This is a genomic window from Streptomyces sp. NPDC037054, assembly GCF_055606745.1.
Window position 1 is genome coordinate 283,134 of record NZ_JBVJSJ010000005.1, and the last position, 55,891, is coordinate 339,024.

Sequence of the window (55,891 nt, forward strand, 5' to 3'; positions counted from 1 at the left end):
CGCGATGGCGTTGGCGTCGGAGGAGCACATGGCCATGGTGTGCGAGAAGAACCCGACGATGACCAGGCCCAACAGGCCGTGCGGCAGGAGCTGTTCGGTCATCAGGGCGTAGGAGTCGGAGCCGTCGGGCTTCTGCGACTCGACCAGCAGCGGCGACATCCACATCGGGAAGAACAGCACCAGCGGCCAGACCAGCCACAGGATCGCCGACAGCCGCGCCGACCGTGCGGCCTCGCGGGCGTTGGGCGTCGCCATGTACCGCTGGGCCTGGTTCAGCATGCCGCCGTTGTACTCGAACAGCTTGATGAACAGGAACGCCAGCAGGAACACCGTGCCGTACGGGCCGACCAGCGGCTTGGCGTGGCCCTGGAGGGCGGGCTCGTCCCAGACGCCGAAGAAGCCGCCGTGGTCGCCGAGTTCGACGAGGACGGCGAAGAACATGGCGAGGCCGGCGAAAAGTTGGATGACGAACTGCCCGAGTTCCGTCAGCGCGTCCGCCCACAGGCCGCCGATCGTGCAGTAGATGCCGGTGACGACGCCGGTGATGAGGATGCCCTGGTTCAGGGAGATGCCGGTGAACACCGACAGCAGCGTCGCGATCGCGGCCCACTTGGCGCCCACGTCCACGATCTTCAGCAGCATGCCGGACCAGGCCAGCGCCTGCTGGGTCTTCAGGTCGTAGCGGTTCTTCAGGTACTCCAGCGGCGAGGCCACGTGGAGGCGTGAGCGCAGCCGGTTGATGCGCGGCGCGAACAGCTTCGAGCCGATCGCGATGCCCAGCGCGATGGGGAACGACCAGGTGACGAAGGACGTGACGCCGTACGTGTAGGCGATGCCCGCGTACCCGGTGAACATCACCGCGCTGTAGCCCGACATGTGGTGCGAGATGCCGGAGAGCCACCAGGGCATCTTGCCGCCGGCCGTGAAGAAGTCGCTGACACTGTCCACCCGCTTGTGGGACCAGACGCCGATCGCGACCATCACGGCGAAGTAGCCGATGAGTACGGCCCAGTCGAGACTGTTCATGTGCCCCCCTTCCAGGGTCCGCCTTGTGAACTCCGCTCAGCTGGTTGGCACTTCGCCTGAGCGGGGTAGGGGCGAGGAAGGCCGCGAAGTGCCCGCTCATCGTGGGTGCGATGGCATGGGCGGGACAATGGCGCGGTAGGTCAAGAGCGAGTAAAAATGTTCTCCTTGCTGACCTTGATTCACGTACATGAACCACGCGCGGGTGTCGCGAACCTCCGGGGGAGTGGCGGTGCGGACCGCCTGAGCGGGAAGCGGCTTACCGCAGTTCCTCGGGACACGGCGTCCCGCGCGGCAGCTGGTAGGGGGCGGCCAGCCGGTAGACGCCCGCCTTCGGCGCGAGCAGTTCCGTCCACCGGTCGCCCTCGGCGTCCTCCTCCGTCTCCGACAGGCAGCCGTTCACGTTCTCGTACGACTTCGGCATGCCCTCGGGGCGGTTCCGGGAGGCCTCCGTCTCCCGCGGCGGCTTCAGGCTCCGGCCCTCGTCGTCGACGATGCTCAGCCACGGCGAGTACGGGATGCGGATCAGGACCCGGCCCGGCCGCCGCACCTCGACGGTCACCTCGCCCTGCTCGGCGCGCAGCACGGTCGCGTGCGGCTCGGCGAGCGGCGTCGGGTCGACGACCTCGAACAGCTGCCAGTTCGCGTCGCCCCAGACCTGCTTCAGATACGGCAGACCGCGCTGCACCAGCTCCCGCTCACGCTCGCCGCCGTCACCGTCCGGCTCGTCCTTCGGCAGCACCACGAAGTGCACCGCCCAGCGCTTCAGCCACTCGTGGTAGTTCGCCGAGTTGAGGGTGTCGTCGTAGAAGAGCGGGTTGCGCTCCATGTCGGCCTGGCGGTTCCAGCCGCGGGCCAGGTTGACGTACGGCGCGAGCGCGGACGCCTCGCGGTGCGAGCGGGCCGGGACCACCTCGACGCGGCCCCGCTCGGCGCGCACCTCCTGGAGCTCGTTGACGAGCGGCGCCAGCTCCCGCGACCAGGACGCCGCAGGGGCCGTGTGCACGACGTCGTTGACCGACTTCACGCCGATCCATACGTTGAACCCGACGAACGACACCACCAGCGCGTACCACTTGCGGCTGCGCGGCACCGTGAACGGCAGCGCCGCCAGCAGGGCCACGCCCGCGAACAGCATCGCCAACCGTGTGATGTTGGACCCGATCTGCGAGCTGATCAGCCACACCAGCACCACCGACAGCGCGTACACCCCGGACGTCAGCCGGACCGTCGTCCAGTCCCGGGGCACCAGCACGCACACCAGCACCGAGAACGCCAGCGGCAGGATCACCGACGCCCACGACATCGGCTGGGTGCCCGAGAACGGGAACAGCCACGCCGACACCGCCACCACGGCGGCCGGCGCGAGCCCCAGCGCCCAGGCGCCCGGCCGGCGCCGCTGGAGGAACAGCGCGACCGCGACCAGCCCCACGAACAGGCCCGCCACGGGCGACGCCATGGTCGCCAGCGCGGCCAGCGGCGCCGCGCACAGCGCCTTCGCCCACCGCTTGTAGCGCCAGCGGTACGGCCAGCAGAACACGACGGCCACCGCGCCGAGCGCGAACACCGTGCCGAGCCCGAACGTCACGCGCCCCGACGCCGCGTTGCAGAACAGCGCGAACACGCCCGCCAGCGCAGCCCACAGGGGGTTGCGCACCGACCGGCTGCGGATCAGGACCATCGTCAGCAGCCCCGCCGACACCGTCCCGGCGATCATCATCGTCGTACGGACGCCGAGCACGGACATCAGATACGGCGACACCACGCTGTACGACACCGGGTGCATCCCGCCGTACCAGGCGAGGTTGTACGCCGAGTCGGGATGCCGGCCGACGAACTCGGCCCAGGCGTCCTGCGCCGCGAGGTCACCGCCGCTGTTCGCGAACGTGAAGAACCACAGGACGTGCAGGGCGCCCGCGAGAGCGGTCACGGACAGCACGGGGTGCCGCAGCAGGCGTTCGCGCAGGGCCAGGAACGGGGTCGTGGCCGGGGGCGTCGTGGCCGAGGGCGTCGTGGCCGGGGGCGTCGGGGCTGCCTCGGAGGTCGCCCGGCTCGGGGCGGCGTCCTCGGGACGGTCGTCCGCGCGGGGTGTGGGCTCGGGTATTCGCGAGCCGGATCCCGGGTCCGGATCGGCGTCGTCGGCGCGTGTCGGCTCCGCAGTGGCCACCTGAAGGCACTCCCCGTGTCCTGTCTTCATTTTCTCGGCCGTGTCACGTCCCGTCGTGTTCACGGCTTCGTTGACCCGACCGGCGACCTGCCCCGATTCGCGACGCTAGCACGCACCCCGCCGAGGGGCTCCTCGACGGGGTGCGGGCCGCGCGGTGGTCGGGCGGTGTCGTGCGGTGGTCGCCGCGACGCGGGTCACATGATGCGGGTCAGCTTGTCCGTGAAGCCCGGCTCGACCAGGTCCTCCTGGAGCGCCACCGGGACCTTCACGGCACTGCTCGTGCCGTCGCCGACCGTCAGTGTGCCGACCTTCGTGCCGGCCTTCGCGGTCTGCGGCAGGTCCGTCCCCGCGAACGTCAGCCGCACCTTCAGTCCCGCCCAGCCGACGGCCTTCACGTCCTCCGTCACGGCGACCGGCGTGCGGCCGCCGAGGCCGTTGTCCGCGTACCCGACGACCGTGCCCTTCTTCAGGATCGTCGCCGACTCCAGCGCGTCCTGCGCCGCCCGGATCAGCCGGTCGCCGGCCGACAGCGCGCCCTGGAGGATGGTGTTGTCCGAGCCGCCGGCCGGCTGGCGCACCACGGCGCCGACGACGGTCCGCGTCTCACCGCCGACCTCCTTCTTCGCGGCGAACACCAGGTTGCCGAGCGCGGAGGTCGTCGTGCCGGTCTTGATGCCGACGACGTTGTTGTAGCCGACCAGCTGGTTCCAGTTGTTGTGCTTGACGCCCTTGTAGTCGACGTACGACATCATCGCGGCGACCTCGCGGAAGACGGGCTGCTTCATCGCCGCCTTCGCCAGCTTCACCTGGTCCTCGGCCGTGCTCACCGTGGTGTTGTTCAGGCCCGACGGGTCCGTGTACGTGGTGTTCGTCATGCCGAGGTCCGCGGCGGCGTCGTTCATCTTCTCCACGAACGCCTTCTCCGAACCGGCGTCCCAGCGGGCCAGCAGCCGCGCCACGTTGTTCGCCGACGCGATGAGGACGCTCTCCAGCGCCTCCCGCTCGGTGATGGAGTCACCGGCCGTCACCTTGACCGTCGACTCCTGCCCGGCGTCCGACTGGTCCTCCGCGGCCTGGTCGATCTTGATGTTCGGCCCCTCGTCGCCGCTCTTGACCGGGTGGTCGCGCAGGATCAGATACGCCGTCATCACCTTGGCGACACTGGCGATCGGGACCGGCTTCTGGTCACCGGACGAACCGAACGAACCGATGCCCTGCACGTCCAGCGCGGCCTGCCCGTCCGCCGGCCACGGGATCTCCACCTTGCCGCCGTCGAAGGTGTAGGAGTCCCGCGCGGTGAGGTCGAGCGTGGGCCGGGGCAGCGGGCGCACGGACTGTACGACCGCAAAGACGATCACCAGCAGCAGCACCAGCGGCGTCCAGATCTTGACCCGGCGCACCAGCGTCCGCAGCGGCGTGTCCGGAGGCGGCGGCGTGTTCGTCAGCTCCGCCAGCAGGTCCAGCGGCGGCTTCGGCGGCAACGGCTGCTGCGTCGTCCGCTCCGGCCCGAGCTGCGGCACGGGCCGCGTGGCGTCGGCGGCCGGCGGGGGCCCGTCGAGGGGCTTCAACGCGACGAAACGGCTGGTGCGCTCGGGGGCGGACTCGGAGGCGGGCTCGGGGGTGGGCTTGGCGGCCCGCTCGGATTCCGGCTTGGCGGGCTTGGGGTCCGGGTCGGACTCCGGCTTGGCGGGCTCGGAGCCCGGGTCGGATTCCGGCTTCGTGGACTCGGAGTCCGGCTTCGCGGGTTTGGCCGCGTCGCCGAGCTTCAGCATCGTGGTGGGCTGGTCCACCGGGGGCCGTACGGCCTTGAAGACGGCGGTGGGCTGATCGACGCGCCCGGCGCCGGACTTGGCGTCGGCGTCGGGGCCCTCGGCGTCGTCGCTCTCGCCGTCCGGGTCCTCGGCGTCGCCGGTGTCGTCGCTCGGCGGCACGGCGTCCTGGGGCTCGTCCTCGGGGGACTCGTCCACCGGGGTCGCGGCGGGGGCGTCTTCGGCGTCGGCCTCGTCGGTCTCGTCGGCCTTGGCCGCCTCGGCGTCCGCGTCCGCGTCGGCGTCTCCCGCGCCGTCCTTGCCGCCCTGGCCGTCCTGGCCGTCCTGTGAGGCTTCTTCGGACGCCTCGGGAGCCTCGGGGTCCCCAGGAGCCCCAGAGGCCTCAGAGGCCCCCTGAGCGCCTTCCCCGGCGGTCTCCGGGTCCTTGCCTTTGCCCTTCGTGCCGGTGTCCGCGGTCGCCACCCACGCCGCCACGGCCTCACGCAGCCGCCCGTCGCGCGCCGCGTCGTCCTCGCCGGGCCCGTCCGCGCCCTCGGCGACGTCGTCGGCCTCCGCGTCGGCCTCAGTCGCTTCCTCGGCGGCCTCGGACGGCTCCGAGGCGTCCTCGTCGCCTTCAACTGCGTCCGGCCCGTCCTGATCGCCCTCCGCGTCCGCCACGGCGCCCTCGGCGTTCGCGCCGTCCTCCGGGTCACCGGCCGGTCCGCCGGCGCCGCCCTCCGGGTCCTCCGCGTCCTCCGCTTCCCCGTCCCGGATGCCCTCGGCGTCCGTCGTGGCCTCCCGTACGGAGAACACCTTCGTCGCCGTGTCCACGGCGCCGCGCGGCTCGGCCGACGGCTTCGCCGCCTCCCGGGCCACCGCGAGCCGGGGATCGAGCTTCTCGGCCGCCGCCTCTCCTGCCGCCCCGCTCCTGGCTTCGGGAACCGGACCCGCGCTCCCCGACGTCGGTTCTTCCGACGACTCGCGCTGCCTCGACCTGTCGGGGGACTCGCCCGCCACCGATGCCTCCTCCATGCCGCACGCACTCCGTGCGTTACCGAACCGTGAGCCGCCGCCCGGACACCACCGGCACGGCCGCGAAAGGCCGCCGCGCCACTGTCCGAACCATGTACCAGTGTCCTGTGTGCGGGCCTGCCCCGGGCGGTAGACGAGAACGACATACCTGCCGGTTCCCTTACAAACAGGTCACGCACCCTCGACAGACCAATGTGAGAGGGGTCACCCTGTCATTCATCCACGCGGGGAGGCATGGATGGGCAGGAGCCGCAGAACACTTCCGGAGGAGCTTCTGTTGCTGGCGCTGGACCCGGCCACGGGTACCACCGCACAGCCGCAGTCGCTCGACCTCGGTCTGGCCGGAGCACAGCTAGTGGAGCTGGCGCTGGCCGGACGGATAGCCCCTGACGGGGATCGTATCGCCGTGGTGCAGCCACGGCCGACTGGAGATCCAACACTGGACTGCGCGTTGGAGTTGCTGCGAAGGCGTGGCGCTCCCGTGCGTGCCGTCCACTGGATCGGCGGACCCCGCCTGGGGCTCCGCCAGACCTACCTCTCGCATCTGGAGCGGTGCGGCATGGTGCATGCCGTCGCCGGTCAGATGTGCGGAGTGCTGCCGACGACTCGCTATCAGGCGACGGACAACGCGATCAGCCGTGAGATCAGGGCACGGCTGGATTCCGCGATCCGCACCGGCGTACCGCCGGACCCGCGGACCGCGGCACTCGCCGCGCTCGCGCACGCGGTGGGTCTCGGAAAGCACCTGTATCCGGGGAACGAGGGACGCTCGTCCCGGTCCCGGCTGCGGGACCTGATCAGGCACGACCCCATGGGCGGCCTCGTGGCGCACGCCGTGATGGACGTCCAGAACGGCGTGGCGGCCCAGCCGCGCCGCAGCGCCCCACCGGCAGGCCGCCAGGCCACCGCCGGCGGCAGGGCCGCCCCGGCCCCTGCCCGCGGGGTGCCGATGCAGCCGCACCGCGGAAGCGCGGCGCGCGTCGTGGCTCACTGAGCCGCACCCCGACGCGCGGCGGACAATCACATACCTCGCCCCACTGGCACCACCTGGCGCCACTTCGCACCGCAGCACCGCAGCACCGAGCACCGAGCACCGCACCGACACATGAGACCGGTTCGGGAGCCGCTGGTCCGCGCGGGGCGGCAGGGCCGTACGTCCGGACGACGACGCGGCCCCGCCGCCCCGCGCGGCTGTGTGCGGCCGGCCCTGCGCCCACGCGGCCCCATACCCTGCAACCTGTGCTTGCGCAGGGCATATTGACCGTTTGCCAGCGGTAGTGAGCACCTTGGTGGCAGTCTGCTGAGCAGCAGATACGCAAAGTGGTAATTTCGAGGCAGGCAGCCGGAGGTGCGCGTCCCGTGGCGTCCAATGTCAATCCCACCGTCAGGCGGCGCCGGCTGGGCCAGGAGCTGCGCAAGCTCCGCGAGCTCAAGGGCATGACGGCGGAGGAAGTGGCGGAACGGCTGCTGGTGTCGCAGTCGAAGATCAGCCGGCTGGAGAACGGCCGGCGCAGCATCAGCCAGCGCGACGTCCGCGACCTGTGCGGGGTGTACGAGGTCGAGGACCAGAGGATCGTCGATTCGCTGATGCAGATGGCGAAGGACTCGCGCCAGCAGGGCTGGTGGCACGCCTTCGGCGACATCCCGTACAGCGTCTACATCGGTCTGGAGACCGACGCCGAGTCGCTGCGGGTGTACGAACCCCAGATCATCACCGGCCTGTTGCAGACCCGTTCGTACGCGGAGGCCATCATCCGGGGCGGCTCGCCGGAGACGTCGGAGACCGAGATCGACAAGCGGGTGCAGGTCCGGCTGCGCAGGCAGGACCGCATCACCGCCGAGACCGACCCGCTGCGCCTTTGGGTGGTGCTGGACGAGGCGGCGCTGCGCCGTGTGGTCGGCAACAAGCAGGTGATGCGGGAGCAGTTGGAGCACGTGGCCGAGATGTCGCAACTGCCGCACATCACGGTGCAGGTGCTGCCCTTCGAGGTCGGCGCGCATCCGGGGCTCAACGGCCAGTACTCCATCCTGGAGTTCGCGGACGCGGCCGACTCGAGCGTGGTCTACATCGAGGGCGTCACCAGCGACCTGTACCTCGAAAAGGCCCCCGACGTGCAGAAGTACACGGTGATGTACGAGCACCTGCGGGCCCAGGCGTTGAACGTGGAGCAGTCCCGCCGGCGCATCGAGGACATCGCGAAGGAGTACGCGCGCTGACCCCGCGCGACCCCGGATCTGAAAAAGGGCGGGGATATTACACCCCTGACAGGTCCGACTGGAAGTCGACCCTGGAATATGCCATCCGGTCGAGTGAATGACTGGTCCGAACGGGGAGCTTGGCGAGTAGCGTCGATCACGCCAACGATCAGCAAGGGTTGGCGCAAACCGAACCGCGGGATTCCAGCCGGGACGTCCAGCCGGATGTCCAGCCGGATTTCCAGCCGGAACCCCGCGGGCCGGCGACAGCGACTCAGCAACTGGCTACGGAGCAAACATGGCTATCCAGCAGGGCGCCACGCACACGTGGACGAAGTCCTCGTACTCCAACAACAACGGCGCCTGCGTCGAGGTGAAGTCCCCCACGACCGAGGCGCTCGCGGTCCGCGACTCCAAGGTCCCGGAGGGCCCGACGCTGGCCTTCCCCGACAGCGCGTGGAACGCCTTCGTGGCGTCGGTCAAGGCCTAGGGAGGCTTTCCCTGACCCTGGGACACAACTGCATGAGCACCACCGAAAGAGCCCTCTCGACGAGCCCGCCGTCCTTGCCGAGAGGGCTCGGCTCGTCCGCGGCTACTGCGCCCGCACCGGGAACGCCACGTCGCACACCGGGTCCCCGGCCCCGGCCGCGCCCCAGTCGGCGAAGTACACCTCGCGGCACGGCCCGGCCTGCGTCAGCCCCTGCCCGGCCATCCACTCCTCCACCGCCTCGAAGGCGGCCAGGATCTGCGGATGCGCCACCTGCGCCTTGGTGATCCGGGTGTACGCCAGCCGCTGCGCCGGCTCCACCCGCACCGTCGTCTCCCCGGCCCGCCCCTGCCGTTCGGCCCAGGCCCGCGCCGCCGCCTCGTCGGCGACCGGCACGCACGCCTCGGCGGGACCGTCGCTCTCCATGGACACCTCGGCGTGATAGGCGACGTAGGGCACGCCGGTCACGCCGCCGCACTCCCGGGCCGCCCGCTCAAGTCGCCCCAGCGAGGCGCCGATCCACGCCGGCAGCTCGTCCGCGAGCGTGTGCCGCTTCTCGGCGATCACCACCTGCTCGGGCACGTCCACCGTCTCGACCACGAACTTTCCGTACATCTCGGAGCTCCTCCCCGACAGTCGTCCACGGAGGTACTCGGCGAGCGTCCGCTGCCCCGCGACCCGCGCCTCGACGTCGGCCCAGTACGCGGCCAGCCGTTCGGCCGCCTCCGTCCCGTCCGCGTCGAGCACCTCGGCGATCCGGGCGAGCGGCATGTCCAGCCGGCGCAGCAGGGCGACCAGCCGGGCGCGTTCCACCTGTCCGGCGCGGTAGTAGCGGTAGCCGCTGACGTCGTCGACGTACGCCGGTGCCAGCAGCCCGAGGCGGTCGTACAGCCGCAGGGCCTTGGCCGACAGCCGGGCCCGCGCGGCGAACGCCCCGATCGTGAGCAGATCGTCGTCCACCGTGTCATCCTCCGTCACCGGGCGGCCCGTACCGCCCGGCGACATGGAGACTGCGCCCTGCCCCAGGGACAAGGTCAACGGGTCGGCCGACGGGCGGGCGTCAGCCGGCGAGCCGTTCCTCGATCGCGGCGACCACCTCGGCGGCCTCCGGCTCGGTCTGCGGGGAGAACCGGGCGGCGACCTTGCCGTCCCGCCCGATGAGGAACTTCTCGAAGTTCCAGCGGACGTCGCCGCTGTGCCCCTCGGCGTCGGCGGTGTCGACGAGCCGTTCGTAGAGGGGGTGCCGGTCCGCGCCGTTCACGTCGACCTTCTCGGTCATCGGGAAGGTCACGCCGTACGTCGCCGAGCAGAACTCGGCGATCTCCTCGGCGCTGCCGGGCTCCTGCCCGAGGAACTGGTTGCACGGCACGCCGAGCACGGTGAAGCCCTGCCCGGCGAACCGCTCGTGCAGCCGCTCGAGCCCGGTGTACTGCGGGGTGAGCCCGCACTTGGACGCCACGTTCACGACCAGCACGACCTGGCCCGCGTACTGCCCGAGCTCGGCGGAACCGCCCTGGAGGGCGCCGATCTCGACGTCGAGGGGAGAGGAGCCGTTGTTCTGTGTAGGGGTCATGGGCGGATGCTAACGGCGGCGGGGGCGACGGGGCTGAGCGGTCCCCACTGACCACCCCCTGGCCTCCCCGGCGGCCTCGACCGCCTCGACCAGGACCTCCCCGGCCGCCGTCCGCGAGTACAGCACGGAACGGCCCGCCCGCCGCCGCTCCACCAGACCGGCGTCCAGCAGCACCCGCAGGTGCCGTCCCACCGAACCGAGCCCCTGACCGGTCACGGCGACGAGGTGGCTGGTGCTCATGGGGGAGCCGAGCAGAACGAGCACCTTGGCCCGCGCGGCCCCGAGCAGCGCGTCGAGGCTCGCGGGTGCCGTCCGGGCGCCGGGGTCGGCGAGGACGCCGGAGCAGGCGTAGACGACGGCGTACCGTTCGGGCTCCTCCCAGGACACCCAGCCGGACTTCGGGGTGACGGGGACGAAGACCAGCTCGGCGCCGGAGATCTCGCGGGGCGGATACTCGTGCAGGTTCACCTGGAACCGGCTGTCGCCGAGCCACCGCGTCCCCGGCCGCAGCGCGTCCAGCACGGAGGCCCAGCCGCCCCGGCTGACCTGCGCGGTCCGCGCGGCGATGTCGGCCTCCAGGACGCGGCGCCGACGGTCCCAGTACGGCAGTACGGCCCGGTCCCAGACGTACTCCAGGAGCGCGGCGGCCCGCTCGGGCAGGTCGTCGCGGTCGAGCGCGTCGGGCAGCGGCCCGGCGAGGGAGAGACGCAGATGGGCGCGGGCGGCGTCGGGCGGAACGGCCCGCACGCGCGCGACGCCTTCCTCGAAGGTCTCGCCGTCGCGCGGGGTGGGCGTGAGGAAGTCGGCGATCCAGTCCCGCCCGAGCCCGGACCGCACGAGCAGCGCCGTCACGGGATCGCCCGCCAACAGCCGCAGATAGCAGGGCCGGTGGGCGTCCAGCCAGGCGCGTTCGCCGGGATGGGCGGCGACGCCGGAGTGCAGCAGCTTGAGGCCGGCGAACGTCTCGGCGAGGGGCGAGATGACGAACCTGCTGCGCGCGAGCGTGTCGGCACTGACCTGCCACCAGCCCAAGGCTCCTCCTGCTTTCGCGCGGAAGCGAAACAGTAACAACGGCCGAGGACGGGCTCCCAGACTCCGCTCATGACTCCACCCACGCGGGACGACACGGCCGGCCCCGCCGCCGCGCCCCGGTCGTCGTCGTCCGGCTACACCTCCCTGTTCCGCACGAGGGAGTTCACCCCGTTCTTCCTCGCGGCGTCGGCGCAGGGCGTGGCCCAGACGATGGGCGGACTGGCCCTGGGCACGCTGGTGTACCGGGCGACGGACTCGCCGCTGCTGTCGGCGCTGAGCATGTTCGGCGCGTCGCTGGCACAGGTGCTGGGCGCGACGCTGCTCCTGTCGGCGGCGGACCGGCTGCCCCCGAGGGCGGCGATGACGACGCTCTCCCTGGTCTTCGCGGCGGCCACGGCCCTGATGGCCGTACCGTCCCTGCCGATCTGGGGCATCTTCGCGGCACTGCTGGTCAAGGGCCTGCTGGCGTCGGTGGGCGGCGGAGTCCGCTGGGGCCTGCTGAACGAAATCCTCACCAAGGACCGCTACCTGCTGGGCCGTTCGGCCTTCAACCTGATGAGCGGCGTCACGCAGATCACCGGCTACGCGGCCGGCGGCGCCCTCCTCGCCCTCCTCTCCCCGCACACGATTCTCCTGCTCGCCGCGGCCCTGTACCTGACGGCGGCCCCGACCCTCTTCCTGGGCCTGCGCACCCGCCCCCCGAGGGCAACGGGCCGCCCGTCCCCGCGCACGACCTGGCGAACCAACGCCCGGCTCTGGTCCTCGGCCCCCCGCCGCCACGTCTACCTGGCCCTGTGGATCCCCAACGGCCTGGTGGTGGGCTGCGAATCCCTCTACGTCCCCTACGCCCCGGAATCCGCGGGAGCCCTGTTCGCGTGCGCGGCCCTGGGCATGCTGGCCGGCGACGTCCTGGTGGCCCGGTTCCTGCCCCCGGCGACCCGCTCCCGCCTGGGCATCCCCCTCCTGCTCCTCCTGGCCACCCCGTACACCCTCTTCTCCCTCCACCCCCCGCTCCCCGTCTCGGCCTTCCTGGTCACCCTGGCCTCGGTCGGCTTCGGCGCGAGCCTGATCCAACAGGAACACCTCCTCACCCTGACCCCACCCACCCTCACGGGCCACGCCCTGGGCCTCCACTCCTCAGGCATGCTCACCCTCCAGGGCGCGAGCGCGACCCTGGCAGGCACCTTGGCCCAACTGACGTCACCGGCCTGGGCGATGACGACACTGGCGGCGGCCTCGGCGGGGGTGACGGGGGTGCTGGGGGTGGCGATGCGACGGGAGAGGGCGGCGTCGGCACGACGGGAAAATGCAGCGGCGTCGGGGGCCGATGTCGGTGCCCGCCCTTAAGGTCCATGCCATGGCGCTCACGGACATCACGCGCGGCGAGGTGGAGAAGGCCGTCGAGGAATGCGACCGGCTCGGCCGCGACGCGTTTCTCGAACGGTACGGATTCGGGCGTGCCCGCCGCTATCTGCTGGTCCACGAAGGCCGTTACTACGACTCGAAGGCGATCGTCGGAGCCGCCCACGGCTACCTGCCCGGCCAACGGCCCCTTACGGCACGGGACTTCTCGGGCGGGGCGGCACACGCGGTCGGCCTCCTGCGCGGGTTGGGGTACGAGGTCGCGGAAGACGCGGCACCGATGGGCCGGACGGAGGGCGTGGTGGGGGACGCGCCGGAGGCCGCGCCGGTGGGGGCTCTCTCCCACGACGAGCTCGTCCACCGCGTCACGAACCTGAAGGTGAGCCGCTCCGGCGGCAGTCCGGCCCTCTACAAGCCCATCACCATCCTCTGGGCGATGGGCCGGGCCGCCCGAGGCGAGCCCAGGCTGCTGCCGTGGACCGAGACCGAGGAGGCCCTGAAAGCGCTCCTGCGACGGCACGGCATGCGGGGCGAGCGTCCCCGACCGGACTATCCCGTCGCGTCCCTCCACCGCGACGGCCTGTGGACCCTGCACCACGACACGGACGCCGCCCCCACCGCGCACGGTGACGCCGAACTGCGCCGGTGGTTCGCCACCCACCAGCCCCTCGGCGGTCCGGCCGAGCCGGTGTACGACCTGTTCCGGCACTCGACCGTGACCCGCCTCGGAGTCCTCGACGTCCTCCTGGCCACGTTCTTCGCCGACCTGGACCCCACACCGCTCCTCGCCGACGTCGGCCTGGAAGACGCGGAGCCGGACGAGCGGCCCGCCCGGCCGGTCCGGCCCGAGCAGGCCCCCGAGCCGTGGCTGATCAGCGCCGCGGACTACGAACGCGGCTGCCGGCTGGTCGAGGAACGGGAGGCGAAAACCCACGGCACGCGCGTCCCCCGCACGACCAACCGCCCGCACCGCTCACGCGCCGCCCGACTCCTGGTCCTGAGCCGCAGCGGAGGCCGCTGCGAGAACCCGCACTGCACCGGCCAGCCGGCCGACGTGACCGACGCGCGCGAGCCGATACTCGAAGTCGACCACGTCACGGACCTCACCCGAGGCGGACGCGACCACCCGAGCCAGATGGTGGCACTCTGCCCGAACTGCCACGCGGTGAAGACGCGGGGCAGCACCCGCGAGACCTTGCGCGACCTACTGCGCGAGGTCGCGAACGCACGACACCGGGCGGCCCGGTCGGCGGCACCGGCAGACGACGCCGGGGACGACTGACGAGAACCGGACCGCGTTCACGAGCGACGACCTCCGCGAGGTCAGGGGCGCGGCCCTGACCGCTTCCCCGCCGACCTGTCCATCCAGGCCTGCACTCCCCACCGGGCGAGAACGCCCACGGCCAGGGCGGCGAGGATGGCGCCCCAGTCGATGACGTGCGGGAGGCCGGGGAAGAAGGCGAAGAAGGCGAGGGTCAGGACAAGTCCCGTCACGAAGGCGACGATTCCGGCCCGCCGCCGCGACTCCTCGTGCTCCCCGTCCGGTCCCGACGACCGCTCCTGCTCATCGATCATGAAGGCCTCACTTCGTGATGTGGTGGCACTGACTCACGCGTCGCACCCCGTTGACATAGAGGTGGGCGCACGCCTTGCCATAACGAGGCAGCGTCTGAGGAGAGTTGTTCCGCATCGGATCGATCTTGCACTCGCTGTGCGTGCGACCGCGGGACGTCCGGTAGATCCGGTTGCTGGTGTCGGCGTACGAGAAGTCGATGCGCCAGTTGCAGAAGCCGCTGCTGAGCGCGCCGACGAACGCACAGTCCACACCGGCGTTCTGGTAGGTGATCTTCCGCCCCTTGCCCCGGATGATGTGGGTGAATGTGCACCCCGTCGGGACCTTCATGGTCACTCCGCCGACGCTGTACTCGAAGGTCCGCACGGGCGTGGTTCCGACGGCGGTGGCGTGTGCCCCGGCGGGAGCGGTGAGGATGAGCGCCCCCGCGGCGAACAGGGCCGTGGTGAGGCGAGTGAAGCAGTTCATGGCCAAGGTGGACCTCTCCTGATGATCTCTGCTTGAGCACCGGAGACAACGCCCCTCCGCGCCGCTGAGGTGTGGGACCCAGCGTGATTCACCGCGATGTGTGATCGATCAGTATCTGCCGCTGACCTGCAGAAACGATCGTAGCGGCAGAAATGGAGGAAGAGGCCCGATGAAGGCCTCGCCGTCGATCGGCCACGAATTTGACGCCACCTGCCGGGGGTCTGTCGTGAAGTCTTCGGCGCGAGGCGTTACGGGTGGCTGCGACCGAGCACACCGAGCACAGCGGCCCCACCGTGCCCAGCACAACCGACGGGGGGCGTCCAACCGAGGGGCGCAGCAGGCAACCATTCGGTCGCCTCAGGAGTCACCCGTGTGAACACAGTCCCAACCCGAGGTGAAGAGGGCCGACGTGCGTAGAAGACTTCCGGCAGTTGCCGCCGTGGCGGTGCTCGCGACAGGCGGCCTGGCCGTGCCCCTGACGACTCCGGCCTCCGCCGCCGGCGCCGGCGCCGACGACTTCAACGGCGACGGCTACCAGGACCTCGTGGTCGCCACTCCCAAGGCCACGGTGAACGGACAGACGCAGGCAGGCCAGTTGACCGTCCTGTACGGCTCGGCCTCGGGCGTCTCGCCCAGCCGTTCCGCACTGATCAGCCAGAACACCACCGGGGTCCCGGGCACGGCGGAGGCGTACGACAAGTTCGGCACGTCCTACGCCACGGGAGACCTCGACGGCGACGGCTACACCGACCTGGCTGTCGGCGTGCCGTCGGAAAAGGCCACGGCCGCCCCCGACTTCGGCATCGTCCAGATCCTGTGGGGCGGCTCCAGAGGACTCGTCAACGGTGCGCTGACCGTGTACGCGGCGTCCGACTCCTCCGCCCGCTACCTGTACGGCTCCAACCTCGCGGTCGGCGACTTCGACGGCGACGGCCGCGACCAGCTCGCGGTCACCGGCCACTCCGGAATCTCGGTGTTCGACAACGGATTCACGCGCAGCACGACGCCCGCCCGAACAGACCTCTCGACCGGCCCCGCAGGGAACACCCGAGGAACCGGATCGATCGTGTCGGGCGACTTCGACGGCAACGGCGCCGCCGATCTGGTCGTCTCGGGGGACAACGACTACGAGGACGACGAGCACGGCGAAACGGGCGTGTGGCTCGGCTACTACGCGGGCGGCGCCGCCGGCATGACGTTCACCGGCAATCCCGCGAGCGTGCCGCTCACCGCCGCGCACGCACGGGCAGCGGGCGACTTCGACAAAGACGGCTACGACGACCTGGTCACCTACGGACAGGGAACCTCGGGAGCAGGCACCATCGCGGTCCACTACGGCGGCGCCGCCGGCATCCCGGGCAGCACGCGCGGCCGGCTGATCGACCAGGACACCGCGGGGGTGCAGGGCGCGAACGAGCCGGGCGACGGCTTCGGAGGCGCCGTCTCCGTCGGCGACGTCAACGGCGACGGCTACGCGGACGCGGCAGTGGGCGCGCCCGCCGAGGCCGTCGGCACCATCGAGTACGCCGGAGCGATTTGGCTGCTCAAGGGCTCGGCCTCAGGACTGACCGGCACCGGTGCCCAGACCTTCACCCAGAACACCACGGGCGTGCCCGGCACCGCGGAGTTCGCGGACCACATGGGATCCGCCCTCCGCATCCAGGACCTGAACGCCGACGGCCGCGCGGACCTCACCGCCGCCGCCCGCGGCGAGGACGTCTTCGACGACGACCTCCACCACGCCGACGGCGCCGACTGGATCCTGCGCGGCACGGCCTCGGGCCTAACGACATCCGGCGCGCAGTCGTTCAGCGAGAAGGCCTTCGGCCTGACCTACCGCAACAAGTCCTTCGGCTCGGTCCTCGGAGGCTGACCGAACCATTGCGAGGCGGCACACTGCGGCAGTACTGAGCCGTCGCCCCGGGCCGGCCGGGAACGCCGGGCCTACAGATCCTCGGGCAGGAGCCGGAACGCCGGGTGGCCGGTCAAAGGCCGGATTATGCGGAAGTGGCGGTCGGTGGTGAGCAGGGCGTCGGTGCGGTAGGCGGCGGCGAGGGCGACGTTCATTGCGTCGGTGAGTCCGATGCCTTTGCCGCCGTCGGCGTCCGCGTAGCCTTCGGCGACCGCGATCGCCGCGCTCAGGTGAGTGCTGACGGAGGGCACCTCGAAGCGTCGGGTTGCGACGTTGCGCTCGATGAAGCGCGCCGCGATCAGGGCCTTACTGGCTCCGGCACGGGTTGAGATCAGGTAGTCCAGTTCGGCCAGGACCATGGGGGAGATGATGAGGTGGCTGGTTGTTGCCAGCGCCTTCTTGTGTTCCGGGTGGCCGGTGAGTGTCGGGTCGAGCAGACGGTACAGGCCGTTGGTGTCGGCGACAGCGACCAGGCTCATGCACCCATCCCCTTGAGGGTGTCCTCGATCTCATCGTTGGTGAGGTCGGGCAGGCCGAGGTCGGGGAGGTCGAGGTCGCCCATGGCGTCGGTCGGGTACGAGGGCACCTCATTGTCGTTTATTGGGACGACCCGTGCGACGGGAGTCCCGTTCTTGGTGACAGTGACGGTCTCGCCACGGGCAGCGGCGGCGAGGATCTGGGAGGACTTCTGGTTGAATTCGCGGGCCGTGGTCTCCATGTAGTACATGTTACTACTAGGGGAGTGTCTCCGGAGCGCATGAAAGAGGCTCCCTGTTCGGATGAAACAGGGAGCCTCTGACGCTCTGAACTGCTGCGCGAGCTGTGCCCCCGGCAGGATTCGAACCTGCGACACCCGCTTTAGGAGTTCCTTCCCCGAGTGTCCAGGCCAGGCGCGTGGTCCACTGCCGCCGCCTGCAAGGTGCAGGACTGTACCTTCGGATACGGCAACGTCCGCTGCCGTTGCCGTCAAGCATTGCCGTCAAAGCCACTGTTATGAGGCATGGTTGACGGTTAAGCAGCTGACGTCGGCAGCCACAACTGTGGTCTACTCAGCTCTTGTGATGAACGTTGGGGAGCAACCGCTGTTCCACTTCACGCACGTGAGCAACCTGCGCGACATCCTCGCCGAGAAGCAGTTGGTCTCGGACACCGTCATGCAGGGCCGAGGAGGCGTGCTGAGCGAGTGCGGAGACAAGGCGGTCAAAGCTGAACGGCGGTCGCGACAGATCACTGTCCCGCCGTACGGTTGTCCAGCCGACTACGTCCCGTTCTACTTTGCCCCACGCTCCCCCATGCTCTACGTGATCAGCCGGGGCGGAGTGGCCACCTACCAGGACGGGCAGCCTCCACTCGTCTACCTGGTCACGTCCGTCGACGGCGTCGTGGAGTCCCACAGGCCTTACGTGTTCAGCGATGGCAACTGTGCAAGCGCGATCACCAGGCACTTCACCGACTTGAGCATGATGCCAAGCGTTGTCGACTGGGAGATTATGGCTGCGCGGTACTGGAACAACACCGCCGACGACGGAGATCGCATGCGCCGGCGCATGGCGGAGCTACTAGTGCACGGTTATCTGCCCGTGACAGCTGTGCATGAGGTGGCGACCTACGATCATGAACACGCTCAGCAGGTACGACACCTGCTGCGTGAGGCAGGGGCGGAGCTTCCGGTGAGTGTCAGACCCGAGTGGTACTACTGACCTAGCGGTAACGAACGAGCCCCAAGGAAGGACAGCGATGATCACGCGCGGCACCGGCAACCTGCTTCTAGCAGATGTCGATGCCCTTGTTAACACGGTCAATACCGTGGGCGTCATGGGCAAGGGCATCGCCTTGCAGTTCAAGCGGGCCTATCCGGAGAACTTCAAGGACTACAAGGCGTCCTGCGATCGTGGTGACGTCATGGTCGGCCGGATGCACGTACATGAGGTCGAGCAAGTGGGCGGCCCAAGGTTCATCATCAACTTCCCGACGAAGCGCCACTGGCGCGCGCCCTCGCGGATCGAAGACGTCGCCTCGGGGCTCGTAGCGCTGCGTGACGAAATTGTCGAGCGTGGGATCAGGTCTATCGCAGTACCACCCCTTGGTTGTGGAAATGGCGGACTTTCCTGGCATGAAGTTGAGCCGATGATCCGTCAAACATTGGGAACTATTCCCGGGGTCGAAGTTCGCGTTTACGAGCCGTCCGGTGCTCCCAATGCATCATCGATGCCAAACGCCACTCAGGCACCCGCAATGACGCGTGAACGCGCAGCATTTCTCGCTGCGCTCGATCGGTACATCAGAAGTGGAATTTCGCGCGGCCTTGCTTTTGAGCCACGCGTTTCGCTTCTTGAGGCACACAAAGTTGCCTACCTTCTGCAGAAGTTGCGTCTAACGCTGGGGCTTCACTTCGAGAAGGGAATCTACGGACCGTACTCGCAGCCCCTTGATAGGGCAGTCTCTGCGATGGAAGGTCACTTCGTCACGGGTTTTGGTGACGGTACTAGTGGAGCCCAGGCAATTCTGGAGCTCAACAAAGACTCCGTCAATGAAGCTGAGCGGTTCCTGAAGCAGTACCCAGAGTTCGAAATAATCGCGGCCAAGTTCGAAGCCCTAACAGCAGGTTTCGAGGACGCGTTCGGTATGGAACTACTGAGCACCGTTCTCTTTGCTGCTGAAGAACTAGTGACGCCTCCGCCAAGCCCTGAATCGGTAACAGCGTGCATTAGGGCATGGAATCACCGAAAGGAGCGCCTCTTTACGGAGGCCCACGTCCAAACAGCATGGCAACGCCTGTCTGAGGCTGATCTGCTGTAAGGATCTGAGGAGCGAACGGTCACTTGCGGCGCGACGTCACGGTGCGAGCTGCCGTAGCAGTGCGAGTCAATCGCCGATGACGGAGTAGCTCAGTCTCGATGATGGTTTGCCTTGCCGAGCCTGCGCCGTATCTTCAGGTATGGCAACGTCCCGTTCCCTTCCGCCTCAGGCGCAGCCATCAGCGCTCGCCCACTTTGTGGGTCGTTCCTGTTTGTCCAACTGGCAACGCTCCGGGCTGCCGTGTCGCGTCCCTGAGTATCCGCGGCTAGCGAGGCCGCTGGTCGGTCGCTGTCCCAGTTACATCGGAAGACGGGGTGCGAGCTAGGGAGTCAGCAATTGTTGGAGGCTGAAGCGTGCTCTGCTGTCCTTGGCCGAACCAATAACCGATGATGGCGCCAGCGATCCCAGTGACCGGGGTGATGTAGAGACTGAAGTCTCTTGCGGTGATCCCAGCAATCATGGCCACCCACGGGGAAGCGATGATTGAGAAGACCACGGCGACCAACGCCCAGCCACGAACACTTTCTGCACGTTGAATAAGACCGGAGTGGTGATAGGCAAGATCCGCCCGATGCTTCCGGTCTTCAAGCTCCACTTGCCAACGCCGCTCGGTCTCACGTAGGCGTACCTCGGCGTCGATCTCCTTAGGGGTTTCCGGTCGCTTTCCGAGATGAAATGTTGACTGATCTTGCGTAGATGCGAGTCGCTGATTCTCTTCCTGGAGAGCGACTAACTGTTCCGTCAGGCTGTCTATTTCAGCTGTCTTATCCCTCCACATGTGAAGGTTCAACACATCACGCTTGAGCAGGAGCCGGTACTCAGTAATCCAGTCCTGCTCTGATTCCGGCATTCTCCCCATTCGCCATTCATAGGTCTGCCCATCAAGCTCAAACCCGTCTTGGCCTAGCTCAGACATGCGCACTCCCCTCCTTGCACCCAACTACCGGCGCTCAAGTAATAACGTCACATCTAGCGCTCTACTGACGCTCGTCAACGGCCAGAAGCTTCCAGTACCGCGAGCACGGCCGACGGGTCACCGTCGTACAACACGTGCCGTTCATCTGCCTGTGGGGGGATGAAGCGCCTGCGGTACCGCTGTAGGTCGCTCTCGGAGAAGTAGATCGAGTTTGGGTCGTTGGCGTGGAACTCGTTGCGCTTGCTGATCCTCGCCCACAGCTCTTCATGGCTGGCAGCGAGGTAGACGAGCATGGGGCTCGCTCCGGCGTCGGTAGCGATCGCTCGCCACTTCGACCGGTCCTCCGGAGTCCAGAAGCCGTGGTCAACGACGACATCGTGCCCGGCCTTGAGGTGATCCCGTAGTTGGACCGCTACGTCTTCTAGAACGGGGCGTTCAAGGGTGGGGAAAACCCCCCGGGGGAAGTCCACGCCGTAGACGCCGTGTCGACGGAACATCTCTTCGTCTGGGCACAGCCGTACGAACCCACGGGCGGTGAGGGCGCGGGAAAGAGTCGTCTTACCGGAGCCGGGGAGCCCGGCCATGAGGACACAGAACGGCGGACGTGGGGGCATCGGTCTCGTCATGGTTCGGGAGATGGCGGCCACCTCTGCTTCTGCTTCGGGCGTGATTGTGCCAGCCCTGCGGGCCGCAAGTAGTGCATCCAGGCGGTCTTCGAGCACGCTCATGAGCGTGTCGTCCACGGCCGTCACGGGTTCACCTCCGATTCCGTACGCCATGTCCGGCCCGGGCCGCCGAGGTCGACGCCGTACTCCACAATGTTGCCCTCGCTGTCCACGAACTTCGCTGTCATCACGACCACTGGGTCCGTCGGCGCATTGTCGGGGTCCAGCTCCAGGAGTCGCGCGTACTCCGGCGTCAGCAGGCGGGCTGAGGCTATGTCGATGCGGTGGCTGATCGGGCGGCCGGTCGCCTGGGCGATGAGCTGGAGTGAGGTTCCGCCCGTTAGTCGTTCGCTCGCTGTGAGCTGAGGAATCAGCTCTCCGTACTGCCCGGGAATCCACGATGTGCTGTGAGCGACGATGCCATGCCGGTCCCGGTATACGCGGCTACGGCGCACCACGTCGGAGCCGGGCTGAATGTCCAGTGCTTGCGCCACTTCATCGGGTGCGGGCACAACGGCTGCCTGGTGCGAGTCGGAGCGTTCGCCCGCCCCCCAGCTAGACCCGGTACGGCGCCCCGGTCCTGCCGCTGCGACCCCGACGACATGGAGGCCGGCCGGTCCAGCACTTCAGTCCCGATCCCGTGGATGCCACGCACCAGCCCTTCATTGCGCAGCTTGCGCAGGGCTTTCTCCGCTGTCGCCGTGCTCACCTTCCAGCCTCGGAGTGCGGCTGCTCACCGACCTGCGCGACCACGTCATGGTCGGCATCGATCGCCTGCCCACGGTCGCCATCCTGGACCGGCTCAACGCCCTGGACGACGCCCCATGGGCAGACCTGCACGGCAAGCCGCTCGACAACCGGCGCTTGTCCCGGATGCTCGCCGAGTACATGACGGCGGACAACGAGCCCATCACCTCCCGCAACATCAAGGCCGCCGGGAGCGTCCTCAAGGGCTACTACGCCGCCGATCTCGCCGACGCGTGGGCGCGCTACTGCCCCCCACCCCCGGAAAGTCCGCTACCTCCGCTACCAGGCACCCAAAACGTGGCCTGACCAGCAACAACGCGGTAGCGGCAACCCGTCCCGGTTGCCGCTACCCCACCGCTACCCATCCGCTGCCGCTACCCCTTCCCGCTACCTCCAACAGGCCCCTGACCTGCGAGGTAGCGGAGGTAGCGGAAGTAGCGGACTTCCAGAAGGGGGCTCAAGGCCCCTCGTCGCTCACGGAGGTTCGAGGTGCGAACCGCCATCCCGTCCGAACAGCCCCAAGCCCTCATGGTCCCCGAAGTGATGACCGCCCTACGCCTCAGCCGCAGCAAGGTCTACGACCTGATCCGTTCCAAGGAACTGCCGAGCTACACGTCCGGCCGGGCCCGTCGCATCCCGGTGGAGGCCGTACGCGCGTACATGCAACCGACTTGAGGAGAACGCAGCCTGATGGCACCCCGCAAGAGGAACCCGAACGGTGCCGGGAGCATTTGGCAGCGCAAAGACGGTCGCTACGAAGCCCGCGTGTACGTCCCGCAGCCGGACGGCACCCGCAAGCGCAAGACGGTCTACGGTGCTACGTGGCAGGAGTGCGACACCAAGCGTCAAGAGCTGGTGCGCCGAGACCGCCAAGGCATTCCTACCCCCACCCGCTCCGCGAAGCTTTCCGAGTGGCTGCCGTATTGGCTCGCGCACTACGTTCAGCCGCGACGAAAGCTCAGCACGTACGACAAGTACGAGACGCACGTTCGGCTCTACCTGGTGCCCTTGCTCGGTACCAAGCGGCTGGAGTCGCTGAGTGTCGCCGACGTGCGCCGCTTCATCACGCGCATGCGCACCACTCACACGGCTGCCACTGCCAAGGAGGCGCACCGCGTGCTCCGTACCGCGCTTACGGCGGCCGTACGGGAGGAACTGATCACCCGGAACGTCGCCTCGCTGGTGGAGCCACCGCGCGTCAAACAGCGGGAGATTCGACCCTGGTCACTGGAAGAGACGTTGGCCTTCCTGGAAGCGGCGCGGAAGGACCCGCTGTACGCCGCATTCGTCCTGGCCATCGCCATGGGCCTGCGACGCGGTGAGCTTGTTCGCCTTCGCTGGTCCGATGTGGACCTGGACAACCGGGTGCTGCACGTCCGCCACCAAACGCAGCGTCGCAGGGGTGAGCTGTACGACGACGACCCCAAGAGCCGTCGCAGCCGCGTGGTGCCGATGCCTGCGCTGTGCCTCGCTCCGCTGCGCTGGCACCGGCTACGCCAGCGCGAGGCGTTCGACCGCACGGGCGTTGCCTGGTCGGAGAGTGGCTACGTCTTCGCCACGAGGAACGGGCGGCCGGTGGAGCCCCGGAACGTCTACCGATCCTTCACCAGGGTCGCCGGTGATGCTGGGCTGCGAGTGGTCCGGCTGCACGATGCTCGGCACGGCACTGCCACGCTACTGACGGCTGCCGGTGTCGCGCCCCGGGTCATCATGGAGATCCTGGGACACAGCCAGATCAGCATCACGATGGACGTCTACACGCACGTCGTGCAGGACACCCAGCGCGAGGCGATCAGCCACATGGACCGGCTGCTGAAGCGACGGCGGCCGGCTGCCTGAATGCGACTGCCGTCAAATGGTGCCGTCAAAAGGCCCCGGACCATGATCAGTCCGGGGCCTTTTGCCTGGTGCCCCCGGCAGGATTCGAACCTGCGACACCCGCTTTAGGAGAGCGGTGCTCTATCCCCTGAGCTACGAAGGCGAGGATCACGAGGTGATCCGGCGACTAGCGTAGCGGATATGGGATCCGCAGTGGCAAGGTTCCCGTTGCCGCAGGTCAGGGTGGCCTCGCGTCGGTTTCGTCAGCCTTCCTCCACCCCCTCCCCCCGAGTCACCCGCACCCGGTAGACCCCCTCCAGGTCCGCCGCCGCGACCGTGATGCGGATTCCTCGGCGGGGGTCCTTGAAGGTCTCGCCGGGGGCGAACGGCGCGTCGGAGAGTTCCGCGTGGACGTTGGGGCTGCGGGTGCAACCTCCGCTGTCGCGGCGGGAGTCGAAGACCGTGACCGGGCCCATGCCCGTGTCGACGTCCGCGTCCACCTTGTAGATCAGGACGCCGGGGCGGCAGACCACCTCGTCGTTGCCCGCGCGCGTGCGCAGTTCGACGGCGTAGCCGGAGCGCTCGTCGAGCGGGACGACGATCAGCTTCGGACCGTCCTTCTCCGCGAGCGGCGTCAGCGCGTACTCGGCCGTGCCGGGGGCCGCCGCGCAGTGCACCTGGGACGCGTCGAGCCAGCCGAGCTTCCACTTGTGCCAGCCGAGCGTGTCGTTGTTGGCGCCCCAGTCCTCGCTCATGATGTCCCAGTGGCCTACCGCGCCCCCGCCCTCCTGGGTGTAGAGGTCGGGCAGGCCGAAGACGTGGCCGTTCTCGTGGGGCAGTACGCGGTAGCCGGTGCGGTGGTAGGAGCCGGAGCCGTCGTCCTGGCGGGAGTAGACGAAGGAGGCGTTGGCGACCGGGACGCCGTCCGCGGTGGGGGCCTCGGTGTTCCCGGCGAAGGTGACGGACAGGACGGTGTCGAGCGCGGACGGGCCGGCGTTGGGCGTCACCAGCACGTTCACCAGGTCGTACGTCCGGAAGTCCACCTTCGGGTCGGCCGTCGTGACGATGTCCCGGACGAGTTCGCGGTAGCCGGGGTCGAAGGGCGCGCCGCGCTCTATGCCGTACGCGCGGAAGGGCTTCGGCATGCGCAGCCAGTCCCGGACCGGGACCTCGGGGCGGTATTCGAGACGGCCGTAGGAACTGGTGCGGAACCAGTCCTGGGTCTGCGGGAAGAACTCGCGGAACCGGTCGAGGGCGCGGCCCCGGCCCGGCGCGTCCGAGAAGTCGATCATCAGGGTGAGGGCGCGGACCGTGCCGGTGGAGCGGGTGTACCCGCGCGGGGTGGGGACGCCCTCGGACATCTGGACGTCGCGTCTGCCGTTGATCATGCAGGGACCGAGCGCCGAGGACCGGCCGAGGGCGATCGGGCCGGCGCCGGCCGGGGAGGAACCGGCGGAGAGGTGGCCGCTGCCGGCCGAGCTGCCGACGGCGAGGGTCAGAGCGGTCACGCCCGCGAGGGCGGCCGCGCGGCGGGTACGTATCCGGCTCCGGCGGGCGGTCGGCTTCGGCTGCATACGGGCCCCTCGCTCCAAGGCAGCCGCCGGTCACCGGCTGCACCCTTTCGATCACCCTGAGCCGGTGGGTGCGCGGGCGCGCGCTGGAGGAGACCGATCGTGGGTATCACGGCCGGGCCGACCGCAGTTGAGTGACGCGGGTCACAGGAAAGTTCTGGGCGGGGCGGAAATAACCGGGGACCGCTTCCCCGTTTAGACCTGTGTCCAAGCGAAACGGGGAACAGGTCCCCGGATCGCTCCGGCGCCGGCAGCCACGGGGCGCCGGTCATCAGTCGTCAGACCTCAGGAGTACGCCGTGGAGACCGCGACCCCCGCACAGCGCAAGGTGCCCCGGCCGCGCGCCGACGCCCTGCGCAACCGGGAGCGGATCGTCACCGCCGCCCGGGAGATGTTCGTCGAGCACGGCCCCGACGTGCCGCTCGACGAGATCGCCCGCCGGGCCGGCGTCGGCAACGCCACGGTGTACCGCAACTTCCCGGACCGCGACGCGCTGGTCCGCGAGGTCGTCTGCTCCGTCATGGACCGTACGGCGCTCGCCGCCGAGTCGGCCCTCACGGAGACCGGCGATGCCTTCGAGGCGCTGGAGCGCTTCGTGCACACCTCCGCCGACGAACGCATCAGCGCGCTGTGCCCGATGATCTCCAGCACCTTCGACCAGCACCACCCCGACCTGGAGGCGGCCCGCGTACGCGTCGAGGAGCTCATCGCCGGGATCATGGAGCGGGCCCGGAACGCCGGGCAGCTCCGCCCCGACGTGGGCGTCGGTGACCTGATGGTCGCCGTGGCGCAGCTCAGCAGGCCGCCGGCCGGTACGGGGTGTCTGAGCGCCGACCGCTTCGTCCACCGCCATCTGCAGTTGTTCCTGGACGGACTGCGGGCCCCGGCCCGGTCCACCCTGCCGGGCACGGCCGCGACCCTTGAGGAGCTGCGCAAGTCCTGAGCGCCGGCCCCACTGGGCTCCCGCCGCACCGGCCGTCGACGAGGACGCGCCGGCGGCCCACCACACCCCTTTTCGCTCCAGACGCCGACCTTTCGTCCTGATTTTCCGTCCCGTTTCTTCGTCCCGTTCCTTCCGTCCTGATTTCGCGTCCTGATTTCTCGTCCTGGTTTTTCGTTCCGAAGTCCCGAAGTCCCGAAGTGGGTACCACCATGTCTCAGACAGTTCCGCGCGTCCCCGACGCCGCCCCCGACGCGGGTCGTTGGAAGGCCCTCGTCTTCATCGCGCTCGCCCAGCTGATGGTCGTCCTGGACGCCACCATCGTGAACATCGCGCTGCCCTCCGCCCAGCAGGACCTCGGCATCTCCGACGGCAACCGGCAGTGGGTCGTCACGGCCTACGCCCTCGCCTTCGGCGGTCTGCTGCTGTTCGGCGGCCGGATCGCCGACCTGTGGGGCCGCAAGCGCACCTTCGTCCTCGGCCTCGCCGGCTTCGCCGCCGCCTCCGCACTGGGCGGCGCTGCCACCAACGAGGCCATGATGTTCGGCTCCCGCGCCCTCCAGGGCGTCTTCGGCGCGCTGCTCGCGCCCGCCGCGCTGTCCCTGCTGGCCGTGATGTTCACGGACGCCAAGGAGCGTGCCAAGGCGTTCGGCATCTACGGCGCGATCGCCGGTGGTGGCGGTGCCGTCGGTCTGATCCTCGGCGGTTTCCTCACCGAGTACCTGGACTGGCGCTGGACGTTCTTCGTCAACATCCCGTTCGCGATCGTCGCGGCGGCCGGTGCCTGGTTCGTCATCCGTGAGCCGGAGGGCAGCCGCAACCGCAACCCGCTCGACGTCCCCGGCGTCCTGCTGTCCACGCTCGGCCTGGTCGCGCTCGTCTACGGCTTCACCCGCGCCGAGTCCGACGGCTGGAGCGACTCCGTGACGGTCGGCATGTTCGTCGCGTCGGTCGTGCTGCTCGCCGCGTTCGTCGTGGTCGAGGCGAAGGTCAAGGCCCCGCTGCTGCCGCTGCGCGTCATCACCGACCGCAACCGCGGCGGCGTCTACCTCTCGCTGGGCCTGGCGATCATCGCGATGTTCGGCCTGTTCCTCTTCCTGACCTACTACCTGCAGATCGTGAAGGGCTACTCGCCGGTCAAGACGGGCTTCGCCTTCCTGCCGATGATCGCGGGCATGATCACGGGCTCCACCCAGATCGGCACCCGCCTGATGACCCGCGTCGCTCCGCGGCTGCTGATGGGCCCCGGCTTCCTGGTCGCCGCCCTCGGCATGCTGCTGCTCACCCAGCTGGAGATCGGCACCTCGTACGCGGCCGTGCTGCTGCCGGCGATGCTGCTGCTCGGGCTCGGCATGGGTACGGCGTTCATGCCCGCCATGTCGCTGGCGACGCAGGGCGTCGAGCCGCGTGACTCCGGTGTCGCCTCCGCGATGGTCAACACCTCGCAGCAGGTGGGCGGCGCGATCGGCACGGCCCTGCTGAACACGATCGCCGCCTCGGCGACGACGTCGTACATCGCCGACCACATCGGCTCGGCGGCCTCCCGCTCCCAGCAGCAACTGGTGCAGCTGGAGGGCATGGTGCGGGGTTACACCAGCGCCATCTGGTTCGCCGTCGGCATCCTGGTGGTGGCCGCGGGCATCGCGATGACCTTCATCAACGCCGGGCGCCCGGGTGGCGTGACGGTCGCCTCCGGCGGGGGCGCGAAGGACGAGGTGCCGGTCCCGGTCGTCGCCCACTGAAACCTCGTACGGACGGGGAAGGGACGCCCTGTCCGTACGAACCCCAGGACCTGCCCCGGTCCCGCGTGACCCGCCCGCCGGTCTCCGGAGGGGGAGGGCGGTCAGCGGAGCCAGGGCAGGTCCGCGCCCGCTTCGCTCGGCTGGAGTCCCTCGGCGATGATCCGCATGATCTCGCCGAGGGACTCCTGCTGTTCGGTGGAGAGCCGGTCGAAGACCGCCTGCCGTACGGCGTCCACGTGGCCCGGCGCCGTCCGCCGCAGCACGTCGAAGCCCTCGTCGGTCAGCACCGCGAACTGGCCCCGCTTGTCGGAGGGGCAGTCCTCGCGGCGCACCCAGCCCTGCTTCTCCAGGCGCGCGATCGCGTGCGAGAGACGGGAACGGGTGATCTTGGCGTGTTTGGCCAGTTCTGTCATGCGAAGCCGCTTGCGCGGGGACTCGGCGAGTTTGACGAGCAGGCCGTAGTAGACGTGGGGCATGCCCGCGTCGCGCTGAAGTTGACGGTCGAGGTGGTCCTCGAGCAGGACGCTGGCCTCGATGTACGCGCGCCAGACGCGCTGTTCTTCGCTGGTGAGCCAGCGGGTCTCGCCGGCCTCGGAAGCGGGTGCCCTGTTCATGCATCCACTTTACGACCGCTCTGCTTGAAACTTAAACAAACACTGCTTACTCTTCCTTCAAGGAGATTGAGACTTCAAGTATCTGGAGCTGTCGCCATGTCCGCCACCACTCATGAGCGCATGCCCGCCCTGTACCTCAGCCACGGCGCACCGCTGCTGGCGGACGACCCCGTCTGGCCCGGTGAACTCGCCGCCTGGTCCGCCCGACTGCCCCGCCCCAAGGCGATCCTCATGATCTCCGCGCACTGGGAGGAGGCCCCGCTCGCCCTCGGCGCGACGCGGCCGGTCCCCCTGGTCCACGACTTCTGGGGCTTCCCCGAGCGCTACTACCGCGTCCGCTACGACGCCCCCGGTGCCCCCGAACTCGCCGAGTCCGTGCGCAAGCTGCTGCGCGCCCCCGGCATGCCCGTCCAGGACATCCCCGACCGAGGCCTCGACCACGGCGCGTACGTCCCGCTCGTCGAGATGTACCCGGACGCCGACATCCCCGTCCTCCAGGTCTCCATGCCGACCCTCGACCCCGTGCGGCTCATGGAGATCGGCAGGAAGCTGGCGCCGCTGCGCGACGAGGGCGTACTGATCGTCGGCTCCGGCTTCTTCACGCACAACCTGGCCGCGCTGCGGCAGGGCGGAATTCCCGCGTGGTCGGCGGAGTTCGACGACTGGGGCAGGCGCGCGCTGGAGACCGCCGACGTGGACGCGCTGCTGGACTTCACGCACACCTCGCCCGCGGGGCAGCTGGCCCACCCGCGCACCGAGCACTTCGCCCCGCTGTTCGTGACCATGGGTGCGGCGGACGCGGGCGGCGAACTGGACGCCCAGCGGTCCGTGATCGACGGCTTCTGGATGGGACTGGCGAAGCGGTCGGTGCAGTTCGGCTGACGGGTCGGTCGGCGGTTCGGTCGGCTGGTCGGTCGGCGGGTCGGCCGGCGGTTCGATCGGCGCGGTCCGGTCCCGGCAACTTTCTCGCCCCGCGGATCGTCTTCATGGGCAAGGGGTGACGGCCACTGGGCCGTATGTGACGGCCGTCTCATTCGCGACGCGTTCGCGGAGGGCGGCGGACGCCTCGGGCGGACCCGCGATCCGGGACTGACCTGGGCCTCCGCGACGTCCGGCGGCAGCGCGCCACCCCGTGCGGCCCGACAGGGTACTGCAAGATCAGAAAAATCGGGGGTCGGGTTGGGAATTCTGTCCTGATTCCAGTCGTTGTTTCCTTCGGATGCCGGGCACTCGGCCAGAGTGCCGAGCACCTGAGAACCACCCGCCAGCCCACCACCGCAAGGGAGCACGCATGGCAACCCGTGCCGTCGCCCGTCGTCAGTCCACCACCGGTGGGACGACCGATGCGGCAAGCAGTGTTCGCGCCCACGGCGGCGAGATCGCCGACCGCGACCTGGTCGGCATGTACCTCGACGAGATCGCGCGTACGCCGCTGCTCGACGCCGCCAGGGAGGTCGAGCTGTCCCAGACCATCGAGGCGGGTGTCTTCGCACAGCAGGTCCTCGACGGTCTTGAGGACACCAAGGTCGACGCCGGCCGCGAGGAGCTCGAGGCCCTGGTCGCCGAGGGTGAGCGGGCCAAGGACGTCTTCATCCGCTCCAACCTCCGCCTGGTCGTCGCCGTCGCCCGCCGCTACCCGCGCAGCGGCCTGCCCCTGCTCGACCTGATCCAGGAGGGCAACGCGGGTCTGGTGCGCGCGGTCGAGAAGTTCGACTACCGCAAGGGCTTCAAGTTCTCGACGTACGCGACGTGGTGGATCCGCCAGGCCATCACCCGCTCGATAGCCGACCAGTCCCGCACGATCAGGCTGCCCGTCCACCTCGTGGAGGAGCTGGGCCGGATCCGGCGCGTGCAGCGCGAGTTCAACCGCGAGCACGGCCGCGACCCGGAGCCCGCCGAGATCGCCGCCGAGCTCGGCTCGACGCCGGAGCGTGTGATCGACGTGCTCGACTGGGCCCGCGACCCGGTCTCGCTGAACATGTCGGTGGACGACGAGGGCGAGACCCAGTTCGGCGACCTCCTGGAGGACACCTCCGCGGTGTCGCCCGAGCAGTCCGTGCTGACCCTGCTGCGCAGCGAGGAACTGGACGACCTGATCGGCCGCCTCGACCAGCGCACGGCCTCCATCATCAAGATGCGGTACGGCATCGAGGACGGCCGGGAGCGCACGCTCACGGAGGTCGGCAAGGAGCACGGCCTGACGCGCGAGCGCATCCGCCAGATCGAGAAGCACGCGCTGCTGGAGCTGAAGAAGCTCGCCCGCGACACCGGGTTCGACGCGGCGGCGTGACGCCGTCGGCGTCGCCCCCGTCGTCCCCGTTGTCCCAGCCGCCCCGTCGGCGTCGCCGAAGTCGTCGACGTCCCACGCAAGTGGCGCACGCCGTACGGGGACCGCGTGCGCCGGGTGGCGAAAGACCGCGCAAACATGGCGATGTAACGCCGCTTCAACCCACGGAGCGGCGGGAACAAGACTTCAGACCGAGTCGGACACAGTCAGGCCCAGTCCCGACGCACTCCCCCCGGTGCCGGGACTTTCCCCAGCCGGGCTTCGGCGCCTTCCCCCCGGGCGTCGGGGCCCGGCCTTGGTGTTTCCGCGCGCACGCAGGCACCCGCGGCCGCGAACGGCGGCCCGGGGCACGGCTGTTCCAGGGCGGGCCACCCCGAACCTGAACCCCGGGGTGGCCCGCAGATGGCAGATTGTGCCACAAGGGCATAGCCTGCCGCAGGTGAGCAGCACCACCCCAGTACCCCCCGCGTCGGCCGCCCTCTCCCTGACCGAGCGCCGCAAGGCCGAGACGCGCATGGAGATCGCCCGAGCCGCGGCCGCCCTCTTCGTCCGACAGGGCCTGCGTGCCACCCGCGCCGAGGACATCGCCCACGCCGCCGGCGTTGCCCCGCGCACCTTCTACCGCTACTTCGCCGGCAAGGAGGAGGCCGTCGCCCCGCTCTACGCGGCGGGCGCCGAACGCTGGGCGGCGGCGGTGCGCGCCGCCCCCGCGGACCTGTCCGTGCCGCAGGCCCTGGAGCAGGCGGTACGGCACACGCTGACGCCCGGAGCCGGGGTCTCGGCCGCCTCTTGGGCGTTCGTCCGCACGCTGATCCGCCTCGCCCAGGCGAACCCGGCGCTGCGGCGGGTGTGGGCGGAGGTGTGTCACGCCTCCGAGCGGACCCTGCTGGACGCCCTGGCGGACCGGTTGGGGCCGGGGAAGGAAGCGGCGCCGGCACCGCACGCCACCGACAACGTTGCCGCCGATACCGCCGATACCGCCGATACCGGCGCTGCCGACGATGCCGCCGAGTCCGAGTCCGTGGCCGGACCTGGGGCCGCGTCCGAATACGCGTCCGCGGCCGTGCCCCCCGAGTTGCGGTTCGCGGCGGCCGTCGCGAGCGCCGCCGTGCGGGTCGCCATGGAGACCTGGGCCGCGGGGGAGGGGCCGGTCGAAGGCCCGGACGGCCCGGCCGAGTTGGCCCTGCGCAACCTGGCCGCGCTGCGGGACTTCCCGTGGGAGGCGGCAGCGACGGGCACCGCGACGCGACCGCCCGGCTGACGGCGCATGCCGACGGGCGCGGAGACACCGGCGTACGCCGACGCGCCCCCCACTCCGTGCTGGCCCGACCGGCCCGACCGCTCTGAGTGAGCCGCGTCACCCACCGCCCGCCCGCGTCAGACGGGTCCCCAACTCCCGTACGGCGTCCACGAGTCCCGGCGGATCCTGCACCGTGAAGTCCAGGCCCAGCATGGCCAGGCGGACCGCGACCCACGGCATCGCGTCGGCGGTCGTGGCGCGCAGGCGGCAGCTGACCGCGTCGAGCGGCTCGGGCGTGCCGAGCCACCCCGGTACCCGGGCGGCGACGACGTCGGCCGGGGCGGCGAACGTGACCGTGAACTCGTAGGTCTCGTGGCGCCGTTGCATCGAGCGGCGCAGGTACTCCGCCGCGTCCCCGGTGGGCAGCTCGCGCGGCGTGAATCGCGCCCCGGTGGCGAAGGGTTCGCTGACCCGGTCGACGCGGAACGTGCGCCAGTCGGCGCGATCGAGGTCGTACGCCACGAGGTACCAGCGGCGTCCGGTCGACACCAGCCGGTACGGCTCGGTCAGGCGGCGTGACTCGGTGCCGTCGGCGGCTCGGTAGGCGAACCGCAGCCGCTCCTGCCCGGCGACCGTGGACGCCATCACGGTGAGCGTCTCGGGCGCGATGGTCGGGCCGTCCCCGCTGGTCAGCGGCATCGTCGCGGACTGGAGCGTGGACACGCGGTGCCGCAGCCTGCTCGGCAGCACCTGCTCCAGCTTGGCCAGCGCCCGCACCGACGCCTCGTCCACGCCCTCGACGGCGTGCCCGGCGCCGGCGCGCAGCCCGACCGCGATGGCCACCGCCTCCTCGTCGTCCAGCACGAGGGGCGGCATGGCCTTGCCCGCGACGAGCCGGTAGCCGCCGTCCGAACCCTTGGTCGCCTGGACGGGATAGCCGAGTTCGCGCAGCCGGTCGATGTCGCGCCGGACCGTGCGCCGCGACACCCCGAGCCGGTCGGCGAGCTCGCCACCGGGCCATTCGCGGGGCGTCTGGAGGAGGGAGAGGAGCTGGAGGATCCGCGCCGGGGTGTCGGTCGTCATGCGTCCGAGCATCCCGCAGATGTAGGTCATGATCCGGCCTAATGGGGTCCTAGCTTCTCGGTATGACCTTCACCGACACCCCGTCCGGCACTCCTGCCGCAGGTTCCGCGGCATCCGGGGCCTCCGCGGCCCCCGCCGGCGACCGGCGCCGCTGGTTCGCCCTGGCGATCGTGATGACCGCGGCCTTCATGGACCTCGTCGACGTCACCATCGTCAACATCGCGATCCCGTCCATCCAGGAGGAGGCGGGCGCGACCTTCAGCCAGATCCAGTGGATCACCGCCGGTTACGCCCTCGCCTTCGCCGCCGGCCTGATCACCGGCGGACGGCTCGGCGACATCCACGGCCGCAAGCGGATCTTCCTGTTCGGCATCGGCGGCTTCACGGTCGCCTCCGCGCTGTGCGGCTTCGCCGTGAACCCGGAGATGCTGGTCGCCTCCCGCATTCTCCAGGGCGGCATGGCGGCGCTGATGGTGCCGCAGGTGCTGTCGATCGTGCACGCCACCTTCCCGGCGCACGAACGCGGCAAGGTGTTCGGCCTGTTCGGCGCGATCGTCGGACTGGGCGCGGTGTCCGGTCCGCTGCTGGGCGCGCTGCTGACCGAGTGGAACCTCTTCGGCCTCGAATGGCGCCCGATCTTCCTGATCAACCTGCCCGTCGGCGTCGCCGGCCTGATCCTGGGCGCCCGCTTCATCACCGAGTCCAAGGCGCCGCGCGCCCTCAAGCTCGACCTGGTGGGCGTCGGACTGGTCACGCTGGGCCTGCTGATGCTGCTCTACCCGCTGACCCGCGGCCGTGAGCTGGGCTGGCCGCTGTGGGGGTACGTGTCGATGGCGGGCGCGTTCGTCGTCCTCGCGGGGCTGGTGGCCTACGAGCGGCGCAAGGCCGCGCGGGACGGCTCGCCGCTGGTCGAGCTGTCGCTGTTCCGGGTCAAGAGCTTCGCCGCGGGCATCGCCGTGCAGACCGTGTTCGGCATCGGGCTCGGCATCTTCTTCCTGGTGTGGACGCTGTACATGCAGACCGGCCTGGGATGGGGGCCGCTGAAGGCCGGACTGACCGGGGTGCCGTTCTCGATCGCCGTGTCCGTGGCCGCCGGCCTGTCGGTGCAGAAGCTGGTGCCGCGCTTCGGACGCGGGGTGCTCCAGGCGGGCGCGCTGGTGATGGCCGCCGGGGTCCTGCTCTACATCTGGGAGTCCCACCACTACGGCCTCGGCATCGCGCCCTGGCAGATGGCGCTGCCGCTGGTCGTCATGGGCGTCGGCATGGGGCTCATCGTCGCGCCGCTGACGGACGCGGTGCTCTCCGAGGTGCCGCGCGAGCACGCCGGTTCGGCCTCGGGGCTCATCAACACCGTGCAGCAGATGGGCAACGCGCTCGGCCTCGGGCTCGTCTCGGTCGTCTTCTTCGGCACGATGAGCGACCGGCTGCGGCCCGAGCAGGTGGGCCCGGCCTTCGTGGACGCCTTCCAGTACGCGCTGGGCTGGGTGGCCGCCGTGATGGGCGCCATCTTCCTGCTGATGTTCGCCCTGCCGAAGCGCCCGGCGCAGCACGTCGAAGGCGCGGTGGTGGAGGACGCTGCGGAGGCCGCGGCGGCGGATGGGGCGGCGGGTGCGCCGGGGAACAAGGAGCCCGAGTTCGTCTGACCCGCGGCCCCGGGGGCGCCCCCCGAAGAACGGGGAAGAACGGGCCTACCCCGGAGGCCCGTTCATGCCCGATTGAGCCCGAGCTTGCCCGAACCTGTTTACTTTCTGGAAATCTCGGCTTAGCCTCCCAGAGAAACCACAGGTTCGGGCATCAGGCGGAGGCGATCGGACATGTACGCACCGGAGCGGCAGCAGGAGATCCTCCGCATCGCCCGGGACGCCGGCCGGGTGGACGTGGTGTCGCTGGCCGAGGAGTTCCAGGTGACGGCGGAGACCGTCCGTCGCGACCTGAAGGCCCTCGACCGCGCCGGTCTCGTCCGCCGCGTGCACGGCGGCGCCATCCCGGTCGGGCGCCTCGACTTCGAGCCGGACCTCGCCGAGCGCGAGACCACGGCGCCCGACGAGAAGGACCGCATCGCCAAGGCCGCCCTGGCCGAACTGCCCGCCGACGGCACGATGATCCTCGACGCCGGCACGACGGTGGCGCGCATGGCGGCGGCCCTCCCGCTGGAGTCCTCCCTCACCGTCGTCACGCACAGCCTCCCCACCGCCGCCCGCCTCGCCGACCACCCCGGCATTCAGCTCCACCTGGTCGGCGGCCGCGTCCGGCACCGCACCCGCGCCGCCGTCGACGCCTGGGCCCTGCGCGCGTACGGCGAGATCCGCGCGGACGTCCTCTTCGTCGCGGCGAACGGCTTCTCCGCCGAGCACGGCCTGACCACCCCCGACCTCGCCGAGGCCGCCGTCAAGCGCGCGGCCGTCGCCGCGGCCCGCCGCGTGGTGCTGCTCGCCGACTCCTCCAAGCACGGCCAGGAGCACTTCGCCCGCTTCGGCGGCCTGAACGACGTGGACCTGCTGATCACCGACAGCGGGCTGAGCACCGAGGACGCCGCCGCCATCGAGCGCGGCGGCACGGAAGTAGTACGCGCATGATCCTCACCGTCACCCCGAACCCGTCCCTGGACCGCACCTACGAGGTGCCCTCGCTGGACCGCGGCGAGGTCGTCCGCGCCACCGGCGAGCGCGTGGACCCGGGCGGCAAGGGCGTCAACGTCTCGCGGGCCGTCGCCGCCGCCGGCCGCCGCACGGTCGCGGTGCTGCCCCTCGGCGGCGCGCCGGGCGCCCTCGTCGCCGACCTGCTCGACGCGCAGGGCATCGAGGTCGCGCCCGTACCGGTCGCCGGAGCCACCCGCTCCAACATCGCCCTCGCCGAGGCGGACGGCGTCCTCACGAAGATCAACGCGCCCGGTCCCGAGCTGACCGCCGCCGAGCAGGAGTCCCTGCTGGAGACGGTCCGCCGGCAGTCCCGCGACGCCGCCTGGATCGCCTGCTGCGGCAGCCTCCCGCGCGGCCTCGCCCCCTCCTGGTACGCCGAGCTGGTCGCCCGCGCGCACGCCGCAGGCGCCCGGATCGCGCTCGACACCTCCGGACCCGCGCTGCTCCAGGCGCTGCGCGAGCGGCCCGACGTGGTGAAGCCGAACGCCGAGGAGCTCGCGGAGGCCGTCGGCCGCCCCCTGGCCACGGTCGGCGACGCCGTGAAGGCGGCCGAGGAGCTGCGGGAGCTGGGCGCGCGCGCCGTGCTCGCCAGCCTCGGCGCCGACGGCCAGCTCCTCGTGGACGACGCCGGCACCTGGTTCGGCACCGCCCGCGTCACCGCCGTACGCAGCAACGTCGGCGCCGGCGACTCCTCCCTCGCCGGTTTCCTGATCGCCGGCGGCACCGGTCCCGAGGCGCTCGCGTCGGCGGTCGCCCACGGCGCCGCGGCGGTCCGGCTGCCCGGCAGTGTGATGCCGTCCCCGGCCGACCTCGACCCGGCGGCGGTCACGGTCACGACGGACGTACCGGTCGACCGCCCGCTGACGGAGCCGGTCACATGACGCCCCGGCTCCGGCCGCCGGCCCCGGCCACCGCCCTCGAACCACGCCGGCGGGCCTCCCCGTCACCCGCCACCCGCCCCGCCACCCATGCCGTTCCCCTCCCCGCCACCCTCCCCCTCCCCTCCGAACTCCCCGTCCCCCTTTCCGCCCACGACTCCCCCCGGGCGATACGCGAGCGAAGGAGCCCGCGATGAGCGACATGATCACCGCGGAACTGGTCGACCTCGACCTGTCCGCCGACACCAAGGAAGCGGCGGCGCGCGCGCTCGCCGAGCGCATGGTGGCCCTGGGCCGGGTGACCGACCTCGACGGCTTCCTCGCCGACGTGGCGGCCCGCGAGGCCCAGATGCCGACCGGCCTCGACGGCGGCATCGGCATCCCGCACTGCCGCAGCACGCACGTGACCGAGCCGACGCTCGCCTTCGGGCGCAGCGCCGCCGGGATCGACTTCGGCGCGGCGGACGGTCCCGCCGACCTGATCTTCCTGATCGCCGCCCCGGCCGGCGCCGACGACGCCCACCTGACGATCCTGTCGTCACTGGCCCGCCAGCTGATGAACGCCGAGTTCACGACGGCTCTGCGGTCCGCGCGGAATGCGGCGGACGCCGCCGCGCTGATCCGCGGCGACGAGCCGGACGCGGCGGCGGAAGCGGCGGCGGGTGACACCGAGGGGCGGGCGGCGACGGGCGTCGACGGCACGCAGGCGGCGGACACCACCGAGCCGGCCGAGCGGTCCGGCTCCACCGAAGACTCCGTGGCGGCACCGGTGGCGGCCTCCGCCGGTGCCGCCACGGACACCACCCCCGCCACGGACACCCTCGCCATGGGCCCCGCCACCACGCCCGACCGCCCGTTCCGCGTCGTCGCCGTCACCTCCTGCCCCACCGGCATCGCCCACACCTACATGGCCGCCGAGTCGCTGGAGAACGCGGGCCGCGAAGCCGGCGTCGAGGTCGTCGTCGAGACGCAGGGCTCGGCCGGCTTCACCCGGCTCGACCCGGCCGTGATCGCGGCGGCGGACGGCGTGATCTTCGCGCACGACGTCCCCGTACGGGAGAAGGAACGCTTCGCCGGCAAGCCGACCGTCGACGTCGGCGTGAAGGCCGGCATCAACCGCCCCGCCGAACTCATCGCCGACGTACGGCGCAGGGCCGAACGCGGTGAGGTCACCTCCGGCACCGCGCCCACGCCGGTCGAACGCAGCGGCGACGCCGGCGAGGGCTACGGCACCAAGCTGCGCAAGTGGCTGATGTCCGGCGTGAGTTACATGGTCCCGTTCGTCGCCGCGGGCGGCCTGCTGATCGCGCTCGGCTTCGCGATCGGCGGCTACGAGATCAACAAGGCGCCGTCCGTGATGGACCACTTCGTGTGGTCGCAGGCCGACAGCTGGGGCGCGCTGCTGTTCCAGATCGGCGGCGTCGCCTTCGCCTTCCTCGTCCCCGTCCTCGCCGGATACATCGCCTACGGCATGGCGGACCGCCCCGGCCTGGTCCCCGGCTTCGTCGGCGGCTCGATCTCCCTCACCATCAGCGCCGGCTTCCTCGGCGGACTCGCCGCCGGTCTGATCGCGGGTGCCGTGGTCATCGGCATCCAGAAGGTGCGCATCCCGGTGGCGCTGCGCGGCATCATGCCCGTCGTGGTGATCCCGCTGATCTCCTCGGCGATCGTCGGATTCCTGATGTTCGTCGTGATCGGCAAGCCCATCGCCTCCGCCCAGAAGGGCATGACCGACTGGCTGAACGGCCTCACCGGCACCAACGCCGTCCTGCTCGGCGCCCTGCTCGGCCTGATGATGTGCTTCGACCTCGGCGGCCCGGTCAACAAGGTCGCCTACACCTTCGCCACCGCCGGTATCGCCGTCGCCGACCCGAGCGACTCCGCGATGAAGATCATGGCCGCGGTGATGGCCGCCGGCATGGTCCCGCCGCTGGCCATGGCCCTGGCGACGACCGTGCGGGGCCGGCTGTTCAACCAGACCGAGCGCGAGAACGGCAAGGCCGCCTGGGTCCTCGGCGCGTCCTTCATCTCCGAGGGCGCCATCCCGTTCGCCGCGGCCGACCCGCTGCGCGTCATCCCCGCCTCGATGGCGGGCGGCGCGGTCACCGGCGCGCTGTCGATGACCTTCGACGCCACGCTGCGCGCCCCGCACGGCGGCGTCTTCGTGGTCCCGCTGATCGGCAACCCGCTGCTGTACCTCATCGCCATCGCGGCGGGCGTCTGCGTCACCACCGCGCTCGTCGTCCTCCTCAAAGGGCTGCGCAAGCCGGCGCCGGACACCACGGCCCCGGGCACCGGTGACGGCACGTCGTCGACCGCGGCGGATGCGGCCAGGCAGCCCGTGGCGGCGTGAGCGGGAACTCCGCGTTCCCGGCAGGGCGGTGCGGGTCAGGAAACCTGCGCCGCCCGCCGCTCCATCGCGTCCCGCGCCGCGTCCTCCGACACGTACACCTCGCACATGTGCCGGCCGTCGGGCGTCGCCGTGTGCTCGACCTCCCAGAGGGAGATCTCCTTGCCGTCGCGCAGCAGGAAGGCGTGCTCGTACAGCGCGAAGCACAGCCCGGCGCGCGCCACGCGGCGGCGGGGGCGGCCGAAGGCCTGCGTGATCTGGTGGGCGAACGCCGTCGTCAATAATTCGGCGGTCTCCCCGCCCGGCCGGTCCGCGTTCTCCGCGCGGCGCAGCAGCCTGCGGGCGTGGTCCGCCGAATCGTCCGGCACATACGTGTGCCGGGGCGCCGGCAGCGGCGACAGCTGCACCAGCACCGGCAGCTCGAAGTCGGGCGCGTCGGGCGGCAGCGGCAGCCGCGAGGTGGCGGACCGCAACTCCTCCTCGTCCGCGTAGACCTCGTGCTGCGCCTCGCCGCCCGGCACGGTGTTGTGCACCAGCTCCCACAGCGTGAGCGCCGAACCGTCCACGAGCAGCCAGGTGTGCCGGTACGTCTCCCGGTGCAGACCGGCACTGTGGTGCGCGGAGTGCAACGAGCTGTCGTAGGCCAGGGCCAGGTCGAGCTGCCGTACCAACTCGTCGGGCAGCTCGAAGGAGTTCAGGGCACGTCCCAGGAGACGCGCGAGGTGCTCCTCCGGAGACTCGGGCGACTCGGGTGGTTCGTACGCTGCCGTCTCGTACGGAACGCTCAAGGTTTCTCCCGGCGTTGCTGCATGTCACCTTGTGGGTGCATACCGTAGCCCCTGGACCGGACATCATGTCCAGTAACTGAGAAAACGTACGCTTGAAAAACTGACGACCCGCGCGAGAAGTTCCCGCAGGCACCGGCATACCGTCAAAAAACGCTGATGGCAAGGGAGTTGGCACAGCTCGCCGGTCGTGCGCGGGCGGCGTCCACGCCCGGGCGCACGGGCCGCCGCGTGCGCGTCATCGCCCGCCGTAGAGCTCCCCGTACGACGGCCACGCCCCGCCCGGCCCCACCACCGACTCCGCCGCCCGTACGGCGTTCACGATCGCCCGCGTCACCACGTCCGCGCCCGCGGCGAGCACCGCGTTCAGGGCGAGCGGGTCGTCGGCGTCGAGCGGGTGCCGCCCGGTCGACAGCGCGAACACCGTGTCCCCGTCGTTGAGCAGGTGCACCGGGCGCACGGCACGCGCGATGCCGTCGTGCGCCGTGCCCGCCAGCTTCTGCGCCTGCGCCTTCGACAGGTCGGCGTCCGTCGCGACCACGGCCAGCGTGGTGTTCAGCGGGGGAGGGCCGCTGCTCGCGGCGATCTCCGCGAGGCGCCGGCGCGCGGCCTCGTGCACCCGGCTCTCCGGATACGTCACCCGGCCCTGGAACACCTCCCCGTACAACACCCCCGTCTCCGGATCCACCGCCGACCCCGCCGCGTTGGCCACCACCAGTGCCGCCACCGTCACGCCCGAGTCGAGGACCGCGCTCGCCGTGCCGACGCCGCCCTTCAGCTGTCCGACCGCCGCGCCGGTGCCCGCGCCCACGCAGCCCTCCGCCACGGCCGTGCCGGGCGCCCTGGCGGCGGCCTCCTCCACCGCGGCCCGGCCGGTGGCCGCGTCCGGGCGGGCCCGGAAGTCGCCGCCGCGCCCCAGGTCGAAGACGCAGGCCGTCGGCACCACGGGCACCACATGGGCCGGGTCCGGCCCGACCCGCACCCCGCGGCCGTGCTCCTCCAGCCAGGCCATCACGCCGGACGCCGCGTCGAGCCCGTAGGCGCTGCCGCCGGTGAGGACGATCGCGTCGACCTTCTGCACCAGGTTCCGCGGGTCGAGGGCGTCGGTCTCCTTGGTGCCGGGACCACCGCCGCGCACGTCCACCGCGGCGACCGCCCCGCCCTCCGGGGCCAGCACCACCGTGGTCCCGGTGAGGCGGCCGTCCCCGGTCAGTGTCGCGTGCCCGACCCGCACACCGGCCACGTCCGTCAATGCGTCAACTGTCATGGCCCCCAGTGTCGTCCAGCCGCCCCGCCGGGCGGGCCCTCTCAGCTGGTCGTGGCCGGCGCCGGGCCGGACCGGGCGGCCGTCCGCGCCGTCAGAGTCGTCCCGGTCGCCACCGCCAGCGCCATCACGACGCCCGCGGCGAGCACCGCCCAGTCGCCCAGGAAGGTGCAGCACAGCACCAGCACCGCCGTGACCGGCAGCACGAGTTGCTGGGCGAGACCCACCTTGAAGTGCCGGGCGGGCAGGAACCAGACCGTGAGCAGATAGAGCGCCGTCGGCACGGTCACCGCGGCCGACGCGGCCGGCGTCGAGATGTGCGCCTTGCCGATCGCCTGCTCCACCGCCACCTCCAGGCCCGCACCGACGGCCGCCGCCGAGGCGAACACCAGGTAGTGGCCGTATCCCCAGAGGAACGACTCCTTGCTGGAGCGCAGGTACGCGTGCACCGGCACCACGAAGTAGATCCACCACGCGGCGAAGATGATCAGCAGCCCGCCCGCGGCGATCGGCAGCAACTCGTCCAGCGCGTCGTTCTCGTCGATGCCCGACTTCACGGCGACCGTGGCCGCCGCGATCGTCTCGCCCAGCACGATGATCGTGAACAGGCCGTACCGCTCGGCGATGTGGTGCGGGTGCCAGTCCGTCGGCCGGTCCTTCTCCGCGAACAGCGGCACGCTCAGTTCCAGCAGCGCCATCACCAGGAACACCCACGGCCTCGCGCCCTCCGGGAAGACCAGCAGTCCGAGCCAGCCGATCTGGCACAGCAGCACGCCGCCCGCGTACCTTCGGCACATCGCCCGTTCCACGGGGTCGGCCCCGCGTGACGCGCGCAGCCACTGGCTCACCATCGCGAGCCGCATGATCACGTAACCGAGCCAGACCCAGAGGAAGTCGTGGTCCTCGGCCGCCCGCGAGATCCCGGCCGCCAGGACCAGCACGCCCGCGATCTGGATCAGGGTGACGACTCGGTAGAGCGCGTCGTCGTTGTCGTACGCCGAGGCGAACCAGGTGAAGTTCATCCAGGCCCACCAGATCGCGAAGAAGAGCATCGCGTAGGTGAGGACGCCCTCGCCCGCGTGGCCCTCGGCGACCGCGTGCACCAACTGGATGCCCGCCTGGGCGACGGCCACCACGAAACACAGGTCGAAGAAGAGCTCCAGCGGCGTCGCCGAGCGGTGCGCCTCGCCCCGGCCGCGGGCCCTGAGCCGCCGCAGCGGACGCCCGTCCGAGGGCGGGACGGACGGGGCGGACGGGGGAGTCGGTTCGGATGTCATGGCTCCAGCAGACCAGATCACTGGCCGGATTTCTCCCGTGCGAGCGGCTGTCGCCTCGTGACCGGGACGCCGGGCCGGAGCCGTACGCTTGAGGCATGAGCAGCACCGCGCCCGAGCCCGAACCGCGTGAGCCGAAGCCCGCGCTGATCTTCGACGACCCGCTGGACCAGCAGTCGTCGGACGACACCGACCGCGGCTGGGGCGAGCGCGGCGACCGCGACCGTGACAGCGCGGCCGACCTGAAGCGCTTCCTCGACGAGAAGCCGCCCCACCACCTGTAGAACGTCGGCCACCACCCGCGCCGGGAACCGCCAGGCGCGGAAGTCCCACCACCCGCGGCGCTCACCACAGGGCTCACCACAGCGTCACCGCCAGCCGGGCCGTCGCACTCGCGCCCGCGAGGCGCGCCGCCGTGGAACGGGGCACCGACAGCACCACCAACGCGCCGCTCCCGGCCGGGTCGTCCACGGTCTCCGGCACCTTCGTCACCCGCGCCCCGCGTGCGACCACCCGCGCGGCACCGGCCGTCGGGCCCTCCCCGGCGGCGATGACGTCGACCCGGTCGCCCGGCCGCAGCAGTCGTACCGTCGCGGCGTCGGCGATCCGCACCGGTGCCGTCACCGGTCCGGCAGCGCGCTGCCCACGTGACGTGAGGTCCGCCGCCGGTGCGGCCGCGCGCGGCGGCGCCGGGTCGCCCGGCCGGCCGCGGGCCCGCTCGGTGTCGCCGGGGCCGGCCGCCACCAGCGCCGCCGCCGTGACGGCGAGGCCCGCTGCCACCGCCCGCCGCCGGTGCCGTACGAGCCGGCTCGGCCCGTACCGTCCGCCGCGCACCCGTACCGGGTCGAAGGGCGGCACCTCACGGGTCGGCGGGGCGTCGGCACGCGACGGTCCGTAGGAGTGGCCGTAGGGGTGCGGAGCAGGGGAAGGGGACGCATGGGACGGAGGGAAGGACACGGGACCACCACCAGTGACGAGGAAGGACTTCGCTTTCCCCGCCCACGATGAAGCTCCGCGCCGCCGCCCGCCGGGCCCCGTGCGCTACTCACGGGTTGTGGACAACTCCCTCACCCGAACGAGCCGTTCCAGAACGAGAATCCCACAGGTTCCCGGTTTCCCCGACTGCCGCCCGCCGGCCACCCGCCGCCGGGGCCGCCCTACGGCAGCGCGAACCCCGGATCCATCCCGCCCAGCGCGGACCTGCACAGACAGTCCCGTTCCTCCGTCGCGGGCAGCGCCGCCACCGCGTCGAAGAGCACGCCCCGCAGCCGGTCCACGTTCGCCGCGAACACCCGCAGCACCTCGTCGTGCGAGACGCCCTCACCGGTCTCGGCACCCGCGTCGAGGTCCGTGACCAGGGTCAGCGAGGTGTAGCAGAGCTCCAGTTCACGGGCGAGCGCGGCCTCGGGGTGGCCGGTCATGCCCACCACGGACCAGCCCTGCGCCTGGTGCCACAGCGACTCCGCACGCGTCGAGAAGCGCGGCCCTTCGACCACGACGAGGGTGCCGCCGTCCACGGCCTCCCAGTCCCGGCCGCGTGCCGCCTTCAGCGCGACCGTGCGCCCGGTGGGGCAGTAGGGGTCGGCCAGCGACACGTGCACGACGTTCGGCACCGTGCCGTCGGGCAGCGGCAGCCCGTCGAAGTAGGAGTTGGCCCGGGACTTCGTGCGGTCGACGAGCTGGTCCGGCACGAGCAGCGTGCCCGGTCCGTACTCGGGGCGCAGGCCGCCCACCGCGCACGGGCCGAGCACCTGCCGTACGCCGACCGACCGCAACGCCCAGAGGTTGGCCCGGTAGTTGATGCGGTGCGGCGGCAGGTGGTGGCCTCGTCCGTGCCGGGGGAGGAAGGCGACCCGCCGGCCGGCGACGTCGCCGAGGAAGAGGGAGTCGCTGGGCTGCCCGTAGGGGGTGTCGACCTGGATCTCGGTCACGTCGTCCAGGAACGAGTAGAAACCGGAGCCGCCGATCACGCCGATCTCGGCGTTCGCCTTGTTCGCCATGCCCCGACCCTAAGCGCTCCCGGACTCTGAGCGCTCCCAGCCCTCAAACACTTCCGGGCCCGGCACTCCAGCGCCCCGGCCCCCATCGCCCGGTGCCACCCGGCAACGCCGAAGACCCCGCCGCCGATGGCGACAGGGTCCCGTGAGAATGCGGCGTACGCGCGAGGCGGTTACGCGGCGGTGCTGCTGCTCGTGGAGCTGCCGGAGCCCGACGACGAGGAGCCCGAGTCCGAGGAGGACGACGACGAGGAGGACGACGACGAGGACGTCGACGAGGAGGACGACGACTTCGACGACGCCGGCGAGCTGCTCGACGAGGAGCCGCGGCTGTCGTTCCGGTAGAAACCGGAGCCCTTGAAGACGATGCCGACGGCCGAGAACACCTTCTTCAGGCGGCCCTGGCAGGACGGGCACTCGGTCAGAGCGTCGTCGGTGAACTTCTGCACCGCCTCGAGGCCCTCGCCGCACTCGGTGCACTGGTACTGGTAGGTCGGCACTGTCTTCCTCCTGGCACTCTCACTCGATGAGTGCTAACGACGCTCCATACTGACGTATTCCGGCCGCTCAGTCCACTGCCACCGGCACGCGGTGACCCACGCCACGTGCGACCGTGCGCCCGGGGGAGCGTGCCACCAACCGGGAGCGCAGCGCCAGCAGGGTGACGAGGGCGAGCAGGGTGCCGCCCGCCGGCACGAGGAATCCGGCACCGCTCCAGTAGCGGTCCTCGAGCTGTCCGGCGACCGTCACGGCCGCCGCCTGCCCGAGCGCCACTGCGCCCGTCAGCCAGGTGAACGCCTCGGTGCGGGCCCCGGCCGGGACCAGGCCCTCGACCAGGGTGTAGCCGGTGATCAGCGCGGGCGCGATGCACATGCCGACCAGCAGACCGAGCCCGGCGAGCAGGACCACCGAGTGCGCGGCCCACAGTCCGGACGCGGCCAGCGCGAGCGCGGCGTAGCCCACAACCAGGCGCTGGTGCGGTGCGGCCTTCCAGGCGATGGCCCCGCAGGCGACGCCGGCGAGCATGTTGCCCGCGGCGAAGACGCCGTACAGGACGCCGTTGAGGCCGGGCTCGCCGATCGACTCGGTGAACGCGGCCAGCGAGACCTGCATGCCGCCGAACACGGACCCGATGCCGAGGAACGTCACGATCAGCACGCGCACGCCGGGCACGCTCAGGGCGGAGGCGTGCCGCACGCGCGCGTGCCCGCGCGGCGCGACCGACGGCTGCGTGGCCTTCTGCGCGGCGAACAGCAGACCGCCGATCAGCGTCAGCGCGGCCTCGGTCACCAGCCCGGCGGCCGGGTGGACGGCCGTGCACAGGGCGGTGGCCAGCAGGGGACCGACGACGAAGGTCAGCTCGTCCGTGACGGACTCGAAGGCCGCCGCCGTCGTCATCAGGGGCGAGTCCTTCAGGGTGACGCCCCACCGCGCGCGGACCATGGGGCCGACCTGCGGCACGGAGGCGCCGGTCGGGACGGCCGCCGCGAACAGCGCCCACAGGGGAGCGTCCGCAAGGGCCAGCGCGGTGAACGTCAGGCCCGACAGGGCGTGCAGCAGCACCCCGGGGATCAGTACGGCGCGCTGCCCGTGGCGGTCGGCGAGCCGTCCGGTGTACGGGGCGAACAGCGCCATGGAGACGCCGGTGACGGCCGCCGCGGCGCCGGCCGCGCCGTAGGAGCCGGTGGTGTGCTGGACCAGCAGCACGATGGAGATGGTGAGCATCGCGAACGGCTGGCGTGCCGCGAAGCCGGGGAGCAGGAAGGTCCAGGCGCCGCGGGTGCGCAGCAACTGGAGGTATCCCGGGCGGGAGGCCGCCGCCGAGTTCTTCGACGAGGTGACCGTGGTCGCCACGGCCCGTGCCTTTCTGCCGCCTGGTAGCGCGGCCCCTTCGCGTGGGGGCGGCGCCGAGAGCTGTCCTCGTGCGCTGAACTGCGGTAGATACCGGGCCCGCTTCAGGGGGTGTGCCGGCCGCCATACGGTCGCGCCAGCTCTGCGTCAGGCAGAGTTGGTTCGATCTGGTAACGCCTTCATCGTACAGGTATCCGGCGCCGTGGCCCTGTGAAAACGAGCACCGTCCGGGGTCCCGCCTGCGACAACAGGTGTGGCCGCACGCCTGGCGGTCTCAGCGTCCCGCGGCCCCGTTCGTGCCGAGCCAGCCCGCCAGCTTGCCGCCACGCCCCACCGCGCGCAGGCGGCGCTCCGCCGCGTCGCGGACCGGGTCGGTGGCGACGACGAGGAGTTCGTCGCCGCGTTGCAGCACGGTCGTCGGCAGCGGCACGAAGGACTGCCCGTCGCGCACCACGAGGGTGACGGCGGCGCCGGGCGGCAGCCGCAGTTCGCCCACCTCGACGCCGTGCATGCGGGAGGCCTTGGGGATCGAGAAGGACAGCAGGTGCCCGCGCAGGCGCTCCAGCGGCGCCGACTCGATGCCGAGGTCGGCGGCGGCCTCGGCGTCCTCGCCCAGGTGCAGCTTGCGGGCCAGCCACGGCAGCGTCGGGCCCTGGATCAGGGTGTAGACGACGACCAGCACGAACACGATGTTGAAGATGCGGCGGCTGCCGGCGACGCCCTCGACCATGGGGATCGTCGCCAGGATGATGGGGACGGCGCCGCGCAGCCCGGCCCAGGACATGAGGGCCTGCTCCTGCCAGGGCACCCGGAACGGCAGCAGGCCGAGGACGACGCCGAGCGGACGCGCCACCATGGTCAGCACCAGGCCGATGAGGAGCGCGGGCACGATGTCGTCGCCCAGTTCGTGCGGCGTGACCAGCAGGCCGAGCAGGACGAACATGCCGATCTGCGCGATCCAGCCCAGCCCCTCGGCGAAGCCGCGCGTGGCGGGCCAGTGCGGCAGTCGCGCGTTGCCCATCACCATGGCGGCGAGGTAGACGGCGAGGAAGCCGCTGCCGTGCGCGATGGCGCCGGCCGCGTAGGCCGAGACGGCGATGGCCATGACGGCGATCGGGTAGAGGCCGGAGGCGGGCAGGGCCACGTGCCGCAGGCCCCAGGAGCCGAGCCAGCCCACCGCGAGGCCGATCGCGGCGCCGATGGCCAGCTCCAGGAGGATCTCGCCGATCAGGACGTACCAGTGCTCGATCGGTCCCGCCATGGAGAAGGCGACGACCAGGATGACCACCGGGGCGTCGTTGAAGCCGGACTCGGCCTCCAGCGTGCCCGTCACGCGCGCGGGGAGGGGCACCTTGCGCAGCACCGAGAACACGGCCGCGGCGTCCGTCGAGGACACCACCGCCCCGATGATGAGCGCCTGGCGCCACTCCAGCCCGATCAGGTGATGCGCGGCGGTCGCCGTGATCCCGACGCTCACCGCGACGCCCACCAGCGCCAGCGCGGAGGCCGAGGGCAGCGCCGGTCTGATCTCCGACCACTTCGTGCCGAGACCGCCCTCGGCCAGGATCACGACGAGGGCGGCGTATCCGATGACCTGGGTGAGTTCGGCGTTGTCGAAGTGGATGCCCGCGATGCCGTCCTGGCCCATGGCGATGCCGATGGCCAGGTAGACGAGCAGGCTGGGGAGCCCGCTGCGCGAGGAGATCCGGACCGCTGCGACGGCGACGAGCAGGACGAGCGAGCAGACGAGCAGGAGCTGGTTGAGGTCGTGGACAGTCAGCGGCCGTTTCCTTCCTGGCTACGCGCACGGCTACGGGCACGGGCACGGCTACGGGCACGGATACGCGCACGCACGCGTGAGCACGTACATCGCACACGAAACCGCGGCGAACCGCGGTCAACTACTTCGTTACCTTACCTAACTCTTGACGATTTCTTGACACTCGCCGGTGGTGAGATCGAACGTTCGTCCGCGCCTGTTCCCGACTCCGCGTCAAGTGCCGGTGGGCCCTGCGCCTATCGTTGCTCCAGCGCTCAGTTAAAAGCACAGCCCGACCTGCCGCTCGCGTTAGGACAGCAAGGACAGCGATGCCCCCGAACACCACCGCCTCCACGGGTCAGCAGCCCGGCAAGTCCGGCAGGAAGAAGGGGCGCAGAGCCCGCCTGATCGTGCTCGTTCTGGTGCTGGCGCTCGTGGGCGGCGTCGCCTACGGCGCGTACTGGTCCATCAGCACGGTCCGCGCCTCCTTCCCGCAGACCAAGGGCTCGATCACCCTGGACGGCCTGTCGGGGCCGGTGGACGTCAAACGCGACGGCCACGGCATCCCGCAGATCTACGCCTCCTCCGAGACCGACCTGTTCATGGCGCAGGGCTACGTCCAGGCGCAGGACCGGTTCTACGAGATGGACGTGCGCCGCCACATGACGGCCGGCCGCCTCTCGGAGATGTTCGGCAAGGGCCAGGTCAGGAACGACGAGTTCCTGCGCACCCTCGGCTGGCACCGCGTCGCGCAGCGGGAGTACGACACCAAGCTGTCGGCGTCCACCAAGAAGTACCTCCAGGCCTACGCCGAGGGGGTCAACGCGTACCTGGCGGGCAAGGACGGCGCGGACCTGTCGCTGGAGTACGCGGCGCTCGGCTTCAGCAACGACTACAAGCCGGCGAAGTGGACCCCGGTCGACTCGATCGCCTGGCTGAAGGCGATGGCCTGGGACCTGCGCGGCAACATGCAGGACGAGATCGACCGCGCCCTGATGACCAGCCGCCTCGGCCCGAAGCAGATCGCCGACCTGTACCCCGGCTACCCGTACGGCCGGAACAAGGCGATCGTGCAGGAGGGCCAGTACGACGAGCTGACGGGGAGCTTCCAGCAGGGCGGCGGCTCGGGCTCGGGTACCGGCACCGGAACCGGCACGGGCGTCGGCACGGGCACGGGAACCGGTACGGGCACGGCGGGCGGCGCCGCGACGGGCGACCCCGCCACGGCCGGCTCCTCGGGCGCCTCCGGCGACTCCGCCGCGGACGGCCTGCAGAGCCAGCTCGGCGGCCTCTACGAGGTGCTGGACGACCTGCCCACCGCCGTCGGCGTCAACGGCAACGGCATCGGCTCCAACGCCTGGGTCGTCTCCGGCGCGCACACCATCACCGGCAAGCCGCTGCTCGCCAACGACCCGCACCTGTCGGCCTCGCTGCCGTCCGTCTGGTACCAGATGGGCCTGCACTGCCGCAGCGTCTCCGCCACGTGCCGCTACGACGTCTCCGGCTACACCTTCGCGGGCATGCCCGGCGTCGTCATCGGCCACAACCGGGACATCGCCTGGGGCATGACCAACTCGGGCGTCGACGTCACCGACCTCTACCTGCAGAAGATCACCGGCGACGGCTACCTGTACGACGGCAAGGTCCGCCCCTTCACCACGCGCGAGGAGACCATCAAGGTCGCCGGCGGCCCCGCCGAGAAGATCGTCGTCCGCGAGACCAACAACGGGCCCCTGCTGTCCGACCGCAACACCGACCTCGTGCGCGTCGGCAAGCGGGCCACCGTCGACACCGCGGCCCCCGACCGCGGCGACGGCTACGGAGTGGCGCTGCGCTGGACCGCGCTGGAGGCCGGCACCACCATGGACGCCGTCTTCGCGATGAACCGCGCCAAGGGCTGGAGCGACTTCCGCAAGGCCGCCGCCCTGTTCGAGGTGCCCTCGCAGAACCTCGTCTACGCCGACACCGACAACCACATCGGCTACACCCTGCCGGGCCGTATCCCGGTGCGCGCCGAGGGCCACGACGGCTCGATCCCGGCGCCCGGCTGGGACCCCGACTACCGCTGGACCGGGAAGTACATCGAGCAGGACGAACTGCCCTACGAGTACGACCCGGAGCGCGGCTACGTCGTCACCGCCAACCAGGCCGTGGTCGACGCGGAGGACTACCCGTACACGCTGACCAAGGACTGGGGCTACGGCACCCGCAGCCAGCGGATCACCGACCTGATCCAGGCCAAGACCAAGGACGGCGGCAAGCTCTCCACCGACGACATGCGCCAGATGCAGATGGACAACAGCAGCGAGATCGCCAAGCTGCTGGTGCCCCAGATGCTGAAGATCGACGTCGGCGACCCGGACGTCCGCGAGGCGCAGAAGCTGCTGGAGGGCTGGGACTACACCCAGGACGCCGACTCGGCGGCGGCCGCGTACTTCAACTCCGTGTGGCGCAACGTCCTCAAGCTCGCCTTCGGCAACAAGCTGCCCAAGGAGCTGCGGGTCAAGGGCCAGTGCCTGTGGGTGGAGCCGGTCAACACGACCGGTCCCGCCGACGAGGCCGAGAAGGTCCGCGAGTGCGGCCTGCGCGACGCCGACCAGGCGCAGCCGGACGGCGGCGACCGCTGGTTCGAGGTCGTGCGCGCGCTCATGGACGACGAGGACAGCGACTGGTGGCAGGCGTCGAAGGCGGGCACCCGGCCCGGCGCCGACAACCGCGACGAGCTGTTCAAGCGCGCGATGATCGACGCCCGTTGGGAGCTGACCGCCAAGCTCGGCAAGGACATCGACTCCTGGAGCTGGGGCCGGCTGCACCGCCTGTTCCTGAAGAACCAGACGCTGGGCACGGACGGCCCCGGCTTCCTCCAGTACGTCCTCAACCGCGGCCCCTGGAAGCTCAGCGGCGGCGAGGCGGCGGTCAACGCGACCGGCTGGAACGCGGCCGGCGGCTACGGCGTCGTGTGGGTGCCGTCGATGCGGATGGTGGTCAACCTCGGCGACCTCGACAAGTCGCGGTGGATCAACCTCACCGGCGCCTCCGGGCACGCCTACAGCTCCCACTACACCGACCAGACCGGCAAGTGGGCCGACGGCGACCTGCTGACGTGGCCCTTCTCGGACAAGGCGGTCCAGGACAGCACGAGCGACACACTGCTGCTCAAGCCGTGACCCGGGCCGCCGGTACCGGCTGACGAAAACGGCCTCCACGCGTACGCGTGGAGGCCGTTCGGCGTATGAGGGTCGCTTCGGCGTATGGGGCGTCCGCGCGCAGGGGGAGGCGTCAGGCCCCCGTTCGGAAGCGCCGTACCCCCGACGGCGTCACCACCGCGTGCACCGGCCGGTCGTGCGGCTCGGCGGGGACGCGCTCGACGACCTCCGTGTCGTACAGCAGCACCACCAGCGCCGGGTGCGCCCGCGCGCGCTCCAGCCGGGCCAGCACGCGGTCGTAGGAGCCGCCGCCGCGCCCCAGCCGCATCCCGCGCGCGTCGACCGCGAGGCCGGGCAGCAGCACGACGTCGGCGCCGGTCACCGCGTCCGGCCCGAGCCGCTCCCCGGCGGGCTCGTGGAGGGTCATCCGTCCGCCGCGCCGCACGCGCGCGAGGGCGCCCTCCGACTCGTACTCGCCCCAGTCCAGGTCGTTGTCGGGCAGCAGCACCGGCAGCAGGACGCGGACGCCCCGCGCGCGCAGCGCGTCCAGCAGCGCGAGCGTGCCGGGCTCGCCGCCCACGGACACGTACGCCGCCACCGTGCGCGCCTCGGACAGCTCGGGCAGCGCGAGCGCCCGTTCGGCCAGCGCCGCCGCGGATTTCCGTACGTCACCGGCCGTCAACCTGCTCCTCACCGCGAGGAACTCTCGCCGCAACGTTCGCTTGTCAGGCTCGTCCTCGCGCCTGCCGTGACTCATGGCTCGCTCCCGTACCGTTCGAATTGCTCCCATACGGGAGCCAAGCAACCGGACCCGCGAATTCCGCACAAAGGCACCGGTTAAGGTGGCGGGCATGACTCAGTCGCACCCCAGGATCAGCAAGGCTGTCATCCCCGCAGCAGGCCTCGGCACCCGGTTCCTGCCGGCCACCAAGGCCACTCCCAAGGAGATGCTGCCGGTCGTGGACAAGCCGGCGATCCAGTACGTGGTCGAGGAGGCCGTCGCCGCGGGTCTCGACGACGTCCTCATGGTGACGGGCCGCAACAAGCGCCCCCTTGAGGACCACTTCGACCGCAACTACGAACTCGAGTCGGCCCTGGAGAAGAAGGGCGACGCCGAACGCCTCGCCAAGGTCCAGGAGTCCAGCGACCTCGCCACGATGCACTACGTCCGCCAGGGCGACCCCAAGGGCCTCGGCCACGCGGTGCTGTGCGCGGCGCCGCACGTCGGCAACGAACCCTTCGCCGTCCTCCTCGGCGACGACCTGATCGACCCCCGCGACCCGCTGCTGCGGCGCATGGTGGAGGTCCAGGAGCAGCGCGGCGGCAGCGTCGTCGCGCTCATGGAGGTCGCCCCCGAGCAGGTCCACCTCTACGGCTGCGCCGCCGTCGAGGCCACCGAGGACGGCGACGTCGTCAAGGTCACCGGCCTGGTCGAGAAGCCCGACCCGGCGGACGCCCCCTCCAACTACGCGGTCATCGGCCGCTACGTCCTCGACCCGCACGTCTTCGACATACTGCGCAAGACCGAGCCCGGCCGCGGCGGCGAGATCCAGCTCACCGACGCCCTCCAGCAGCTCGCGGCCGACGAGAAGGTCGGCGGCCCGGTGCACGGCGTCGTCTTCGAGGGCCGCCGCTACGACACCGGCGACCGCGGCGACTATCTGCGTGCCATTGTCAGACTCGCGTGCGAACGTGAAGACCTGGGCCCGGACTTCCGGACCTGGCTTCGCAGTTACGTAGCCGAGGAGATGTAGCACGTTGAGCAGCGCCGCGCCCCGAGCCATCGGCCAGGACCAGGACCACCTCTGGTCGGTGGACGAGCACCTGGAGGACATCCTCGCGACCGTCCGCCCCCTCGAACCCATCGAGCTGAACCTCCTCGACGCCCTCGGCTGCGTCCTCGTCGAGGACATCACGGTGCCGGTCTCCCTGCCGCCGTTCGACAACAGCTCCATGGACGGGTACGCGGTACGGGTCGCCGATGTCGCGGGCGCGAGCGAGGAGTTCCCGGCCGTCCTGGAGGTCGTCGGCGACGTCGCGGCGGGCCAGGCCGACCTGCTGCACGTCGGGCCCGGCCAGGCCGCCCGCATCATGACCGGCGCCCCGCTGCCGCCCGGCGCGGAGACCGTCGTGCCCGTCGAGTGGACCGACGGCGGCCTCGGCGAGGGCCCCGGCGTGTCCGGCATGCGCGCGAGCAGCCTCGCCCCCGAGGGCGCCACCGGCCAGGTGCGGATCTACCGCCCGGCGGCGGCACGCGCGCACGTGCGCGCCAAGGGCAGCGACGTCCGCGCGGGCGACCGCGCCCTGGAGGCCGGCACCGTCCTCGGCCCGCCCCAGATCGGACTGCTCGCCGCGATCGGCCGTGGCACGGTCCGGGTCCGCCCGCGCCCCCGCGTGGTCGTGATGTCCACCGGCAGCGAACTTGTCCAGCCCGACGAGGACCTGCGCAGCGGCCAGATCTACGACTCCAACAGCTTCGCCCTCACCGCCGCCGCCCGCGACGCCGGCGCCATCGCCTACCGCGTGGGCGCCGTCGCCGACGACGCCGACACCCTGCGCTCCACCATCGAGGACCAACTGGTCCGCGCCGACCTGATGGTGACCACGGGCGGCGTCAGCGTCGGCGCCTACGACGTCGTCAAGGAGGCGCTGTCGTCCGTCGGCGACGAGGACGAGCCCGGCAGCGGCGTCGAGTTCCGCAAGCTCGCCATGCAGCCCGGCAAGCCCCAGGGCTTCGGCTCCATCGGCCCCGACCACACCCCGCTCCTCGCCCTGCCGGGCAACCCGGTGTCGTCGTACGTCTCCTTCGAGCTGTTCGTCCGCCCCGCGATCCGCACCCTCATGGGCCTCACCGACGTCCACCGGCCGCGCACGCGCGCGAAGCTGAACACGGGCAAGGCGCTGACCTCGCCGAGGGGCCGCCGCCAGTTCCTGCGCGGCAGCTACGCCGACGGCACCGTGACGCCGGTCGGCGGCGCGGGCTCCCACCTGGTCGCCGCCCTCGCGCACGCCGACGCGCTGATCGTCGTCCCCGAGGACGCCGAGTCGGTCGAGCCCGGCGCCGACGTCGAGGTGATCCTGCTCGGCTGAGCGCCCGGGGTTGGCGGTACCGTGTCGCGCACAACAGGCCCGCGCGCCGCACCGCGCAGGGCCCGGACCTGGAGCGCCACGATCATGACTGTGCCTTCCCGGGGCGACGCCCCCGGCCCCTCCGACCAGGACCGGCAGGACCGGCTGACGCACATCGACGAGGCGGGCGCCGCCCGCATGGTCGACGTGTCCGGCAAGGACGTCACCGCGCGCACCGCCCGCGCCTCCGGCCGCGTCCTGGTCTCGCCCCGCGTGGTGGAACTGCTGCGCGGCGAGGGCGTACCCAAGGGCGACGCCCTGGCCACGGCGCGGATCGCGGGCATCATGGGCGCCAAACGCACCCCCGACCTGATCCCGCTGTGTCACCCGCTGGCGCTGTCCGGTGTGAAACTGGACCTGTCGGTCGCGGACGACGCCGTGGAGATCCTCGCCACGGTGCGGACCACCGACCGCACGGGCGTCGAGATGGAGGCGCTCACCGCGGTCTCGGTCGCCGCGCTCACCGTGATCGACATGGTGAAGGCGGTCGACAAGGGAGCGGTCATCACGGACGTGCGCGTGGAGGAGAAGACGGGCGGCAAGTCGGGCGACTGGAGCCGGTCATGACCCACGAGGCGGGTGCCGTCGGGGCGTCGTACCGCGCGCTGGTGGTCACGGCCTCCAACCGGGCCGCCGCCGGTGTCTACGAGGACAGGGGCGGCCCGCTGATCGCCGAGGGCCTGACGCGCTTCGGGTTCGCGGTCGACGGCCCGCAGGTGGTGCCTGACGGCGACCCCGTGGAGGTGGCCCTGCGCGCCGCCGTCGAGGCCGGTTACGACGTCGTCGTCACCACCGGCGGCACGGGCATCTCGCCCACCGACCGCACGCCGGAGGCGACCCGCCGGGTGATCGACCGGGAGGTGCCGGGCATCGCCGAGGCCATCAGGGCGTACGGCCGGGACAAGGTGCCGACCGCGGCGCTGTCCCGGGGCCTGGCCGGAGTGGCGGGCGGCACGCTGATCGTGAACCTGCCCGGTTCCACGGGCGGGGTGAAGGACGGCCTGGCCGTCCTGGAGCCCCTGCTGATCCACGCCGTGGACCAGATCCGCGGCGGCGACCACCCCAGACCTGGTGGGGGTGCCAGCTGAAAAGCCCATCCTGGCCCGTCGAGCTGGTGGACGGCGACATCGTCCTCCGGCCGATAAAGATGCGCGACCAGCGGGCCTGGCGCGAGGTCAACCGGCGCAATCGCGACTGGCTGCGGCCGTGGGAGGCGACCATACCGCCGCCCACGCCGGGCGGTCCGTTCACGCACCGGCCGACCTACCGCCAGATGGTCCGGCACCTGCGTTCGGAGGCGAACGCGGGCCGGATGCTGCCGTTCGTCATCGAGTACCAGGGGCGGCTCGTCGGCCAGCTGACGGTCGCCGGGATCACCTGGGGCTCGATGTGCTCGGGCCACGTCGGGTACTGGGTGGACGAGGCGGTGGCCGGCCGCGGGGTGATGCCGACGTCCGTGGCGCTGGTCGTGGACCACTGTTTCCGCACCGTCGGACTGCACCGCGTCGAGGTCTGCATTCGCCCCGAGAACGCGCCCAGCCGCCGGGTCGTGGAGAAACTCGGATTCCGCGAGGAGGGCCTGCGTCCGCGTTATCTCCACATCGACGGGGCCTGGCGGGACCATCTCGTCTTCGCCCTCACGGCGGAAGAGGTGCCCGAAGGGCTGCTCAGGCGCTGGCACCGCACACGCTCGCGGAACGAGCCGCGCAACCCGGGAATCACGCACCGACCCGGTAATTGAATAAACGTTCGAAATTGATCGGTGGATGACAGGCTCGGGGCGCCGAATTCGCGCCTCGGGCCATCCGCTGATCGTACTGCTCA

At 70.9% G+C, this 55,891-nt stretch carries 51 protein-coding genes, 1 tRNA gene and 1 pseudogene (1 of these 53 running past the window's edge); 27 read left to right on the forward strand and 26 right to left on the reverse strand.

All coding sequences use genetic code 11. The features are described 5' to 3' along the window. From ACZ7D7_RS14705 to ACZ7D7_RS14715, 3 genes are all read right to left on the reverse strand, one after another. Positions 1-1,026 carry the 5' portion of a sodium:solute symporter family protein gene (locus ACZ7D7_RS14705; protein WP_470824554.1) on the reverse strand. 543 nt of this gene lie to the left of the window's left edge, so the window shows 1,026 of its 1,569 coding nt (coding positions 1-1,026); the start codon lies at positions 1,024-1,026; its stop codon lies beyond the left edge, outside the window. A 256-nt stretch (positions 1,027-1,282) separates the two neighbouring features. Further along, positions 1,283-3,190, reverse strand: a complete 1,908-nt coding sequence (locus tag ACZ7D7_RS14710; protein ID WP_470824555.1) for an MFS transporter — start codon at positions 3,188-3,190, stop codon at positions 1,283-1,285. 194 nt (positions 3,191-3,384) lie between these two features. Beyond that, on the reverse strand, positions 3,385-5,970 hold the full coding sequence (locus ACZ7D7_RS14715) for a D-alanyl-D-alanine carboxypeptidase (protein WP_470824557.1): 2,586 nt from the start codon (positions 5,968-5,970) through the stop codon (positions 3,385-3,387). Positions 5,971-6,208: 238 nt separating this feature from the next. Here ACZ7D7_RS14715 and ACZ7D7_RS14720 point away from each other — a divergent pair, with 238 nt between their 5' ends. The 3 genes from ACZ7D7_RS14720 (at position 6,209) to ACZ7D7_RS14730 (ending at position 8,656) form a co-directional block, all read left to right on the forward strand. After that, positions 6,209-6,964, forward strand: coding sequence for a GOLPH3/VPS74 family protein (locus tag ACZ7D7_RS14720; RefSeq protein WP_470824558.1), 756 nt, complete (start codon positions 6,209-6,211; stop codon positions 6,962-6,964). 365 nt (positions 6,965-7,329) lie between these two features. Continuing rightward, on the forward strand, positions 7,330-8,187 hold the full coding sequence (locus ACZ7D7_RS14725; protein WP_470824559.1) for a helix-turn-helix domain-containing protein: 858 nt from the start codon (positions 7,330-7,332) through the stop codon (positions 8,185-8,187). 277 nt (positions 8,188-8,464) lie between these two features. Continuing rightward, positions 8,465-8,656: a DUF397 domain-containing protein gene (locus tag ACZ7D7_RS14730; protein ID WP_470824560.1), complete on the forward strand. Its 192-nt coding sequence runs from the start codon at positions 8,465-8,467 to the stop codon at positions 8,654-8,656. A gap of 102 nt (positions 8,657-8,758) precedes the next feature. Here ACZ7D7_RS14730 and ACZ7D7_RS14735 read toward each other — a convergent pair whose 3' ends face one another. From ACZ7D7_RS14735 to ACZ7D7_RS14745, 3 genes are read right to left on the reverse strand one after another with little or no spacing between them, the layout of a single operon-like run. Next, positions 8,759-9,658: a MerR family transcriptional regulator gene (locus ACZ7D7_RS14735; RefSeq protein ID WP_470824832.1), complete on the reverse strand. Its 900-nt coding sequence runs from the start codon at positions 9,656-9,658 to the stop codon at positions 8,759-8,761. A gap of 55 nt (positions 9,659-9,713) precedes the next feature. Continuing rightward, a complete protein-coding gene (locus ACZ7D7_RS14740) occupies positions 9,714-10,226 on the reverse strand; it encodes a glutathione peroxidase (RefSeq protein WP_470824561.1) in 513 nt (170 codons plus the stop codon). A gap of 9 nt (positions 10,227-10,235) precedes the next feature. After that, a complete protein-coding gene (locus ACZ7D7_RS14745; RefSeq protein WP_470824563.1) occupies positions 10,236-11,258 on the reverse strand; it encodes an ArsR/SmtB family transcription factor in 1,023 nt (340 codons plus the stop codon). 69 nt (positions 11,259-11,327) lie between these two features. On the opposite strand from ACZ7D7_RS14745, the gene ACZ7D7_RS14750 reads away from it, so the two are divergent. Both ACZ7D7_RS14750 and ACZ7D7_RS14755 read left to right on the forward strand, forming a co-directional pair. After that, entirely contained in the window at positions 11,328-12,605 is a 1,278-nt protein-coding gene (locus ACZ7D7_RS14750; protein WP_470824564.1) for an MFS transporter, read from the forward strand. 10 nt (positions 12,606-12,615) lie between these two features. Next, positions 12,616-13,902 (forward strand): phosphorothioated DNA-binding restriction endonuclease family protein, encoded by a 1,287-nt coding sequence (locus tag ACZ7D7_RS14755; protein WP_470824566.1) that lies wholly within the window; start codon positions 12,616-12,618, stop codon positions 13,900-13,902. 41 nt (positions 13,903-13,943) lie between these two features. Here ACZ7D7_RS14755 and ACZ7D7_RS14760 read toward each other — a convergent pair whose 3' ends face one another. Further along, a complete protein-coding gene (locus tag ACZ7D7_RS14760; RefSeq protein ID WP_470824567.1) occupies positions 13,944-14,195 on the reverse strand; it encodes a hypothetical protein in 252 nt (83 codons plus the stop codon). A 7-nt stretch (positions 14,196-14,202) separates the two neighbouring features. Then, the gene (locus ACZ7D7_RS14765) at positions 14,203-14,661 is read right to left on the reverse strand and encodes a hypothetical protein (RefSeq protein WP_470824568.1); all 459 of its coding nucleotides are present in this window, start codon (positions 14,659-14,661) and stop codon (positions 14,203-14,205) included. A 409-nt stretch (positions 14,662-15,070) separates the two neighbouring features. Between ACZ7D7_RS14765 and ACZ7D7_RS14770 the strand changes: the two genes are divergently transcribed. Then, positions 15,071-16,534: an FG-GAP-like repeat-containing protein gene (locus ACZ7D7_RS14770; protein WP_470824570.1), complete on the forward strand. Its 1,464-nt coding sequence runs from the start codon at positions 15,071-15,073 to the stop codon at positions 16,532-16,534. A 71-nt stretch (positions 16,535-16,605) separates the two neighbouring features. Here ACZ7D7_RS14770 and ACZ7D7_RS14775 read toward each other — a convergent pair whose 3' ends face one another. Next, on the reverse strand, positions 16,606-17,052 hold the full coding sequence (locus ACZ7D7_RS14775; protein ID WP_470824572.1) for a PIN domain-containing protein: 447 nt from the start codon (positions 17,050-17,052) through the stop codon (positions 16,606-16,608). Continuing rightward, on the reverse strand, positions 17,049-17,291 hold the full coding sequence (locus tag ACZ7D7_RS14780; RefSeq protein WP_470824573.1) for a type II toxin-antitoxin system Phd/YefM family antitoxin: 243 nt from the start codon (positions 17,289-17,291) through the stop codon (positions 17,049-17,051). Before ACZ7D7_RS14780 ends, ACZ7D7_RS14775 begins: the two co-directional genes overlap by 4 nt. Before the next feature lie 286 nt (positions 17,292-17,577). On the opposite strand from ACZ7D7_RS14780, the gene darT reads away from it, so the two are divergent. Next, entirely contained in the window at positions 17,578-18,273 is a 696-nt protein-coding gene (gene darT / locus ACZ7D7_RS14785) for a type II toxin-antitoxin system toxin DNA ADP-ribosyl transferase DarT (RefSeq protein ID WP_470824574.1), read from the forward strand. A gap of 37 nt (positions 18,274-18,310) precedes the next feature. Continuing rightward, positions 18,311-19,372, forward strand: coding sequence for a type II toxin-antitoxin system antitoxin DNA ADP-ribosyl glycohydrolase DarG (gene darG, locus ACZ7D7_RS14790; RefSeq protein WP_470824575.1), 1,062 nt, complete (start codon positions 18,311-18,313; stop codon positions 19,370-19,372). Positions 19,373-19,637: 265 nt separating this feature from the next. On the opposite strand, the gene ACZ7D7_RS14795 is transcribed toward darG, so the two are convergent. The 3 genes from ACZ7D7_RS14795 to ACZ7D7_RS14805 all read right to left on the reverse strand — a co-directional run bounded on the left by ACZ7D7_RS14795 (position 19,638) and on the right by ACZ7D7_RS14805 (position 21,465). Beyond that, the gene (locus ACZ7D7_RS14795; protein WP_470824576.1) at positions 19,638-20,288 is read right to left on the reverse strand and encodes a hypothetical protein; all 651 of its coding nucleotides are present in this window, start codon (positions 20,286-20,288) and stop codon (positions 19,638-19,640) included. 74 nt (positions 20,289-20,362) lie between these two features. Beyond that, a complete protein-coding gene (locus ACZ7D7_RS14800; RefSeq protein ID WP_470824577.1) occupies positions 20,363-21,040 on the reverse strand; it encodes a P-loop nucleotide/nucleoside kinase family protein in 678 nt (225 codons plus the stop codon). Continuing rightward, a complete protein-coding gene (locus ACZ7D7_RS14805; protein ID WP_470824578.1) occupies positions 21,037-21,465 on the reverse strand; it encodes a UTRA domain-containing protein in 429 nt (142 codons plus the stop codon). The genes ACZ7D7_RS14800 and ACZ7D7_RS14805 overlap by 4 nt, the downstream gene beginning before the upstream one ends. A gap of 4 nt (positions 21,466-21,469) precedes the next feature. Between ACZ7D7_RS14805 and ACZ7D7_RS14810 the strand changes: the two are divergent. The 3 genes and pseudogenes from ACZ7D7_RS14810 to ACZ7D7_RS14820 all read left to right on the forward strand — a co-directional run. After that, a pseudogene (locus ACZ7D7_RS14810) lies at positions 21,470-22,006 on the forward strand (DUF3631 domain-containing protein); the annotation flags it as partial. Between the two features lie 183 nt (positions 22,007-22,189). After that, positions 22,190-22,375, forward strand: a complete 186-nt coding sequence (locus tag ACZ7D7_RS14815; protein ID WP_470824579.1) for a helix-turn-helix domain-containing protein — start codon at positions 22,190-22,192, stop codon at positions 22,373-22,375. 15 nt (positions 22,376-22,390) lie between these two features. Beyond that, on the forward strand, positions 22,391-23,539 hold the full coding sequence (locus ACZ7D7_RS14820) for a tyrosine-type recombinase/integrase (RefSeq protein ID WP_470824581.1): 1,149 nt from the start codon (positions 22,391-22,393) through the stop codon (positions 23,537-23,539). Between the two features lie 66 nt (positions 23,540-23,605). Here ACZ7D7_RS14820 and ACZ7D7_RS14825 read toward each other — a convergent pair. Together ACZ7D7_RS14825 and ACZ7D7_RS14830 are read right to left on the reverse strand one after the other, a co-directional pair. Continuing rightward, positions 23,606-23,681, reverse strand: a tRNA-Arg gene (locus ACZ7D7_RS14825). 100 nt (positions 23,682-23,781) lie between these two features. After that, positions 23,782-25,092, reverse strand: coding sequence for a M6 family metalloprotease domain-containing protein (locus tag ACZ7D7_RS14830; protein WP_470824583.1), 1,311 nt, complete (start codon positions 25,090-25,092; stop codon positions 23,782-23,784). A 295-nt stretch (positions 25,093-25,387) separates the two neighbouring features. On the opposite strand from ACZ7D7_RS14830, the gene ACZ7D7_RS14835 reads away from it, so the two are divergent. Both ACZ7D7_RS14835 and ACZ7D7_RS14840 read left to right on the forward strand, forming a co-directional pair. Beyond that, positions 25,388-26,032: a TetR/AcrR family transcriptional regulator gene (locus ACZ7D7_RS14835; RefSeq protein ID WP_470824584.1), complete on the forward strand. Its 645-nt coding sequence runs from the start codon at positions 25,388-25,390 to the stop codon at positions 26,030-26,032. A gap of 209 nt (positions 26,033-26,241) precedes the next feature. Next, a complete protein-coding gene (locus tag ACZ7D7_RS14840; RefSeq protein WP_470824585.1) occupies positions 26,242-27,771 on the forward strand; it encodes an MFS transporter in 1,530 nt (509 codons plus the stop codon). Between the two features lie 101 nt (positions 27,772-27,872). On the opposite strand, the gene ACZ7D7_RS14845 is transcribed toward ACZ7D7_RS14840, so the two are convergent. Further along, entirely contained in the window at positions 27,873-28,385 is a 513-nt protein-coding gene (locus ACZ7D7_RS14845) for a MarR family winged helix-turn-helix transcriptional regulator (RefSeq protein ID WP_470824587.1), read from the reverse strand. A gap of 96 nt (positions 28,386-28,481) precedes the next feature. Here ACZ7D7_RS14845 and ACZ7D7_RS14850 point away from each other — a divergent pair, with 96 nt between their 5' ends. The 3 genes from ACZ7D7_RS14850 to ACZ7D7_RS14860 all read left to right on the forward strand — a co-directional run bounded on the left by ACZ7D7_RS14850 (position 28,482) and on the right by ACZ7D7_RS14860 (position 31,933). Continuing rightward, positions 28,482-29,267, forward strand: coding sequence for a dioxygenase family protein (locus tag ACZ7D7_RS14850; protein ID WP_470824588.1), 786 nt, complete (start codon positions 28,482-28,484; stop codon positions 29,265-29,267). A gap of 409 nt (positions 29,268-29,676) precedes the next feature. Continuing rightward, positions 29,677-30,675, forward strand: a complete 999-nt coding sequence (locus tag ACZ7D7_RS14855) for a sigma-70 family RNA polymerase sigma factor (protein ID WP_470824589.1) — start codon at positions 29,677-29,679, stop codon at positions 30,673-30,675. Between the two features lie 436 nt (positions 30,676-31,111). Continuing rightward, on the forward strand, positions 31,112-31,933 hold the full coding sequence (locus tag ACZ7D7_RS14860; RefSeq protein WP_470824590.1) for a TetR/AcrR family transcriptional regulator: 822 nt from the start codon (positions 31,112-31,114) through the stop codon (positions 31,931-31,933). 96 nt (positions 31,934-32,029) lie between these two features. Here the strand turns inward: ACZ7D7_RS14860 and ACZ7D7_RS14865 are convergent, their stop codons facing one another. Then, complete coding sequence (locus tag ACZ7D7_RS14865) at positions 32,030-32,995, reverse strand: helix-turn-helix transcriptional regulator (protein ID WP_470824591.1); 966 nt, start codon at positions 32,993-32,995, stop codon at positions 32,030-32,032. A 62-nt stretch (positions 32,996-33,057) separates the two neighbouring features. On the opposite strand from ACZ7D7_RS14865, the gene ACZ7D7_RS14870 reads away from it, so the two are divergent. The 4 genes from ACZ7D7_RS14870 (at position 33,058) to ACZ7D7_RS14885 (ending at position 38,865) form a co-directional block, all read left to right on the forward strand. Beyond that, the gene (locus ACZ7D7_RS14870) at positions 33,058-34,638 is read left to right on the forward strand and encodes an MFS transporter (RefSeq protein WP_470824592.1); all 1,581 of its coding nucleotides are present in this window, start codon (positions 33,058-33,060) and stop codon (positions 34,636-34,638) included. A 171-nt stretch (positions 34,639-34,809) separates the two neighbouring features. Beyond that, positions 34,810-35,571: a DeoR/GlpR family DNA-binding transcription regulator gene (locus tag ACZ7D7_RS14875; RefSeq protein ID WP_470824594.1), complete on the forward strand. Its 762-nt coding sequence runs from the start codon at positions 34,810-34,812 to the stop codon at positions 35,569-35,571. Further along, complete coding sequence (gene pfkB, locus ACZ7D7_RS14880; protein ID WP_470824596.1) at positions 35,568-36,515, forward strand: 1-phosphofructokinase; 948 nt, start codon at positions 35,568-35,570, stop codon at positions 36,513-36,515. Before ACZ7D7_RS14875 ends, pfkB begins: the two co-directional genes overlap by 4 nt. Positions 36,516-36,705: 190 nt before the next feature. Next, entirely contained in the window at positions 36,706-38,865 is a 2,160-nt protein-coding gene (locus ACZ7D7_RS14885) for a PTS fructose transporter subunit IIABC (protein ID WP_470824597.1), read from the forward strand. A 35-nt stretch (positions 38,866-38,900) separates the two neighbouring features. Here ACZ7D7_RS14885 and ACZ7D7_RS14890 read toward each other — a convergent pair whose 3' ends face one another. From ACZ7D7_RS14890 to ACZ7D7_RS14900, 3 genes are all read right to left on the reverse strand, one after another. Next, complete coding sequence (locus tag ACZ7D7_RS14890; RefSeq protein WP_470824598.1) at positions 38,901-39,650, reverse strand: DUF6227 family protein; 750 nt, start codon at positions 39,648-39,650, stop codon at positions 38,901-38,903. A 235-nt stretch (positions 39,651-39,885) separates the two neighbouring features. Next, complete coding sequence (locus tag ACZ7D7_RS14895; protein ID WP_470824599.1) at positions 39,886-40,914, reverse strand: P1 family peptidase; 1,029 nt, start codon at positions 40,912-40,914, stop codon at positions 39,886-39,888. Positions 40,915-40,955: 41 nt separating this feature from the next. Further along, positions 40,956-42,188, reverse strand: a complete 1,233-nt coding sequence (locus ACZ7D7_RS14900; RefSeq protein WP_470824601.1) for a low temperature requirement protein A — start codon at positions 42,186-42,188, stop codon at positions 40,956-40,958. Positions 42,189-42,283: 95 nt separating this feature from the next. Between ACZ7D7_RS14900 and ACZ7D7_RS14905 the strand changes: the two genes are divergently transcribed. After that, on the forward strand, positions 42,284-42,469 hold the full coding sequence (locus tag ACZ7D7_RS14905) for a hypothetical protein (RefSeq protein WP_470824603.1): 186 nt from the start codon (positions 42,284-42,286) through the stop codon (positions 42,467-42,469). A 73-nt stretch (positions 42,470-42,542) separates the two neighbouring features. On the opposite strand, the gene ACZ7D7_RS14910 is transcribed toward ACZ7D7_RS14905, so the two are convergent. The 5 genes from ACZ7D7_RS14910 to ACZ7D7_RS14930 form a co-directional block, all read right to left on the reverse strand. Further along, positions 42,543-43,142: a hypothetical protein gene (locus ACZ7D7_RS14910; protein WP_470824604.1), complete on the reverse strand. Its 600-nt coding sequence runs from the start codon at positions 43,140-43,142 to the stop codon at positions 42,543-42,545. 200 nt (positions 43,143-43,342) lie between these two features. Further along, positions 43,343-44,185: an S-methyl-5'-thioadenosine phosphorylase gene (locus ACZ7D7_RS14915; protein ID WP_470824605.1), complete on the reverse strand. Its 843-nt coding sequence runs from the start codon at positions 44,183-44,185 to the stop codon at positions 43,343-43,345. Positions 44,186-44,355: 170 nt separating this feature from the next. Beyond that, positions 44,356-44,682: an FmdB family zinc ribbon protein gene (locus ACZ7D7_RS14920; protein WP_470824607.1), complete on the reverse strand. Its 327-nt coding sequence runs from the start codon at positions 44,680-44,682 to the stop codon at positions 44,356-44,358. Positions 44,683-44,749: 67 nt separating this feature from the next. Continuing rightward, positions 44,750-46,036, reverse strand: a complete 1,287-nt coding sequence (locus ACZ7D7_RS14925) for an MFS transporter (RefSeq protein WP_470824609.1) — start codon at positions 46,034-46,036, stop codon at positions 44,750-44,752. 271 nt (positions 46,037-46,307) lie between these two features. Beyond that, the gene (locus tag ACZ7D7_RS14930) at positions 46,308-47,813 is read right to left on the reverse strand and encodes a potassium/proton antiporter (protein ID WP_470824833.1); all 1,506 of its coding nucleotides are present in this window, start codon (positions 47,811-47,813) and stop codon (positions 46,308-46,310) included. A 308-nt stretch (positions 47,814-48,121) separates the two neighbouring features. On the opposite strand from ACZ7D7_RS14930, the gene ACZ7D7_RS14935 reads away from it, so the two are divergent. After that, positions 48,122-50,959, forward strand: a complete 2,838-nt coding sequence (locus ACZ7D7_RS14935) for a penicillin acylase family protein (protein ID WP_470824611.1) — start codon at positions 48,122-48,124, stop codon at positions 50,957-50,959. A gap of 112 nt (positions 50,960-51,071) precedes the next feature. Here the strand turns inward: ACZ7D7_RS14935 and ACZ7D7_RS14940 are convergent, their stop codons facing one another. Next, positions 51,072-51,695: a 5-formyltetrahydrofolate cyclo-ligase gene (locus tag ACZ7D7_RS14940; RefSeq protein WP_470824612.1), complete on the reverse strand. Its 624-nt coding sequence runs from the start codon at positions 51,693-51,695 to the stop codon at positions 51,072-51,074. A gap of 94 nt (positions 51,696-51,789) precedes the next feature. On the opposite strand from ACZ7D7_RS14940, the gene galU reads away from it, so the two are divergent. The 5 genes from galU to ACZ7D7_RS14965 all read left to right on the forward strand — a co-directional run bounded on the left by galU (position 51,790) and on the right by ACZ7D7_RS14965 (position 55,808). Further along, positions 51,790-52,692 (forward strand): UTP--glucose-1-phosphate uridylyltransferase GalU, encoded by a 903-nt coding sequence (galU, locus tag ACZ7D7_RS14945; RefSeq protein ID WP_470824613.1) that lies wholly within the window; start codon positions 51,790-51,792, stop codon positions 52,690-52,692. A gap of 4 nt (positions 52,693-52,696) precedes the next feature. Continuing rightward, the gene (glp, locus tag ACZ7D7_RS14950) at positions 52,697-54,028 is read left to right on the forward strand and encodes a molybdotransferase-like divisome protein Glp (protein ID WP_470824614.1); all 1,332 of its coding nucleotides are present in this window, start codon (positions 52,697-52,699) and stop codon (positions 54,026-54,028) included. A gap of 84 nt (positions 54,029-54,112) precedes the next feature. Next, positions 54,113-54,634 carry a cyclic pyranopterin monophosphate synthase MoaC gene (gene moaC / locus ACZ7D7_RS14955; RefSeq protein ID WP_470824616.1) on the forward strand — a complete coding sequence of 174 codons (522 nt, stop codon included), beginning with the start codon at positions 54,113-54,115 and terminating at the stop codon, positions 54,632-54,634. Then, a complete protein-coding gene (locus tag ACZ7D7_RS14960) occupies positions 54,631-55,155 on the forward strand; it encodes a MogA/MoaB family molybdenum cofactor biosynthesis protein (protein ID WP_470824618.1) in 525 nt (174 codons plus the stop codon). The genes moaC and ACZ7D7_RS14960 overlap by 4 nt, the downstream gene beginning before the upstream one ends. Before the next feature lie 23 nt (positions 55,156-55,178). Continuing rightward, a complete protein-coding gene (locus ACZ7D7_RS14965; protein WP_470824835.1) occupies positions 55,179-55,808 on the forward strand; it encodes a GNAT family N-acetyltransferase in 630 nt (209 codons plus the stop codon). Positions 55,809-55,891 lie beyond the last annotated feature (83 nt).

Excerpts from the sequence above, each read along its gene's own strand:
- ACZ7D7_RS14875 (WP_470824594.1), top strand. The coding sequence starts at position 34,810 with ATGTACGCACCGGAGCGGCAGCAGGAGATCCTCCGCATCGCCCGGGAC.
- ACZ7D7_RS14795 (WP_470824576.1), bottom strand. The coding sequence starts at position 20,288 with ATGTCTGAGCTAGGCCAAGACGGGTTTGAGCTTGATGGGCAGACCTAT.
- ACZ7D7_RS14775 (WP_470824572.1), bottom strand. The coding sequence starts at position 17,052 with ATGAGCCTGGTCGCTGTCGCCGACACCAACGGCCTGTACCGTCTGCTC.
- ACZ7D7_RS14865 (WP_470824591.1), bottom strand. The coding sequence starts at position 32,995 with ATGACGACCGACACCCCGGCGCGGATCCTCCAGCTCCTCTCCCTCCTC.
- galU (WP_470824613.1), top strand. The coding sequence starts at position 51,790 with ATGACTCAGTCGCACCCCAGGATCAGCAAGGCTGTCATCCCCGCAGCA.
- ACZ7D7_RS14760 (WP_470824567.1), bottom strand. The coding sequence starts at position 14,195 with ATGATCGATGAGCAGGAGCGGTCGTCGGGACCGGACGGGGAGCACGAG.
- ACZ7D7_RS14855 (WP_470824589.1), top strand. The coding sequence starts at position 29,677 with ATGGCAACCCGTGCCGTCGCCCGTCGTCAGTCCACCACCGGTGGGACG.
- ACZ7D7_RS14735 (WP_470824832.1), bottom strand. The coding sequence starts at position 9,658 with ATGTCGCCGGGCGGTACGGGCCGCCCGGTGACGGAGGATGACACGGTG.
- ACZ7D7_RS14940 (WP_470824612.1), bottom strand. The coding sequence starts at position 51,695 with ATGAGTCACGGCAGGCGCGAGGACGAGCCTGACAAGCGAACGTTGCGG.
- ACZ7D7_RS14915 (WP_470824605.1), bottom strand. The coding sequence starts at position 44,185 with ATGGCGAACAAGGCGAACGCCGAGATCGGCGTGATCGGCGGCTCCGGT.
- ACZ7D7_RS14885 (WP_470824597.1), top strand. The coding sequence starts at position 36,706 with ATGAGCGACATGATCACCGCGGAACTGGTCGACCTCGACCTGTCCGCC.
- ACZ7D7_RS14905 (WP_470824603.1), top strand. The coding sequence starts at position 42,284 with ATGAGCAGCACCGCGCCCGAGCCCGAACCGCGTGAGCCGAAGCCCGCG.
- ACZ7D7_RS14780 (WP_470824573.1), bottom strand. The coding sequence starts at position 17,291 with ATGGAGACCACGGCCCGCGAATTCAACCAGAAGTCCTCCCAGATCCTC.
- darG (WP_470824575.1), top strand. The coding sequence starts at position 18,311 with ATGATCACGCGCGGCACCGGCAACCTGCTTCTAGCAGATGTCGATGCC.
- ACZ7D7_RS14870 (WP_470824592.1), top strand. The coding sequence starts at position 33,058 with ATGACCTTCACCGACACCCCGTCCGGCACTCCTGCCGCAGGTTCCGCG.
- ACZ7D7_RS14720 (WP_470824558.1), top strand. The coding sequence starts at position 6,209 with ATGGGCAGGAGCCGCAGAACACTTCCGGAGGAGCTTCTGTTGCTGGCG.
- ACZ7D7_RS14740 (WP_470824561.1), bottom strand. The coding sequence starts at position 10,226 with ATGACCCCTACACAGAACAACGGCTCCTCTCCCCTCGACGTCGAGATC.
- ACZ7D7_RS14730 (WP_470824560.1), top strand. The coding sequence starts at position 8,465 with ATGGCTATCCAGCAGGGCGCCACGCACACGTGGACGAAGTCCTCGTAC.
- ACZ7D7_RS14750 (WP_470824564.1), top strand. The coding sequence starts at position 11,328 with ATGACTCCACCCACGCGGGACGACACGGCCGGCCCCGCCGCCGCGCCC.
- ACZ7D7_RS14935 (WP_470824611.1), top strand. The coding sequence starts at position 48,122 with ATGCCCCCGAACACCACCGCCTCCACGGGTCAGCAGCCCGGCAAGTCC.
- ACZ7D7_RS14850 (WP_470824588.1), top strand. The coding sequence starts at position 28,482 with ATGTCCGCCACCACTCATGAGCGCATGCCCGCCCTGTACCTCAGCCAC.
- moaC (WP_470824616.1), top strand. The coding sequence starts at position 54,113 with ATGACTGTGCCTTCCCGGGGCGACGCCCCCGGCCCCTCCGACCAGGAC.
- ACZ7D7_RS14960 (WP_470824618.1), top strand. The coding sequence starts at position 54,631 with ATGACCCACGAGGCGGGTGCCGTCGGGGCGTCGTACCGCGCGCTGGTG.
- ACZ7D7_RS14845 (WP_470824587.1), bottom strand. The coding sequence starts at position 28,385 with ATGAACAGGGCACCCGCTTCCGAGGCCGGCGAGACCCGCTGGCTCACC.
- ACZ7D7_RS14820 (WP_470824581.1), top strand. The coding sequence starts at position 22,391 with ATGGCACCCCGCAAGAGGAACCCGAACGGTGCCGGGAGCATTTGGCAG.
- ACZ7D7_RS14895 (WP_470824599.1), bottom strand. The coding sequence starts at position 40,914 with ATGACAGTTGACGCATTGACGGACGTGGCCGGTGTGCGGGTCGGGCAC.
- pfkB (WP_470824596.1), top strand. The coding sequence starts at position 35,568 with ATGATCCTCACCGTCACCCCGAACCCGTCCCTGGACCGCACCTACGAG.
- ACZ7D7_RS14830 (WP_470824583.1), bottom strand. The coding sequence starts at position 25,092 with ATGCAGCCGAAGCCGACCGCCCGCCGGAGCCGGATACGTACCCGCCGC.
- ACZ7D7_RS14755 (WP_470824566.1), top strand. The coding sequence starts at position 12,616 with ATGGCGCTCACGGACATCACGCGCGGCGAGGTGGAGAAGGCCGTCGAG.
- ACZ7D7_RS14900 (WP_470824601.1), bottom strand. The coding sequence starts at position 42,188 with ATGACATCCGAACCGACTCCCCCGTCCGCCCCGTCCGTCCCGCCCTCG.
- ACZ7D7_RS14840 (WP_470824585.1), top strand. The coding sequence starts at position 26,242 with ATGTCTCAGACAGTTCCGCGCGTCCCCGACGCCGCCCCCGACGCGGGT.
- ACZ7D7_RS14765 (WP_470824568.1), bottom strand. The coding sequence starts at position 14,661 with ATGAACTGCTTCACTCGCCTCACCACGGCCCTGTTCGCCGCGGGGGCG.
- ACZ7D7_RS14715 (WP_470824557.1), bottom strand. The coding sequence starts at position 5,970 with ATGGAGGAGGCATCGGTGGCGGGCGAGTCCCCCGACAGGTCGAGGCAG.